This is a genomic window from Moraxella caprae DSM 19149 (assembly GCF_000426885.1).
In the GTDB taxonomy this organism is placed as follows: domain Bacteria; phylum Pseudomonadota; class Gammaproteobacteria; order Pseudomonadales; family Moraxellaceae; genus Moraxella; species Moraxella caprae.
In genome coordinates this window covers 1-57,671 of sequence record NZ_AUGF01000009.1, presented here as the reverse complement: position 1 = coordinate 57,671, position 57,671 = coordinate 1, and the positions used below count along the sequence as shown (strand labels likewise).

At 44.8% G+C, this 57,671-nt stretch carries 47 protein-coding genes, 1 other RNA gene and 1 pseudogene (1 of these 49 running past the window's edge); 24 read left to right on the top strand and 25 right to left on the bottom strand.

Going from position 1 to position 57,671, the window contains the following annotated elements; translation table 11 throughout:
* Nucleotides 1–992, bottom strand: partial view of a TPM domain-containing protein gene (locus K941_RS0103810; RefSeq protein ID WP_029102563.1) — the 5' portion only. It extends 91 nt beyond the left edge of the window; only the first 992 of its 1,083 coding nucleotides appear in the window; it begins with the start codon at nt 990–992; the stop codon falls past the left edge of the window.
* A gap of 86 nt (nt 993–1,078) precedes the next feature.
* On the bottom strand, nt 1,079–1,729 hold the full coding sequence (locus K941_RS0103805) for a LemA family protein (RefSeq protein WP_036387414.1): 651 nt from the start codon (nt 1,727–1,729) through the stop codon (nt 1,079–1,081).
* A gap of 571 nt (nt 1,730–2,300) precedes the next feature.
* On the opposite strand from K941_RS0103805, the gene K941_RS0103795 reads away from it, so the two are divergent.
* From K941_RS0103795 to K941_RS0103770, 5 genes are all read left to right on the top strand, one after another.
* Complete coding sequence (locus K941_RS0103795; protein WP_029102561.1) at nt 2,301–3,821, top strand: alanine/glycine:cation symporter family protein; 1,521 nt, start codon at nt 2,301–2,303, stop codon at nt 3,819–3,821.
* A gap of 405 nt (nt 3,822–4,226) precedes the next feature.
* Nucleotides 4,227–5,627: an MATE family efflux transporter gene (locus K941_RS0103785; RefSeq protein ID WP_029102560.1), complete on the top strand. Its 1,401-nt coding sequence runs from the start codon at nt 4,227–4,229 to the stop codon at nt 5,625–5,627.
* A gap of 169 nt (nt 5,628–5,796) precedes the next feature.
* Complete coding sequence (gene metX / locus K941_RS14650) at nt 5,797–7,026, top strand: homoserine O-succinyltransferase MetX (protein ID WP_051225863.1); 1,230 nt, start codon at nt 5,797–5,799, stop codon at nt 7,024–7,026.
* Nucleotides 7,027–7,039: 13 nt separating this feature from the next.
* Complete coding sequence (gene metW, locus K941_RS0103775; RefSeq protein WP_036387412.1) at nt 7,040–7,657, top strand: methionine biosynthesis protein MetW; 618 nt, start codon at nt 7,040–7,042, stop codon at nt 7,655–7,657.
* A gap of 307 nt (nt 7,658–7,964) precedes the next feature.
* Nucleotides 7,965–8,543 (top strand): tetratricopeptide repeat protein, encoded by a 579-nt coding sequence (locus tag K941_RS0103770; RefSeq protein ID WP_029102558.1) that lies wholly within the window; start codon nt 7,965–7,967, stop codon nt 8,541–8,543.
* A gap of 138 nt (nt 8,544–8,681) precedes the next feature.
* Here the strand turns inward: K941_RS0103770 and K941_RS0103760 are convergent, their stop codons facing one another.
* Together K941_RS0103760 and K941_RS0103755 are read right to left on the bottom strand one after the other, a co-directional pair.
* A complete protein-coding gene (locus tag K941_RS0103760; RefSeq protein ID WP_029102556.1) occupies nt 8,682–9,332 on the bottom strand; it encodes a DOMON domain-containing protein in 651 nt (216 codons plus the stop codon).
* Between the two features lie 22 nt (nt 9,333–9,354).
* The gene (locus tag K941_RS0103755; protein ID WP_029102555.1) at nt 9,355–9,684 is read right to left on the bottom strand and encodes a YhbY family RNA-binding protein; all 330 of its coding nucleotides are present in this window, start codon (nt 9,682–9,684) and stop codon (nt 9,355–9,357) included.
* A gap of 116 nt (nt 9,685–9,800) precedes the next feature.
* Between K941_RS0103755 and K941_RS0103750 the strand changes: the two genes are divergently transcribed.
* From K941_RS0103750 to K941_RS0103735, 3 genes are all read left to right on the top strand, one after another.
* Entirely contained in the window at nt 9,801–10,433 is a 633-nt protein-coding gene (locus K941_RS0103750) for an RlmE family RNA methyltransferase (RefSeq protein WP_029102554.1), read from the top strand.
* Between the two features lie 157 nt (nt 10,434–10,590).
* Nucleotides 10,591–12,477: an ATP-dependent zinc metalloprotease FtsH gene (gene ftsH / locus K941_RS0103740; RefSeq protein ID WP_029102553.1), complete on the top strand. Its 1,887-nt coding sequence runs from the start codon at nt 10,591–10,593 to the stop codon at nt 12,475–12,477.
* 117 nt (nt 12,478–12,594) lie between these two features.
* Nucleotides 12,595–13,368 carry a lysophospholipid acyltransferase family protein gene (locus K941_RS0103735; protein ID WP_029102552.1) on the top strand — a complete coding sequence of 258 codons (774 nt, stop codon included), beginning with the start codon at nt 12,595–12,597 and terminating at the stop codon, nt 13,366–13,368.
* 1 nt (nt 13,369) lies between these two features.
* Here K941_RS0103735 and K941_RS0103730 read toward each other — a convergent pair whose 3' ends face one another.
* Entirely contained in the window at nt 13,370–14,383 is a 1,014-nt protein-coding gene (locus tag K941_RS0103730; RefSeq protein WP_029102551.1) for a WG repeat-containing protein, read from the bottom strand.
* 8 nt (nt 14,384–14,391) lie between these two features.
* Complete coding sequence (locus tag K941_RS0103725; protein ID WP_036387410.1) at nt 14,392–14,889, bottom strand: FKBP-type peptidyl-prolyl cis-trans isomerase; 498 nt, start codon at nt 14,887–14,889, stop codon at nt 14,392–14,394.
* Nucleotides 14,890–15,007: 118 nt separating this feature from the next.
* On the opposite strand from K941_RS0103725, the gene K941_RS0103720 reads away from it, so the two are divergent.
* Nucleotides 15,008–15,484: an energy transducer TonB gene (locus K941_RS0103720; protein ID WP_029102549.1), complete on the top strand. Its 477-nt coding sequence runs from the start codon at nt 15,008–15,010 to the stop codon at nt 15,482–15,484.
* Nucleotides 15,485–15,758: 274 nt separating this feature from the next.
* Here K941_RS0103720 and K941_RS0103715 read toward each other — a convergent pair whose 3' ends face one another.
* From K941_RS0103715 to K941_RS0103705, 3 genes are all read right to left on the bottom strand, one after another.
* Entirely contained in the window at nt 15,759–16,583 is an 825-nt protein-coding gene (locus K941_RS0103715; RefSeq protein ID WP_036387407.1) for an HpcH/HpaI aldolase/citrate lyase family protein, read from the bottom strand.
* A 342-nt stretch (nt 16,584–16,925) separates the two neighbouring features.
* Nucleotides 16,926–17,498, bottom strand: a complete 573-nt coding sequence (locus K941_RS0103710; RefSeq protein ID WP_029102547.1) for a c-type cytochrome — start codon at nt 17,496–17,498, stop codon at nt 16,926–16,928.
* Between the two features lie 135 nt (nt 17,499–17,633).
* Nucleotides 17,634–17,837 carry a hypothetical protein gene (locus K941_RS0103705; protein ID WP_115341137.1) on the bottom strand — a complete coding sequence of 68 codons (204 nt, stop codon included), beginning with the start codon at nt 17,835–17,837 and terminating at the stop codon, nt 17,634–17,636.
* Nucleotides 17,838–17,975: 138 nt separating this feature from the next.
* Between K941_RS0103705 and ileS the strand changes: the two genes are divergently transcribed.
* The 6 genes from ileS (at nt 17,976) to K941_RS0103670 (ending at nt 27,908) form a co-directional block, all read left to right on the top strand.
* Entirely contained in the window at nt 17,976–20,798 is a 2,823-nt protein-coding gene (ileS, locus tag K941_RS0103700; protein ID WP_036387405.1) for an isoleucine--tRNA ligase, read from the top strand.
* A 76-nt stretch (nt 20,799–20,874) separates the two neighbouring features.
* Entirely contained in the window at nt 20,875–21,237 is a 363-nt protein-coding gene (locus K941_RS0103695) for a hypothetical protein (RefSeq protein ID WP_029102544.1), read from the top strand.
* Between the two features lie 752 nt (nt 21,238–21,989).
* The gene (locus K941_RS0103685) at nt 21,990–22,229 is read left to right on the top strand and encodes a hypothetical protein (protein WP_029102543.1); all 240 of its coding nucleotides are present in this window, start codon (nt 21,990–21,992) and stop codon (nt 22,227–22,229) included.
* Nucleotides 22,219–22,518 carry a PIN domain-containing protein gene (locus K941_RS0103680; RefSeq protein WP_029102542.1) on the top strand — a complete coding sequence of 100 codons (300 nt, stop codon included), beginning with the start codon at nt 22,219–22,221 and terminating at the stop codon, nt 22,516–22,518. Before K941_RS0103685 ends, K941_RS0103680 begins: the two co-directional genes overlap by 11 nt.
* A gap of 221 nt (nt 22,519–22,739) precedes the next feature.
* The gene (gene lspA / locus K941_RS0103675; RefSeq protein WP_029102541.1) at nt 22,740–23,270 is read left to right on the top strand and encodes a signal peptidase II; all 531 of its coding nucleotides are present in this window, start codon (nt 22,740–22,742) and stop codon (nt 23,268–23,270) included.
* A gap of 270 nt (nt 23,271–23,540) precedes the next feature.
* Nucleotides 23,541–27,908, top strand: coding sequence for a S8 family serine peptidase (locus tag K941_RS0103670; RefSeq protein WP_029102540.1), 4,368 nt, complete (start codon nt 23,541–23,543; stop codon nt 27,906–27,908).
* Nucleotides 27,909–27,966: 58 nt separating this feature from the next.
* On the opposite strand, the gene K941_RS0103665 is transcribed toward K941_RS0103670, so the two are convergent.
* From K941_RS0103665 to K941_RS14640, 8 genes are all read right to left on the bottom strand, one after another.
* Complete coding sequence (locus K941_RS0103665) at nt 27,967–28,731, bottom strand: sulfite exporter TauE/SafE family protein (RefSeq protein WP_036387403.1); 765 nt, start codon at nt 28,729–28,731, stop codon at nt 27,967–27,969.
* Nucleotides 28,732–28,874: 143 nt separating this feature from the next.
* Nucleotides 28,875–29,123, bottom strand: a complete 249-nt coding sequence (locus K941_RS0103660) for a DUF2789 family protein (protein ID WP_029102538.1) — start codon at nt 29,121–29,123, stop codon at nt 28,875–28,877.
* 122 nt (nt 29,124–29,245) lie between these two features.
* Entirely contained in the window at nt 29,246–29,743 is a 498-nt protein-coding gene (locus tag K941_RS0103655) for a YggT family protein (RefSeq protein ID WP_228130357.1), read from the bottom strand.
* 218 nt (nt 29,744–29,961) lie between these two features.
* Entirely contained in the window at nt 29,962–30,804 is an 843-nt protein-coding gene (gene proC / locus K941_RS0103650) for a pyrroline-5-carboxylate reductase (RefSeq protein WP_029102536.1), read from the bottom strand.
* Between the two features lie 75 nt (nt 30,805–30,879).
* The gene (gene tilS / locus K941_RS14645; protein WP_051225854.1) at nt 30,880–32,334 is read right to left on the bottom strand and encodes a tRNA lysidine(34) synthetase TilS; all 1,455 of its coding nucleotides are present in this window, start codon (nt 32,332–32,334) and stop codon (nt 30,880–30,882) included.
* Nucleotide 32,335: 1 nt separating this feature from the next.
* Nucleotides 32,336–34,228, bottom strand: coding sequence for a DNA topoisomerase IV subunit B (gene parE / locus K941_RS0103640; RefSeq protein WP_029102535.1), 1,893 nt, complete (start codon nt 34,226–34,228; stop codon nt 32,336–32,338).
* Nucleotides 34,229–34,376: 148 nt separating this feature from the next.
* Complete coding sequence (locus K941_RS17325) at nt 34,377–34,592, bottom strand: helix-turn-helix domain-containing protein (RefSeq protein ID WP_228130358.1); 216 nt, start codon at nt 34,590–34,592, stop codon at nt 34,377–34,379.
* 150 nt (nt 34,593–34,742) lie between these two features.
* The gene (locus K941_RS14640; protein WP_051225852.1) at nt 34,743–35,888 is read right to left on the bottom strand and encodes a hypothetical protein; all 1,146 of its coding nucleotides are present in this window, start codon (nt 35,886–35,888) and stop codon (nt 34,743–34,745) included.
* A gap of 158 nt (nt 35,889–36,046) precedes the next feature.
* Between K941_RS14640 and K941_RS0103620 the strand changes: the two genes are divergently transcribed.
* The 6 genes and pseudogenes from K941_RS0103620 (at nt 36,047) to K941_RS18025 (ending at nt 41,150) form a co-directional block, all read left to right on the top strand.
* Entirely contained in the window at nt 36,047–36,547 is a 501-nt protein-coding gene (locus K941_RS0103620; RefSeq protein WP_029102533.1) for an isochorismatase family protein, read from the top strand.
* Nucleotides 36,548–36,653: 106 nt separating this feature from the next.
* Complete coding sequence (locus tag K941_RS0103615; RefSeq protein WP_029102532.1) at nt 36,654–36,971, top strand: ArsR/SmtB family transcription factor; 318 nt, start codon at nt 36,654–36,656, stop codon at nt 36,969–36,971.
* A gap of 126 nt (nt 36,972–37,097) precedes the next feature.
* A complete protein-coding gene (locus K941_RS17485) occupies nt 37,098–37,322 on the top strand; it encodes an STAS domain-containing protein (RefSeq protein ID WP_029102531.1) in 225 nt (74 codons plus the stop codon).
* A gap of 431 nt (nt 37,323–37,753) precedes the next feature.
* Nucleotides 37,754–38,338 (top strand): reactive chlorine resistance membrane protein RclC, encoded by a 585-nt coding sequence (gene rclC / locus K941_RS0103595; RefSeq protein ID WP_029102530.1) that lies wholly within the window; start codon nt 37,754–37,756, stop codon nt 38,336–38,338.
* Between the two features lie 541 nt (nt 38,339–38,879).
* The gene (locus K941_RS0103590; protein ID WP_029102529.1) at nt 38,880–39,980 is read left to right on the top strand and encodes an SMP-30/gluconolactonase/LRE family protein; all 1,101 of its coding nucleotides are present in this window, start codon (nt 38,880–38,882) and stop codon (nt 39,978–39,980) included.
* Nucleotides 39,981–40,295: 315 nt separating this feature from the next.
* Nucleotides 40,296–41,150, top strand: a pseudogene (locus K941_RS18025) (alpha/beta hydrolase fold domain-containing protein).
* A 102-nt stretch (nt 41,151–41,252) separates the two neighbouring features.
* Here K941_RS18025 and K941_RS0103575 read toward each other — a convergent pair.
* Both K941_RS0103575 and K941_RS0103565 read right to left on the bottom strand, forming a co-directional pair.
* Complete coding sequence (locus K941_RS0103575; protein WP_029102526.1) at nt 41,253–43,244, bottom strand: BCCT family transporter; 1,992 nt, start codon at nt 43,242–43,244, stop codon at nt 41,253–41,255.
* Nucleotides 43,245–43,618: 374 nt separating this feature from the next.
* Complete coding sequence (locus tag K941_RS0103565; RefSeq protein ID WP_029102525.1) at nt 43,619–44,221, bottom strand: YqiA/YcfP family alpha/beta fold hydrolase; 603 nt, start codon at nt 44,219–44,221, stop codon at nt 43,619–43,621.
* A gap of 186 nt (nt 44,222–44,407) precedes the next feature.
* Between K941_RS0103565 and K941_RS0103555 the strand changes: the two genes are divergently transcribed.
* On the top strand, nt 44,408–44,659 hold the full coding sequence (locus tag K941_RS0103555) for a DUF1289 domain-containing protein (RefSeq protein WP_208854354.1): 252 nt from the start codon (nt 44,408–44,410) through the stop codon (nt 44,657–44,659).
* Between the two features lie 235 nt (nt 44,660–44,894).
* Here the strand turns inward: K941_RS0103555 and K941_RS0103550 are convergent, their stop codons facing one another.
* Complete coding sequence (locus K941_RS0103550) at nt 44,895–46,061, bottom strand: DUF1615 family protein (protein WP_036387428.1); 1,167 nt, start codon at nt 46,059–46,061, stop codon at nt 44,895–44,897.
* Nucleotides 46,062–46,164: 103 nt separating this feature from the next.
* A complete protein-coding gene (locus K941_RS0103545; protein ID WP_036387426.1) occupies nt 46,165–47,100 on the bottom strand; it encodes an acyl-CoA thioesterase in 936 nt (311 codons plus the stop codon).
* A gap of 168 nt (nt 47,101–47,268) precedes the next feature.
* Between K941_RS0103545 and plsB the strand changes: the two genes are divergently transcribed.
* Complete coding sequence (plsB, locus tag K941_RS0103540; RefSeq protein ID WP_029102521.1) at nt 47,269–49,899, top strand: glycerol-3-phosphate 1-O-acyltransferase PlsB; 2,631 nt, start codon at nt 47,269–47,271, stop codon at nt 49,897–49,899.
* Nucleotides 49,900–50,384: 485 nt separating this feature from the next.
* Here plsB and rnpB read toward each other — a convergent pair.
* Together rnpB and K941_RS14635 are read right to left on the bottom strand one after the other, a co-directional pair.
* Nucleotides 50,385–50,735, bottom strand: an RNA gene (gene rnpB / locus K941_RS16340) — RNase P RNA component class A.
* 244 nt (nt 50,736–50,979) lie between these two features.
* Nucleotides 50,980–52,158, bottom strand: a complete 1,179-nt coding sequence (locus tag K941_RS14635) for an RNA-guided endonuclease InsQ/TnpB family protein (RefSeq protein WP_051225850.1) — start codon at nt 52,156–52,158, stop codon at nt 50,980–50,982.
* 48 nt (nt 52,159–52,206) lie between these two features.
* On the opposite strand from K941_RS14635, the gene tnpA reads away from it, so the two are divergent.
* Nucleotides 52,207–52,617, top strand: a complete 411-nt coding sequence (tnpA, locus tag K941_RS0103530; RefSeq protein ID WP_029102520.1) for an IS200/IS605 family transposase — start codon at nt 52,207–52,209, stop codon at nt 52,615–52,617.
* Nucleotides 52,618–52,723: 106 nt separating this feature from the next.
* On the opposite strand, the gene K941_RS0103525 is transcribed toward tnpA, so the two are convergent.
* Together K941_RS0103525 and K941_RS17320 are read right to left on the bottom strand one after the other, a co-directional pair.
* On the bottom strand, nt 52,724–53,728 hold the full coding sequence (locus K941_RS0103525) for a DUF7689 domain-containing protein (protein ID WP_051225849.1): 1,005 nt from the start codon (nt 53,726–53,728) through the stop codon (nt 52,724–52,726).
* A gap of 453 nt (nt 53,729–54,181) precedes the next feature.
* The coding region (locus K941_RS17320; protein WP_036387398.1) for an Ig-like domain-containing protein at nt 54,182–57,671 on the bottom strand (3,490 nt) is incomplete at its 5' end.

The window sequence follows — 57,671 nt, the reverse complement described above, 5'->3', positions numbered from 1 at the left end:
CCAGAGCCACCAAATCCGCCACCGCCAACATAAGTACCACCGCCACGCCGTCCGCCATTTGAAAACACGCCAAGAATAAGCAATATCCAAAGCAAAATGCCTGCTCCAATGGCGGTCAGTAGCCCCACGCCAAACAAAGTCGCCAGTAGCACAAAACCGCCTGTGGACACGCTCGCTCCCAAAAACCGCCCCAAAGCACCGCTTAACACCGTACCAAAAAACATGGCAAAAATAAAAAACGGCACCACGCTAATCTCTTCATCGGCACTTACCTGCCGTGCGTCCGCTCGGGCAAGGGTCTCGGGGTCGGCTCGTAGCCGCTCGTCAATGCGTGCAATCCCTGCTGATATACCTTGGGCGTATGCCCCTGTTTTAAAACTGGGCGTGATGTCTTCACGGATAATGCGGTTCAAACTGGCATCGGGCAACACCCCTTCCACGCCATAGCCTGTAACGATGTGCAACTTGCGGTCGTTAATCGCCACCGCCATTAAAATGCCTTCATCGGTGTCTTTTTGCCCAAGTTGCCAACGGTTCGCCACATTAATGGCATAATCAAAAATATCCATGCCGTCCGTGGTTGGCACAATCACCACCGCCATTTGAGCCAGACCGTCATCATAAATCCGTCTTAGCTGAGTCTCCAAATGAGCCTTTTCGCTGGCAGTCAAGATGTGGGCTTCATCAACAACGGGGTTATTTAAAATCAGCTTATCATGAGAGGCGGCAGGGGCGGTGGATTGGCGTGGTTCGGATTGGGTCTGGTTCTGTTGATTTTGGGCTTGATTTTTGGCCTTATTTAATTCATTTAAAACAATCAAATTTTCCACCGCTTGCCCTTCGCTTTGGGCGGTAGCGGTTGCTATGGCGGTATTTTCAGAATTGGGAGCGGTTGCCGTGTTGTTGGCAAAAGCAGGTACGCCGACCCCGAGCACCACACTCATGCCAAGCGTGGCAAATAATGAACGATAACGGGTTATGATTGGGGTCATGGGTTGCCTTTTTATGATAATTTTAATGAATTTTTAACAATAGGGAATAAGGGCGAATATCACTTGCCCCTGCAAAACACGCAAGGTTATTGAGCCGTGGCGGTTGCCGAGCCCGAACTGGCGTTGCCTGTATTGGCATTATTGCTATTATTACCAAAATTCACGGTCGGTGCGGTGCTAATGGCTTGCTCATTTTCTACGCTAAAATTGGCTTTGGTCTGCATACCAAACACTTTAGCGGTTAGGTTGGTTGGGAACTGGCGAACCGTTGTGTTATAGCCTTGCACGCTTTGGATATAGTTATTACGAGCGACCGTAATGCGGTTTTCGGTGCCTTCTAGCTGGGCTTGCAAGTCTTGGAACATACCGTCTGCTTTAAGCTGTGGGTAGTTTTCGGTTACCATCATAAGCCTAGATAGGGCGGACGTCATGCCTGCCTGAGCGTCCGTATAGGCTTTCATGGCGTTAGGGTCGTTTAGGGTCTCAGGGGTCAGCTGAATGCTACCAACACGAGAGCGGGCTTGGGCGACTTCGGTCAAGACTTCTTTTTCGTGTTCGGCATAACGCTCCACCACCGCCACAAGGTTTGGTACAAGGTCGGCACGGCGTTGGTATTGGTTCACCACTTCCGACCATTTGGCGTTGGTGTCTTCGTCTAGGGCTTGTAAGTTGTTATAGCCACAACCTGATAAGGTCAAAATGCTGGCAAGCAAGGCTGATGTGATGAGTCTTTTCATAAATTGCCTTTTGAATATAAAATAAAAGTCATGCTTATAATAAAGATTTGTCCGTCAAATGCAAGTAAAAAAATGTAGCTTGTCTTTGAATAATTGGCATTTACAAGATAAATAATTGGAATTGACAAGGTTTTTGCCATTGTCTTATATTAAATTTATCTTAAAAATATAAATAAAAAAACTTAATAAAACCAAAAAATTGTAAAAAACATTAAAAAATTGTAGATTTTTTTAAAAAAGTATGGCAAATTGTGAAAACTTAAATTTTTATTTGGCTCTGGTTCAAAAAGTATGCTACAAAGAAAACCGTTCGTGGCGAGCTTGGGAAGCCTAACGGTTTTCCGACCCGCAGGCAGGCTTAGGGCGAACGGAAAACCTAGTTTGGCATACTTTTTGGACTACTGCCTTTTATTTAACGTATCTTAGCTTAAAATACTCATTGATTGATGGCTTTAGATTTTTAGATATGGACAAATTGCTTGCGGTTTGTTTTGCCAAATCAATCGGCTAAGCTGAGCGTTAATTTTACTTTTTATTTGTCATGATTGCAAACGCATAGGGAGCGATGACTATGAATGAGATTGTTAATTGGCTAAACGGGATTATTTGGAGTCCTGCCTTGATTTATATGTGTCTTGGGGCAGGGCTATTTTATTCCATCATGACCCGTTTTGTGCAGTTACGTCTGTTTGGTGAGATGGTACGCCTTGTATTTAGTAAAACCAAAAGCGATGACGGGATTTCGTCCTTTCAGGCATTTGTGGTGGCACTTGCCAACCGTGTGGGCGTGGGTAACATTGCAGGGGTGGCGGCTGCCATCGGCTTTGGCGGCCCTTCGGCGGTGTTTTGGATGTGGGTGGTGGCATTTTTGGGAGCGTCCACCGCTTACGCTGAGAGTACATTATCGCAAATCTACAAGGAGCGAGACCCTATCACAGGTCAATACCGTGGTGGCCCTGCCTATTATTTTGAAAAAGGCTTGGGACAAAAATGGTACGCTATTCTCTTTGCGGTGGCGATGATTATCTCGTGTGGCGTATTCCTACCAGGGGTGCAGGCTAACGGCGTTGCCAGTGCGGTAACTCGCATCACAGGCGAAGGCAACTTGGTCAATTTCTTGGGGCTAGAAGTCGGCACGCTACGCATCGCTGTCATGGCGGTTGTTGTGGTTGCGGTGGGCGTGATTATCCTAGGCGGTATCAAGCGTATTGCAAGCTTTGCTGAGATTGTTGTGCCATTTATGGCGGTCAGCTACATCGTGCTTGCTCTACTTATCATGGTCATGAATCTTGACAAAATCCCTGCGATCTTTGGGCTTATCATGGGCGACATCTTCAACCCAATGGCAGGCTTTGGAGCGGCGATTGGCTGGGGTGTTAAGCGTGGCGTGTACTCAAACGAAGCAGGTCAAGGTACAGGTCCACACCACTCGGGGGCTGCCGAAGTTGACCACCCATCTCAGCAAGGTCTTGTGCAGGCGTTTTCTGTTTATGTGGACACACTTGTGGTATGTACGGCAACTGCCTTTATGATTTTGACAATGGGCACCTACAACGTTCAAAATGAAAAAACCAAAGAATTTATCTTGCTAAATGTGGACAAATCGGTAGAAATCGGCACGCCTGCCTTTACTCAAATGGCACTCGAGACGACTTTTGGGGCGTTTGGTAATTACTTTATTGCTGTTGCCATCTTTTTCTTTGCCTTTACCACGATTTTGGCGTACTATCACATTGCTGAGATTAACGTGGTGTATCTGTCAAGATTTTTGGGCAAACAAGCCCAAAAAACAGGGCTAATGATTGCCAAAATCATCATTCTTATCATGGTAGGTTATGGGGCGTTGAACAGTGCTGGGGCTATCTGGGCGTGGGGCGATGTGGGCGTGGGTATGACCGCATGGCTCAACATCATCGGTATCTTGATTATGTTCTTTATGGGATCTCGGGTTACCATGCGAATGCTTGCCGACTATGAAGCACAGCGTAAGGCGGGTAGCAAGATTGTCTTTGACCCTACCAAATTTGGCATCAAAAACGCCACATTTTGGGAAGAGCGTCTGCGTCAAAATGACAAGCAAAACGGTCAATAATCACACAACAACACAAAAAAAGGGGCGAGATAATGCCCTTTTTTATTGCCATTATGTAGGGCGTGCCTGCCTTTTGTATTTGCAATAAAAAATACCTGTTTAAAAAAGTAGGAAGTCGCACGTTTTTCAAGGAAAACATTATATTCCCCATAAACACTCTAAATTTTAAGTTGTATTATAAAAGGCAGGCACGCCCTAATCATAATTGCGGTTAAAACACATTAAAATCACTGCATATAACGATTTTACAGAATTTTTCAATTTTAAAATCTTGGAAAATATCAGGGCGTGTAAGTATACATTTTTTATTTCTCAGTACGTCTATTTAATGCCAACACATCACCATTAAAAGGCAAAACCACAACGCAACGTTTTATGGTAAAATACGCTTTTTGAAAAATTACCATGCTCCTCAACCTAAACCGCCACAGCTTTGCTGATTATAAAAAAGAGTTCATCGCTCTCGCCACACTCGCCCTGCCCATGTTCTTATCCCAAATCGCCCAAGTTGGGACGGGTTTTGTGGATACGGTCATGGCAGGCAGTGTCAGCAAAGAAGACTTGTCTGCGGTCGGACTGGGAAACAGTTTGTTTATTACCATTTACATCACCTTACTTGGGGTGATGACCGCCCTAAATCCCTTGATTGCCCAGCAGTATGGTGCGGTCAATAAAGGCGATGCTAAGGCAGGCGACATTGGCGAGCTGGGACGGCAAGGGCTGTGGTATGGACTACTCATGGGCGTGATTGGCATGGTGCTGATTTGGACGGCGATACTGCCCTTTGAACATTATTTTGGTCATCTAAGCACCAACACTCTTGCCGTTACCAAAGAGTATCTGTGGTTCATCGGGCTTGCCATGCCTGCCGCCATGATACATCGCACCTTGCACGCTTATGCGTCCAGTCTTAACAAACCCAAAGTTATCATGATTGTCAGTTGGCTGTGCTTTTTTGCCAACATTCCCCTAAACTACGTCTTTGTCTATGGCAAATTTGGCATGCCTGCCCTAGGCGGTGCAGGTTGCGGACTGGCAACCGCCATCGTCTTTTGGCTCAACGCCATCGTGCTTGGCATATACATCGCCAAAGACAGATATTTTCATGAATTTGGCTTAATGGACAAATTTAGCCTGCCTGACATCAAGCTCTTTGGCGACATCACCAAACTTGGCATACCCATCGGACTGTCATTTTTTATTGAAGTGAGCCTATTTAGCTGTATCATGTTTTTGGTCGCAAGGCTGGACGGCAACACCGAAAACTACGTTGCCGCCCAACAAATCGCCATCAACATCACCTCACTCATCTTTATGATACCCCAAAGCCTAGGGGTTGCCAGCACCATACGGGTCGGCATGGCGATGGGTCGGCGTGAACCTGAGTCTGCCCGTTATAGCAGTGGCGTGGCGTTATCAGGTGCGGTCGCCATCTCATTTTTGACCGCTGCCTTTTTGGTCATCGGGCGAGAACAGCTGGCAACACTCTACACCAAGGACACGGCAGTCATTACCATCGCCTCCGCCATCATTTTCTATGCCGCCGCCTTTCAGCTGGTCGATGCGGTGCAATGCGTGGCAAGCTATGCCTTGCGTGGCTATAAAGTAACCACCGTGCCGATGATAATCCACATCATTGCATTTTGGGGTTGTGGGCTACTGCCTGGTATTGTGTTAGCGTTTTATATGGGCATGGGCATTTATGGTTTTTGGACGGCACTGGTCATCTCACTGGCAGTGGCGGCGGTGTTTTTGGGTTGGTATTTGGAGCGGTATAGCAAACGCATGGTGAGCATGATACATTGACAAATTTTTAAAAATCAGGCGTAAGGCATGCTCAGTATTGGTATTTGCAATTCAAGAATGGTTGATTAAAAAAAGCAGGCACGCCCTAAGTAAATGACTTACTTTTATGCCTTGCCAATCCTAGCATTTGCCCTTAAAATATAGCTTTAAAAACAACAAGAGCGACAACGTGGACAACCCCCCCTACTTTGCCCCCCATTTAGACCCGACATCTGTTGGTATCGTAACACCCCAAACCTTGCATTTTGATGAGCCATTGACCTTAGAATGCGAGCGGGTGTTACCGTCATTTGACTTAGTCATCGAGACTTATGGCGAGCTAAATGCCGACAAAACCAACGCCATTTTAATCTGCCACGCCCTATCAGGCTCACACCACGCCGCAGGCTATCACAGTGAGGGCGACACCAAGGCTGGCTGGTGGGATAATCTGATTGGCAACGGCAAGGCGATAGACACGAGCCGATTTTTTGTGGTGTGCCTAAACAACATCGGCTCATGCCACGGTTCCACAGGTCCCACCACCATCAATCCTGCCACAGGCGAGATTTGGGGGGCGGATTTTCCACTCATCACGATAAAAGACTGGGTAAAAACCCAAGTCATGCTATCAGACCGCCTAGGCATTGCCAAATGGCACGCCATTGTCGGTGGGAGTATGGGCGGTATGCAGGCGTTGCAATGGTCGGTGGACTACCCCGACCGCTTAGAACGTGCCGTCATCATCGCAAGCACGCCCAAGCTCTCCGCCCAAAACATCGCCTTTAACGAAGTCGCTCGCCAGTCTATCCTATCCGACCCCGATTTTCATGACGGCTGGTATCTCAAACACGGCACTTATCCCAGACGTGGGCTGATTTTAGCTCGCATGGTGGGGCATATCACCTACATCACCGAAGAGGCGATGAAAGCCAAGTTCGGACGGGACTTAAAATCAGGCAAATTCATGTACGGCTATGATGTGGAATTTCAAGTAGAAAGCTATTTGCGTTATCAAGGTGAGCGATTTAGCAAAAATTTTGATGCCAATACCTACCTACTCATGACCAAAGCACTGGATTATTTTGACCCGACACGGGATTATACGAAAGATGAGCTGGGCGAAAAAGAAGCTCTCAAACAAACGCTTGCCCGCACCAAGTGCCAATTTCTCATCGTCTCGTTTACCACCGATTGGCGGTTCACGCCTGAGCGGTCGGTTGAGATTGTGGACGCTTTAATGGCGAACGACAAGCGAGTGAGCTTTGTTAATGTGGGCGCACCGCACGGGCATGATTCGTTTTTGTTTGACATTCCCCGTTATACGACTGCCGTTCGGGGCTTTTTGAACGCCCCTGTCATCAAACGACAAACAGGCGACATCACGCCCCAAGAGATTTCACAATTGGCAAGACAATAAAATAAGGAAACTCATGAACAACATCGACCACCGACTTGCCGAAAAATGGATAAAACCCAACTCAAAAGTCCTAGATTTGGGCTGTGGGGACGGCACGCTACTGGCTCACCTGCAAGAACGTCTGGGCGTGTTTGGCTATGGCATTGAGATTGACCCCGACAAAATCAACGAAGGCATTACCAAAGGGCTAAACATCGTAGAGCAAGACCTAAATGACGGCTTGGCTCGCTTTGCCGACAACAGTTTTGATACCGTGGTGATGGCTCGTGCCTTACAAGCGGTCAAAAACCCTGAAACCTTGCTAAACGATATGCTCCGTGTTGCCAAGTTTGGCATTGTAACTTTTCCAAACTTCGCCTATTGGCAAAACCGCATTTATCTTGGTATTAAGGGCATCATGCCGATGAGTGAAACCCTGCCCCACCAATGGTACAACACACCCAACATTCATCTTTGCACCTTTAAGGATTTTGAACGGCTGTGCCACGACAACAACATTCGCATTTTGGATACGGTCGCCCTATGGGACAATCCCAATCCCAAAATCCCTGCCTTTGTCCGTGATAAAGCCGTCAAAAAAGCCCCCAACCTGTTGGCGGATGTGGCGGTGTTTCGGATTGCCAAAGGTTAATTAGGGCATGCCTACCATGGATAACATTTTTATAAAATAAGATGAAAATTTGACAATCTTAATCAATTTTTGCATGAAAAATGGCTAAATCTTGTTTTTCATTGCAAGTACCAAAGGCAGGCACGCCCTACATTTTAAACCAGCAAACACCAGCAAACACCATCAAATAAATGATAAATGATGTTACAAAATTTGACATGTTTCACCAATGAAAAAATTGAGTTTATCACTCATTAATGGTATGATAAAGAATTAATTTGACGTTTGTCATACATCTTAAATATAATCTCAACCACAGGTCGTCATCATGAAACGTTTAAAACTTAGCATTCTATCCACCCTACTTTTGGCAGGTGTTGCCAACGCTGAACTTATCTCAAATGTACCGCTCGATGTCTCTCGTTTTGAGATTATGGACATCTCAGCACTTGCCAGTCAAGCAAGCAGTGGCAACCATCATGCCCAATTTTTCCTAGCCAAACGCCTACAAAAAGGCGAAGGCGTTGCCAAAGACCCTGCCAAAGCCGTGCATTGGTACACCCAAGCTGCCGAAAAAGACATTGCCCCTGCTCAGCTAAACCTAGGACTCATGTATCTGCGTGGCGAAGGTGTCAAAGCCAGCATGAGTGAAGGTCGCAAATGGCTAGAACGCGCCGCTCATCTGGGCGACAACCGTGCCAGCTATGCACTTGCAATGATTGATGAAAAACAGCAACGCTATGTGGATGCCTACAAATGGTATGACCTATCTAGCCGTGACGGCATGCTTGATAACGGCATTCGTGATAAAGCCCAAGCCAAAATTGGTCAGCTTGCCCTAAACCTATCATCAAGCGACATCGAAAAAGCCAAAACCAGTGCCAATGATTGGTTTACCATCAAATAATCATTTACCCACTCACCAAAAAGCCCATGACATCATGCATGGGCTTTTTAAATGCGATTTTGATTTAAACAAAAATCCAGTTGGGTTTTGGGCTATCGCCCTAAGTTTTAATCAAAAGACACTCACCATTTTATACATTTACCATTTTTGCCAAAACGCCTTATCATGAAAATTAGGCACAGGGGCAGAACTGACAGCAAAGTAATGCAAATGACCTTTGATGTTTAGTATCGCACATGGGTTGATGAGTGTCTGCTCGGGCAACAAATCCGCCACGGCTGACACATCAAGACTGACATGACGCTCGTACACCAGCACGTTATCATTATCATCGGCACGCCATGACAGAGTTACTTTATCGGTCTGTATGGGCGTGGCGGGCGTACGATAATCGCTAAAATGATACAGGGCATAACGTCCATCAGGGGCGATGTTCATCTCAATATAACCGCCATCTGCCAGACCGATAAAGCATTCTAGGCAGGTCTCCTGCCACAGCCCATCGGCACGCTTGATGTTATCACCATGATAATTGGCAAAATGCAGTCCGTCCACCCTTTCAACCATAAAACTCATGTTAATCACATGCTTACCCCCGTGCGTGTCTTCACTGATATAGGCATGAACTTTGGGGGCAGGCTTGTTTTTTTGGGCATTTTGCAGGTCTTGCAATACAAACAACCGCTCTCTTTGCATGACCGAATTATCATCATAATAAAACTCGGTAAAGTGAGACAGCGACAGCAAGCTAAACAGTTTATCAATGGGATTTGCGGTAAAAAAATTCATGACATTCCCTTTTGTTGAATTCCTAAAACCCAAACCTTGCCAAATTAGACAGTTTGTCGTTAGGTTCATCATTTTTACGAAATAACAAAACCATACGCCCGATATGGTGTACCACTTGACTGTCTGTGGCATCCGCTAGGGCGGATGCACATTCTTTGCGTTCATCTGCACTGCCTGCTGGGATTTTTACTTTGATGAGTTCGTGGTCACTTAGGGCACGGGCGGTCTCTTCGATGAGCGTGGGCGTCAAGCCATTACCACCCACCATGATGATGGGATTTAGGCGATGACCGATGCCCCGTAGTTCTTTTAGGGTGTCGTTAGATAAGTTTTTAAAATTGGGTTTTGCCATAAAATGTCTCAAAACAGGTTTTTAAATAAATTAATGTTCATTATAACAAAAATATACCAAATTTTCTCATAAAAATGTTAAACTAAGCAGTTATTTTAATTCATCAACACCGACCAATGGCAACTCGCATTACCAACAAAAAATTCTCCAAATCATCCAAAGCGTGGATGAAAGAGCATATTGACGACTATTACGTTCAACAAGCCCAAAAAGACGGCTATCGTGCCAGAGCAGCTTATAAGTTATTGGAGATTAACGAAAAAACTTCTCTTATCAAAAAAGGCATGACCGTAGTGGACTTAGGTTCTGCCCCTGGTAGTTGGTCGCAGGTGGCAGGACAGCTTGTGGGCGATGACGGGATTTTGATCGCATCTGATATTTTGCCCATGGATACTTTGGAGAATGTTACCTTTATTCAAGGCGATTTTAGAGAAGAAGAAGTCTTTAATAAAATCATGGATGAAGTGGGCGGACGACGTGTGGACGTGGTGTTATCCGATATGGCTCCCAACACGTCTGGCATGTCAGCAGTGGACATGCCACGCATGATGTATCTGTGTGAGTTGGCGGTGGATTTTGCCCTAAAAGTGTTGCCCGAAGGCGGTGCGTTAATCATGAAAGTATTCCAAGGCGAAGGTTCGCCCGAGCTTCGTGCTGACATGCAAAAAAAGTTTAGTAAAATCAAAAGTATAAAACCCAAGGCAAGCCGTCCCCGCTCCAAAGAGATGTTTTGGATGGCGATAAAATAATCATCCAAATTTAGGGCTTGATTTATTGATAATAAGCCTTATTAAAAGCAATGTCTCTTTGTGTGAATAATTGCACGATTTGTCCCATTTTTCAATTTTTAAATTTTCAATCAAAGTTGTATCAAACGCCAAAAACAGGAAACCCTTTGTGAACGACATGGCAAAAAACATTCTATTATGGCTCGTGATTATCACCGTGGTAGTCATGGTATTTAGTAATCTCGACCGTGGTTCAGGCAAGGCTGATGACATGAAGTACTCAGCCTTTGTCACGGCAGTCGCCGAAGGTCAAATCCAAAAAGTTGAGATTGATGGCGAAGAGATTACGGGCACAAAGGTTAATGGCTCAGAGTTTGAGACCATCCGCCCTGCCCTAGACGATACCGAGTTAATGCCATTACTTCGCAAGCATAACGTAGAAGTAGAAGGGGCAGCACCACAGCGTCAAGGCGTGGGTACTCAGCTACTCATTGCAGCCTTTCCGATTTTGCTCATCATCGGTCTGTTTTGGTTGTTCATGCGTGGCATGAGTGGCGGTGCTGGCGGGGGCGGCATGGGTGGTCGTAACCCCATGAGCTTTGGCAAATCAAAAGCCAAAATGCTCTCCGAAGATGACATCAAAGTTACCTTTGCCGATGTGGCAGGGTGCGAAGAGTCCAAGCAAGAAGTGGTTGAGATTGTCGACTTTTTAAGAGATCCAGAGAAGTTTACCAAACTTGGGGCGACCATTCCTCGTGGCGTGCTTATGGTGGGTCCTCCTGGGACAGGCAAAACACTGCTTGCCAAAGCCATTGCAGGCGAAGCCAAAGTGCCGTTTTTTAGCATCTCGGGTTCGGATTTTGTAGAGATGTTTGTTGGGGTGGGTGCAAGCCGTGTCCGTGATATGTTTGACCAAGCCAAAAAGAACGCCCCGTGTATCATCTTTATTGATGAGATTGATGCGGTGGGTCGTCATCGTGGCTCGGGCATGGGGGGTGGTCATGATGAGCGTGAACAAACGCTAAACCAACTTTTGGTAGAAATGGACGGCTTTGAAGGCAATGACGGCGTGATTGTCATTGCAGCGACCAACCGTGTGGATGTACTGGATAAAGCCCTACTTCGTCCTGGTCGTTTTGACCGTCAAGTGTCGGTTGGCTTGCCAGACATCAAAGGTCGTGAACAAATCCTAAATGTACACCTGAAAAAACTGCCCCAAACCATTGGTGTGGACGTCAATGCCCTAGCTCGTGGTACCCCAGGGTTTAGTGGAGCACAGCTTGCCAACCTTGTCAATGAAGCCGCCCTATTTGCCGCCCGTCGCAACAAGATGAGCGTGGACATGAACGACTTTGAAGATGCCAAAGACAAACTCTACATGGGACCTGAGCGTAAATCCATGGTGCTGCGTGAAGAAGAACGCCGTGCTACTGCCTATCACGAAGCAGGTCATGCCCTAGTCGCCCAACTACTTCCCTTTACCGACCCTGTACACAAAGTAACCATCATGCCCCGTGGCTGGGCACTCGGGGTAACGTGGCAGTTGCCCGAGCAAGATGCGGTGAGCAGTTATAGTGATAAGATGCTAAATGACATCTCTATCTTGTTTGGTGGGCGGATTGCTGAGGAGATTTTTATCAATCGCAAATCCACAGGAGCGTCCAACGACTTTGAACGTGCCACCAAACTTGCCCGTGCCATGGTTACCAAATATGGCATGAGCGACAAACTTGGCGTGATGGTCTATGAGGACGAAGAGCAAGGCGGATATTTTGGTGGGGCGAGCCGTACTATCAGTGAAGCCACCCAACAAAAAGTGGACGAAGAAGTCCGCCGTATCCTAGAAGAGCAGTACGATGTGGCATATAAGCTCATTGATGACAATCACGACAAGATGCACGCCATGGTGGACGCACTCATGAAGTGGGAAACCATTGACCGTGAGCAGTTCTTGCAAATCATGAATGGCGAGACGCCACGAGAGCCAAAAGAATATCAGCATGAAGTGCCAACGGTCAATATCGTTAAAAATGACGAATTGCCACCGCCTTTGCCGAGTGCTTGATTTACAGACCGTCTTAAACACTAAGGCGGTTTTTTGTGCATTAATGTGTACCAAAAACACTTGCAATTTTACTCAAACTCTTATACGATACGTCTTTTAATTGACAATGATAATCTTATGGCAAATTTTTTAAATAAACAACTAAAACGCACCAAAATTATCGCAGGCATGAGTAATACCTTGGTGGGGGGCTTTACTACCGCCAGACGTATTGGGGCATTTAAAACACCACCCAGAGATGTTTTGCCAAAATACATCCAAACCTTTTGCCGTAAAATGGTCAATTCCTTTGGTGTGGAAGTCGTGCAAGTTGAGCCTGTGCCACAGACACACGGACTATGGGTGTCCAATCACATCTCTTGGCTGGATATTCCTGTGGTGGGGTCGGTCGCTCCTGTGTTCTTTTTATCAAAGGCGGAGATTAGCGAGTGGTTTATTTTTGGCAGGCTTGCCAAAGCAGGCGGAACACTCTTTATCAAGCGTGGTTCAGGGGATGCTGACGGTGTGGCACGTCAAATTGCTGACTTTTTGCGTGGCGGTTCATCGGTGGTATTTTTTCCCGAAGCGACCACCACAGACGGCAAACAAATCAAAAAAATCCATGGCAAATTACTACAAGCAAGCATGGATACAGGCTTGCCCATTTGTCCTATGGTAATTGCTTATGTCAATGCAGACGGTACATTGTCGGACGACTGTGCGTATTATGACAAACGCACGATGGCAGAGAGCCTAAGACGAGTGGCGGACAGCGATGGGGTTAAGGCGTATGTGTTGCCCCTTACACCGATTTTGCCCGAAGATAAGACCCGTGCTGAGCTGACCGAACTATTACAAAAAGCGATGGAAGACGGCTTAGCAGAGCTACATAGACGGGTATTGAAGGTTTGATTTAGCGAATCAAACCAGTAGCCCACGCCCAAATCCTATCCCATAACCCACGCTTTGCTGTGGGTTCTTGACTGGGTGTTTGGTTGGGTGTGGCAAGTAGCCGACAGGATTTATCAGGAAACTCTGGGTTGTTAATCGCTTGCCCTGCAAGGTCTTGCAAAAATAGCGTACACTGCCCACCGTCCGTGCGTAGTTGCCATTCATGCCCATAGACATCGTTCCACATGGGGTAGCGATGTGATGAGAGTTTGACAATGAGCATCCCATTTCTATCTACAAAGCCCACTTTATACCCGCCACTGTCCAAATTTTGATAAACCCGTGATATGCCTTGCTCATCAAAAGGCTCCATGTTGTCATAGTCTTGTGTAAATACGTTTTTGTGGCGGTCTATCATCATTGCTTGGTTATCCACGCTCACCAAAAACCGCTCATCGCCTGCTTTATCGTCCAGTAGCCTTACCCAATCATAACGCCCTGCCAAGATGATATTGCCTTGCGTGTCCATAAAGCCACTTTGCCCGTCTGTATCGCTTTCAAAGCGTATCAAAACATCATTTTCAAAACGTAACCGACCACGCTGATAACCCAAAATAATCCCACCATCTACCCCATACATCGCCGAATATATACCATCATCACGCTCATCGGTGATAATGACTTTATCCACGCCATTAAAATCCCTAATGGGTGTATCAAAGATAAATGGCATGAGTATACGGTGCGTGCTGTCCACCACGCCCCATTTACCCTGTTTTAAAAAGGTGGCATGACCATCGTCCAAGCATGCCCCGTCATCATATTCAAGCGGTAACAGTACTTTGCCTGTGCTGTCCGCCATGCCGTATTTACCCTGTTTTTTGACAACGCCGAATATGTCGCTGTTTTCTGCGGATGTTGAGCAAATCACGTTTTCATCATAGCGAAAATCGCCCCAATCGGCAGGCTCTATGGATAACGCCCACGCTTGCGGTAGTGTGAGCATGGCAAATAAGGCGATGAGTGGTTTTTTCATGGGTTGTCCTAGACAAATTTTAGCCCACTTTCTCCCTTTGGTGTAACCTTAAAAATCTGCACCTTAAACAGCACATCTTGCCCTGCCAAAGGGTGATTAAAGTCCACTTTGACTTCATTATCATCAACATGGCAAATTACCCCCGCCAAGGTATTTTGACCTTTATCGGCAAATTCCATCATCATGCCGACCACAGGATTTGGCTCGGATAAGCTAAATTTGGTGCGGGGAAAGGTCTGCACATTTTCGCCATTCCATTCGCCAAAGGCTTGTTCTGGCGGTAGATGAGCGGTGCGGGTATCGCCTGCTTTTAGGTTGATGAGTACCTGTTCAAAGCCTGCCAGTAGGCTCTCATCGCCTACCGTCAAGGTTACAGGCTCATCTCGCCCAAAGGTGCTATCGATGACCGTGCCGTTTGGTAAGCTCACTTCAAAATGTAGCGAAACGGTACTGCCACTTGTGATACGGACTTCCTCGCTAGGTAGAATATTCATAAGGTTACTCATCAAAAAATAAACGCTAGTTTACCACAGCCGCACTTTATAGTAAAATGGACCGTCTTCTTACGAGGGGGCATGGGTGTCAAAGTGGCATTATCAAAGTAAATAAAACTTGGAGCAAATCATGAAATACACGGGTTTATTATTGGTGGGTTTGTTGATGGCAAATGCATCATGGGCAAGTCCTACTTGGGTTCAAAAACCAAATTTTGGAGAGCTTTCTGTCGATACATTGTATGAAAATAAACACTGTTATGACATTGACATGGCGTATTTTAATGATTGTGAGGCAGGCGTGACATTAACCCCACAATTATTCATTGACAAACAGGGCAACATTACGGCGGTGCATAATGTCAATACAGGCGATAGAGGTCTTGACAGGCAAATCATCACCGCACTTAAAAAAGGCAGATTAGCCCCCTTTGTGGTAGGCGGTGTGCCAGTATCGGGACGGGCGACTTTGGGTTTGGCGTTTGAGGGCATGACAAAAAAGCCAATGAATGCACAAAATGCCGAAATGATGAGGCAGATTTGTGCCAATGATGATGATTGTGATGATGAGCAATTAAAAGAGGCATTAAAGACAAAGGGGTTTTGAGGTTAAAAGTGTTTTAGTGAAATTTATATTTTAGAATATGGGGGGGTAAATCAGTTGCCCTAAGTTTTTTATAGTCAAAGAACTTTAAAATTGGTACAAAATTGGTTTTGTAAGTAGGTGCGTAACACGCACCTATGGCTTGTTGTAGTGTTTAGGTTTATTGGTTATACAACATGTTCCCACAAAGCCATATCAAATTTATAGTTCGGTTGGTATGGCTTAAAAACCGTTTATGATGTGATGACATTATGAGTGGTTTTTTTATGTCTAATATTTATTTGCCCAAAATCTCCCTTGCCCAAGTTATCACAGGCAAATCCACCATTTGTCCATCGATGGCAAATACTGCCTCTCCCGTGCTGTCGTGATGAGAGAGGACTTTTTTGGCAAAGCAAAGGTCGCCCTCTCGCTCGTTTAATGAGCTGATGATGGCAAGTTGTTTGGGGTGAATGGCAAGCACGCCCCCAAAGCCAAAATTTTGGGCGTGAGTGAGCCACGCTTTAAAGCCCCCATCGTCTTGAAAGTTGGGATAAATCGTCTCAATCGGAGCGGACAGCTCATTTGCTTGTGAATGTAGCACGAGTTCGGTGCGAATTTTATCAAACATCAGTGCTGAGGCTTTGGTGTTCATGGTCATGCCAAGCGATGTCAATAAATCCAAACAGCCATAGCTCAACGCCACAAGCCCCACCGCCCCTGCCATAGAAGCAACATTTAGCACGCCTTGCCCGCTCTCAATCATGGCAACCACAGGGCGAGCAGTCAGTTCATGAGCCAGACTGACCTGCTCGGCATTTTCGGCTTTGGGGAGTACCACCGTGCTGATGATGTCGTGCGACCGCACCCATTCACAGTCCAAACGAAACTCGCCATGAGACGCCCCATGTATCCGCACCCACAGCTCTGGCATGGTCTGTGTTTGCTCCATGGTGCCTAACAAATCATCAAGTTTGGCACGCACATCATTAGGCGAACGGTCGGCGGCGGCGTCTTCTAAGTCGATGATGATGGCATGGACGTGGGCAGTTATGGCAGGGTCGGTTAGGGCTTTGATGATACGCTTGGGGTGCGTGGCAGGTACAAATAGATAGGCAAGCATGGTAAATTCCTTTTGCAAATTAAATGTATTGTCATTTATTATAGTGGGGATGATTTATTTTTGCAAATCAACAAAAAACAATACACATCATCACTTGACAAAAAGTATGGCAAACATGGAATTTGCCTCATGCCATATTAATAGGGAATAATAAAGAATGCGTAACCGAAAAAATTATAAAAGAAAACGACACGGGTGGATTAGAAACTCAATAAATTAATGGCAGATAAAAAACCCAATAACAAAATTGGGTTTTATTTCAACATGATTTATTGATATTACAATCAGCGATATTTTATTAAATTTATCGGATAAATGATATTCTATCCGATAAACATCAATTTACTGAACTTGACTCACCATATAATCCACCGCCGCATATACCTCAGCTTCGGTAACATCCCCTGCCACCTGTGCTGGCATTTTACCAAAGCCTTTGGCGGAGTGTTTGTGCAGGGTGTCTATGCCCTTATCCAAGCGTTTTGCCCAGTCGGCTTTGGCGGTGAGTTTGGGGGCATCCAACAGCCCTTGCTCATGGCAGATTTTGCAAGTTTTCTCATAGCGCACCTTACCTTCGGCGATAGATAAAGCCTGTACTGGGGCGGGGGCGGTGTTTGCTTGCTCGGCATTGTCCACTTGGGCGGTCTCAACTGTACCCTTGTCGGTCTTATCAGATGTGGCAGAGTCGGTGGTTGCCACTTCATCAGCTTTGGAGTCGTCTGTCCCGACAGGCTCGGCGGTCTCTGGTGCGACTTCATCGGCTTTGGGGGTAGTGTCAGTCGGCTGGGCAGGGGCGGTTTTTTGGGTGCTAGGCTCGGCTTTTGGGGCGGGTTCGCTAGGCTTATCGCCACCACAAGCGGTCAAAAATAAGGCACTTGCCAATAATAATGATAGGGTTTTGCTGGGATTTTTCATAAGATAACCTTGCAAGTTGGCTGATAATTATCCTACTAATATACCGAATTTTTGTAAGGAATTAAAGCGGAAAATTGTAAAGATGAATTTTTGATGAATTTTATAAATGGGAATGAGAATTATAATAGAAAATTATTAAAACTTATCATTAAATTTAATCGTATCATTCTTTTTATAAAATTGCCAAAAATAATACAAACTTTCCAATACCATATAAATGGCAATAAAAGCAACAGCAGGATTATCATAATCCTTTTTAATAAAAACAAAATAACTCAAAATGACCGTACAAAATAGCATTGTTAATTTTGAAGTGGTTTTTCTGCTTAACTTTTTCATCATTATCCAGTTGCCAAAAATAGTATCTTAATCTACCAAATCCCCCCCAAAAAAGTCAAATTTCACGCATTACAACCTTTCTAAATTCAAGCATTTAAGGTATAATTACCCATTTTCTTTTATTTTTACGAGCCAATTATGACAGAACAAGCCCAAACCGACTACAAAAACACCCTAAACCTTGCCGATACCGCCTTTCCAATGCGAGGCGATTTGGCAAAACGAGAACCTGCTTGGCTTGCCAAATGGCACGCAGACGATGTTTATGGGCAAATCCGCAAAGCCCGCGGGGGGCGTGAAAAATATGTGCTACACGATGGCCCGCCCTATGCCAACGGTCAAATTCACTTAGGACACGTTGTCAATAAAGTCCTAAAAGACATCATCGTCAAATACAAAACCTTGGACGGCTATGACGCACCGTACATTCCGGGCTGGGATTGCCACGGTTTGCCGATTGAACAAAAAGTAGAAAATGAGTTTGGTAAAGTCGGACAACCACCCAAAGCGAACAAAAATGGCGAACCGATTACCGCCACCCAGTTTCGCAAAGCGTGCCGAGATTATGCCCTAAGCCAAATTGAGCTACAAAAGGCGGATTTTAAACGCCTTGGCGTGCTGGGCGATTGGGACAATCCGTATTTGACGATGAATTTTAAAACCGAAGCCGACATCGTGCGGACGCTTGGCAAAATCTACGACAACGGACATATTGTGCGGGGTATGAAGCCTGTAAACTGGTGCTTGGATTGTGGTTCTGCCCTTGCCGAAGCGGAAGTGGAATACGAAAATAGAACTTCCGATGCGATTTATGTCGGGTTTGATATTGTCAATCGTGGCGATTTGGGGGCGACCGCCAATTTGACAGGCAATTTACAAGCCGTCATTTGGACAACGACCCCTTGGACACTCCCTGCCAACCAAGCCGTTAGTGCCAATGCCGAATTTGATTATGCGATTGTCAAAACTGAAAAAGGGCATTTTATCATTGCCGAAAGTCTAAAAGACGACTTTACCAAAAATGTTAATTTAGAAAGCGTGGAAGTTATCGCAACGGTTAAAGGCTCAGAATTAACCACCCTAAACGCCCAGCACCCACTCATCAGCAACCGCCAAGTGCCGATTATCACAGGCGAACACGTAACGGCTGATAGCGGTACAGGGCTTGTCCATACCGCCCCTGCTCACGGTGTGGACGACTACAATGTCGGCAAGCTCTACAACCTACCGACCGAAAACCCTGTGGGCGGAAATGGCATGTATTTGGAAACCGCCCGTGTCTTTGTTGGCGAGCATATTTATAAGGCACAGCCAAAAATCATTGAAACTTTGCTTAACAGTGGGCATTTATTAGACCATAAAAAAATCAGCCACAGCTATCCGCATTGCTGGCGACACAAGACACCGATTATTTTTCGTGCCACGCCCCAATGGTTTATTTCTATGGAAGAGCAGGGCTTGCGTGAACAGGCGTTGCGTGATATTCCAAAGGTAACTTGGACACCAGCGTGGGGTCAAAACCGCATTGAATCAATGATGAACGGTCGCCCTGATTGGTGTATTTCACGCCAACGCACTTGGGGAGTGCCGATTGCCTTTTTTATGCACAAAGACAGTGGCGAGTTGCACCCCAATACTTCTGCCCTGATTGAAAAAGTCGCTGGGGTCATTGAACAAGGCGGAATTGAAGCGTGGTTTGACGCACCGATTTCAGATTTTCTTGATGAAAGTGATTGCCAAAATTATGTCAAATCCACCGACACGCTGGATGTGTGGTTTGACTCTGGCTCTACCAATTTTGCCGTTTTGGGTAGTCGTTCTGAACTAACCAATCCTGCCGATTTGTACCTTGAAGGCTCTGACCAACATCGTGGCTGGTTTCAATCATCGCTCCTTGTAGCCGAAAGCGTGTACGGTCGTCCGCCTTATAAACAAGTGCTAACGCACGGCTTTACCGTCGATGCAAAGGGTTATAAATTATCAAAATCCAAAGGCAATACCAAAGGCTTTGAACCTGCCGAACTTGCCCAAAAATACGGCATTGACATTGTCCGTCTGTGGGTTGGGTCGTCCGATTACCGCTACGAAATGGCGGTGAGTAAAGAAGGCTTTGACCGTGTCAGCGATATGTACCGCCGTATCCGTAACACCATTCGCTTTTTGCTTGCCAATACCGATGACTTTGACCCAAGCAAAGACTTGGTGCCAGCAGGCGAGCTTGTCAGCCTTGATAAATACATTTTGCACAAAGCCACGCAAGTCCAAAACGACATTCGCACCGCTTATACGGCAATGGATTTTCATCAGGTATGCCAGTTGGTAACAGGCTTTTGTGGGGCGGATTTGGGCGGATTTTACCTTGACATCATCAAAGACCGCCAATACACCAGCAAGGCGGACGGACACGCTCGCCGTTCGGCACAGACCGCCATTTATCACATCGCTCACGCCCTTTTGCGTTGGATTGCCCCAATTTTATCCTTTACCGCCCAAGAAGCGTGGGAAGTATTAAAACCCCTTAACAAAGAGCAAGGGGACGGCTATATTTTTACCCAAGAGTGGTACGACTTGCCAAAAGTCGCCCTAACCGACATCACGGACACAGATTGGCAAGCGATTTTGGCGGTCAAAGAAGTGGCAAATAAGGCAATGGACGATGCTCGCACCGATAAAGTCATCAACAGCAGTTTGTCGGCACAGCTTGACATTGTGGCGGACAGCACCACCTACCCAGCCCTTGCCAAATTGGGCGATGAACTAAAATTTGTGTTTATCACCAGTAGCGTCAGCCTAAATCAGGGCGATACACTTTCGGTCAAAGTCGCCCCTGCGACTGGCGAAAAATGCGTACGCTGTTGGCATATTTTGCCAAGTGTCGGAAGTGTTGCCGAACACCAAGACATTTGCCCAAGATGTATGGAAAATGCCTTTGGGGCGGGGGAAGTGCGGAAATTTGCTTAATCATAAAAACGGTGTATAAAGTTGTTTATGCACCGTTTTAGAATAACGCCAACTGTAAGGATTGTATTGGATAAATATGAAAAAATTTGCATTGGTATTATTAATGATTACCGCATTTATACTTGCAGGATTGGCTTTATCTGATGTTATTAATCGTTATCAGTTAATCGTTGCTCTGGCAATCATCAAAATCATTATTATTGTTATTGGTGTATCAACTGGTGCATTTAATAAAGAACCTGCTCAAATTAGTGATATTACAGTAGATACCCATAAGGATACTTATATTTATTGTGGGATTGGCGTTATTATTAGTTTGATGTTATCCTTTATTTATTTTTTAACGCAAAATCAGGTGTTTTTGGGATTATCTATTGCGGTATTTGTTGGTATTTTGGCAAAAATTTGGATGGCTTTACATTGGCAAGATAATCCGTAAGGTGCGTATTACGCACCCTTAAAAATCACAATTTAAATAAAATTGCAGTGATAATTACCGAGCCATAATTTAATGCGGTTTTGTAGGGGCGAATTGCAATTCGCCCCTACGGAGCAATGGTAAATTATTACAAATAAACCTAAAAACGGTGCATATTACACACCATTATTGTCAATCAATTAGAGTTACTGGGGTAAATAAAAATGCTAACCAAAATTGAATATCCTTGCCCAAATTGTTAAAATTTATTTGCACCCAAAATCTTAATCAAAAAACCATTTGAAGGAAAATTAAAGTCTTATCAATTTAAGCCAGCACCTAGTATTCATTGTCCGCATTGCGAGCAAAAATTAAACAAAATTTTTCCTGTACAATATGCTTGGGGCTTGGTTGGTTTGGTGCTTTTATTAGACTTCCTGCAAAACTAGGCTTTCCGTTCGCCCCGAGCTTGTTGAGGGGTGGCGGAAAACCGTTATGGTTCGACAAGCTCACCACGAACGGTTTTCCTTATTTTGGGTTTTGCAGGAAGTCTATTGTGTTCAATGATGATTGTGCAATTCATTTTTGATTTTCAAGTCAATAAAATAATTGAAAATATTATTATATTTTGTTGTTTCTTGATTGCCTATTGGTTATCCACACAAATTGAAAAACAAACCTATTATCAAATTAGTGATGAGTGATATTTTATTTTAAACGGTGCGTAATATGCACCTTATACTTAACTAACCATTTATTAAATAGGAAAAATTATGATTGAAATTGCTGTTCACGAAATCGCCAATTATGATATGGTGCAGATTCTACAAAAAGCTAAGCAGGGCGAAAAAGTAGCCTTAATTTATAATGGCACAACTTTTGATATAACGCCAAGCAAACCTTTGTCAGAAGAAGAGAAAAAATTTGCTATCTTAGACAATATTTTTGCCACCGTACAAGCAAAATTGCCACCAGATTTTAAATTTAACCGAGAAGAATTGTATGAGCGTTAATTCAAGTTATTTTATAGACAGTAACATTTTATTGTATTCTATTGGCGATGACCCATACAAAAAACAAATTTCCCAATCCCTGTTAAAAAATATTAATGTTGTTATCAGTACGCAAGTTTTAAATGAATTTTTCAATGTGGTTTTTAAAAAGAAATTGATTACGCCTGACGAGTTATTCTTATCCGCTCAAGGTTTTTCAGAAGTATTTAAGGTAATGGATATTAGTAGCGACCTTGTTATCAACGCCCTAAATATAAAAAAATCGCTATCAGCATTCTTATTGGGATAGTTTGATTGTTGCTACCGCCTTAAAATCAGGTGTTACAATTTTATACTCTGAAGATATGGCAAACGGTCAAATAATTGATAATCAATTAACCATTGTTAATCCTTTTAATCTATAAAATACCATTATTTAATACGGCTTTTTAGAGAAAATGGCAATTTATCTCTAAATAGCAATAAATTATTATAAAGAAACCCAACAATTAACCTTTTAAGAAATAAATTATGACCCAAAACACCCCCAATTTAGAATTAAATGGCAAATCCGCCTTTGGTTATTATATCATTGGCTTGATTGTTTTAATTTTTGACCAAATGACCAAAATCGGTTTTCAAAAATGGCTTGTTACCGAATTTAGTTCTGTGCCTGTGATAGAACCGTTTTTTAATTGGACTTTGGCGTATAATCGTGGGGCAGCGTTTAGTTTTCTTGCCAATCAAGGCGGCTGGCAAAAGTGGTTTTTTGCCATCTTGGGGACGGTGGTGGCGGTATTTATCATTCGCTATTTACGCCAAATTCCCAAAAGTGCCAAGGTATTATCGCTTGGTCTGGCTCTTGTATTAGGCGGGGCGGTGGGTAATGTCATTGACCGTTTTTTATATGGTTATGTGATTGATTTTATTCATATTCATTGGGGAGATGTTTGGCATTATCCTGTGTTTAATGTGGCGGACATGGCGATTATGGGTGGCATGGCACTTGTGGTGTGGGATATGTTGTTTTTTGAAAGTAAACGCAAAAATGGCGTATCGTGACAAATCAAACAAACAGCTTATTTACCTTCTTTATTTTAAAAATGCCTTTATTTGACAAGCGTTTGACGAATGAATTTATCAGTACCATTATTTTATCTTTACTTGTTTTTGCTTATTTTTCAATCAGATGGACAATGTTTATCTCACTGGTATAACAAAAACCACCGCTTGTCTAATTTTTTATAAAAAACGCACATTTTTTTACAAAACTGATTCAAAAATGTTACAATTTACCTATGAACATCCAATTTTATATTCATAGGTAATCGCATGAAACCCAACCATTCTTTTATCCTAAAACCCCTTGCTGTCTCTTGTTTTGTCGCAATGACCGCAACTGGTTGTGCCATCGATGACGAAATTAACGCCACTCAGCACTCCAACCTCATCATTAATAATGCCGACCCGTTCGCCATCAGCACCGAAGAAGCTCGCAAGCGTGCCGAGCTTGCAAAAATCGCCTATGACGAAGCCGTCAAGCGTGCCGAAGAAGCAGTAAAGACCGCCCACATTGCCAATGCCAATCTTGCAAGTCAAGCCAACAGCCTACAGAACACCATCAATGAAAAATACCAAGCTTGGCTAAAAGCCGAAAAAGAAGCCCTAGCACTTGCCAAACAAAAGCACCAAGCAGGGCTTGATAATGATGACACCAAAAAAGCGGAACTTGCCAAACTTGAAGCCCAATCCGAGCAGTTATTTGCTGAACTTGAAGCTGCTAGAGCCGAAGCAAATCAACTATTAGAACAGGCACGTATTGCCGAGACAAATCGCCTAAAAGCAGAACAAGAAAAGGCGGAAGCCGAAGCTAAGAAAAAAGCCGAAGAAGAAGCCGCCAGACGTGCCGAAGCAGCAGCGAAACAGTTGGCACAGACAAACGCCCAAATTGACAATGCCATCGCCACCAATAAGACAGCGACCGACACACTGGGCAATGCAAATACTCAAACCAAACAAGCCCAAGCCCAAGCAGGCAGTCCTGATACCGCTCAAAATGCCATCAATCAAGCTCAAAGTGCCTTAGACACTGCCCAGAACGCCATCAATCAAGCTCAAAGTGCCATCGACCAAGCTCAAACTGCCTTGGATGCCGCCAAAGCCACGGGCAATCAAGATGCCATCAGCCGTGCTCAGAACGCTCTAAACACCGCTAATGCTACCCTAGCACAGGCTCAACAAGCCGAACAGCAGGCAGGGAGCATCATCGTGCAGGCTCAAAGCGCCATTGACAATCACCACGCCCAGCAAAACAACCAAAATAACGAAAAAATCAACAACATCATCGCCACCGCCAATGCCATCCATCAGCGGGCAAATGATGTCATGGATGGACTGAGCACCACCCAACAAACTGCCGATGCCGCCACCACGCAGGCAAACGCCTTGGTTACCACCCAAACCGCCCAAAACACCGCTAATACCGCCCAGACTCAAGCAAAACAAGCCCAAGCCCAAGCCGAGCAAGCCTTAACGGATGCCCAAAAAGCACTGGCAGATGCCCAGGCCATCAGCTCTGACAATAATGCCATCAATGTTGCCAAAACCGCTGTGGCGACCGCCGAAAAAGCACTTAACCGTGCCAAAGCAATAAAAGCACAGGCAGAAGCCGTTGCCGAGCAAATCATCGTTACCGAAGCTCGTGCCTATATCACCCCGACTACCGATGATGTCATCAAAAAGCAAAAGCCCACCTACGAGCGTCAAGCCAACATCGCTCAGCCTATCGCCCAAGCAGAGACCATTACTGGCTACTCTGACCTGGATTCATGGGTAAAGGATGAAAACAAAACTGTTGGCAATAAAACAGAAATTTTTTATGGACTCAACCAACAGCAATATGCCAACAAACTGCATGAGCTAAAAACCACCATCAACACCACATCGCTTAGCGTGGGCGTGATAGACTCAGGGGTCAATCCTGATAACCCCGACCTTATCGGAGCCAATCTTAGTGGCACCAATCTTGTGGCTTGCTTTGCCAACAATAACTGTGCCGATTACCAAACTTATGAGCAGTACAAGCCTGCCGACGAGCATGGTTCCAATATGGCAGCCATCATTGCAGGCAATAACGGCATGACCAATGCGACCATTCATGCCTATACCGATGATGACAAAAGCAACGAAGGCGATGAATTTACCGCCATGCTAAAACTTAACGAAACCCAAGGCGTTCAGATTTTTAATAACTCATGGGGCTATGTACCAGATGCCAATCAAAGCAACAACCAATGGCTAAATACCGCCAAGGCACACACCCCAAATGGCGACACCAAAAACAGTGAACACCCGCAGGTTCTTGCCATTCATGAGCTCATTATGAACAAAGACGCCCTGCTCATCCATGCCACAGGCAATGAAGGCAAAGACACAACTTATGGAGAAAGACTCGCCCCTGAGCTCAACCCCGACTTTAAAAAAGGCTTTTTGGCGGTGTCATCACCCCGCGAAGACTTCCACCAAGCCAACCACTGTGGCGATGCCGCCCATTGGTGTCTGTCAGCACCATCCACCAGTGTCAGTCATGACAGCACAGGCAAGCTCATCAGCTATCAAGGCACATCGCCTGCCACCGCTCGTGTCACAGGTACCGCCCTACTAGTCAAGGGTGCTTATCCTTGGATGAAAAATGAAAATCTGGTGCAGACCCTGCTTAGCACCGCCCAAGATTTTGATGACATAAAAAAACGCAGTCCAACATACAAAGGGCTAAAACAAGTTGACACCAAGCCAAATGACAGGGACTATTATGTCTATGACAACAAGTATTACATAAAAGCAGACCTTTCATGGCATGAACGTCGCACCATTACAAACATCGGTGGCAAAAACATCACTCATGAAAGCGGTTGGGGTCTACTAGACACCATCGCTGCAACCCAAGGTTATGGTGGTTTTTACTGGGACAATGTCATGTTAGATGTCACAGGCAAAGACACCGTATCTGTCTTCTCCAATAACATCAAAGGCAACCATGGCTTTACCAAAGCAGGTGATGGTAAACTCATCCTAACAGGTAATAACACTTACAAAGGCGACACCGTCGTTACTGATGGCACCCTTGAAATTAATGGCGATAACGGCAACTCAGTCATCAATATCACAGGTGGCGAACTGACAGGCTATGGCACAACAGGCAATGTCAGACAAACTGGTGGGGCGGTCAATAACGAAGGCAACTTAACCATTCGTGGCACCTATACCATGAATAATGACAGCACCTTTAAGGCCAAATTTGGCAATCTTTTGACCGTCACCGAAAAAGCCACTCTGGACGGCACGCTTGACCTATATGATGAAGTTAAGCAAAGCGAACCACTAATCAAAGAGACAGGGTCAAAAACCACTGTACTACGAGCAGGTGAGCTAAGCGGTACTTTTGATACCGTCAAATCCAGCAATGCTCTATTTAGCATCATTAAGACCGAATATAGTGGCAAGGTTGGTACCGACGGCAAGACCACGCCTGACGCCACCACCAAAACTGATGTGGTGGTGAGTGCCAAACGTAACAAACTAAGCAATATGGGCAGCACCACCACTGCCAGTATCGGACGCACCAAAGTTGAGCAAAATTTAGATAAAGTGCTAAACGAGATAGATGCCAAAGACAGTGCAGGCACACTGGCTGGTAGCGAGAAAGGCTTTGCCATGGGCTTTGCCAACAAAATGTCAATGGCAACCAACAAATCCTTGCTTAGCACATCTGGCACGCCTGCCATCATTGGCAATAAGTACAATGAAGCTCTGTTTGGACTTGACCCTGCGTTTTATGCCAATAACGCCGTTCATGCCATCGAACAAAGTGGCACCCAAGCGACCAATTTTGCCAAAAACATGGCAAACACCGCCAACGGTGTATGGCTAGAGAGCACTTACCAAGAATATGAGCTAGACCTGCCAAGCAGTCAAAGCGAGCGTGAAGTCCGCAACCAAAGCATTGGCGTGGCAAAAACAGGTGAGCGTTTTGGCTTAGGCTTACAGCTTGACCTAGGTCGCCTTGAGTTGGACGAGCAAAACGGCAGTACCAACCACAACATCGAGACAGATGTCGCCACTCTAACCGTGGGTATGAATGGCGATGTGGGCAATAACGCCAAAGGTACGCTATGGGCAAAAGCAGGTGTACTAAACAGTAACGCCAAAAACAACACTCATAACAAACAAAAGTATGATGGTCAGCTCTATGCTGGCGGTGTCCATCTTGGCACTTCATACGCCCTAAGTCCCAATGCCAGCATCAAGCCTTATATCGGGGTTAGCTACCATCAATATCAGCATGACAATGCCCACTTTGATGACGGTGTTGTGATGGTCAAAGACATTGACGCCACTCGTTGGCAAGGCACCATTGGCGTGGATACCGAGTACCAAATCAACCCCCAATGGCAAGTCCAAGCAGGTCTGCAATACGACAACGCTTTTGAACAAGACGCAACGATTACCAGTGCTTACTCAGGCACCAATACTGACGTCACCTTTGATGCATGGGAGACTGGTAAAGATAAAATCCAAGCCAGAGTTGGTACCAGCTATCAGATTGACCCAAGAAACCGTGTCAGCCTAGATTATGACTATTTCAAGAGTGAAAAATCTGACGGCGACCGTGTACAGCTTACCCTAAGCAGTCGTTTCTAAGCCATTACAGCAAAACAAAAACGGTTCAAATTGAACCGTTTTTGTTTTAAAGATTTTATCACAAAATCCGAATCCCCTGCCACAGAGTATACACCCCAAGCACAAACAGCACGACCGAGATGACATGACCAAAGACTTCTTGAGAGAGTCTGTTACGCACCTTTGAACCCAAATAGACAAACAGCATAGAAATCACAATCACGATTCCAAGCATGGCCATCTGCTTTTGGCTAAATGCCATGATGAGCGGAGTCAAGGTAAATAGCTGAATGACTTTGGTAATCAAAATACTCATGTTATTGACAATCACCATCTCATGCTTGGTGCGGTCTGTGCCGATAAGATAAATCATCAAAAACGCCACAATGGCATTGGTAACACCGCCGATGACCCCAACCAAAAACCCCGCCACCGCCATTGTTTTTTTATCTCTTTTAAAGGTAATTCTAAACCTGCTGTATTGGGTAATAATATAGACAATGAGCGTCAGACCCAAAAAGATTTTTAGATAACTATCAGGAAACAGTAGAAGCAGTCGCACCCCAACCAAGCCACCCAAAAAACTCATCACAAACAGCCAAAAGTACTCTTTACTGTATTTGATAATGTTGGCAATAATACCCCCACCCGTGCGAAGCATGATGAGATTTAGGATGATACACGGCACAATAACCATCGCCACCGCAATTTTAAGCGGATAAAAACTGGCAATAATCGCGGTGCCAACAATAGGATAGCCAAATCCTGCCACACCATGCAACAACGCCCCAAGTACAAAAAAAACAATGATAATCCAATCATTATTATCAAATTGTGATAGCATGAACTGCCCTTATTCCAAATCATAAAAACGTGGGCAATTATCGCAAACTTTATCCAAAAAGTAATATGCACGATAAGTCATTGCTTATTCTAAAAACGAAAAACACCGCATAAAGCGGTGCTTTCAAGCCTTTTTGTATGAGTTTAGGCAGGTTTATTTTCTTCATGCAGTCTTGCATTTAGCTCATCAATAACAAGCGACCAAACTGCATCTAGCTTCCATTCTTCACGAATAAACATACTTTGTTGCTCATCTAAAAATGGGGCATCTGCCAATGTCACATTCTCAGGCAGTTGATTGTTTTTGATAAAAGCATCAATCTCGCTATCCGAGTTTGGCAAACCAAGCTGGGTAAATAGGTCATTCATGGTGTGTTCAGCATTGTCTAACATGGTATTCTCCAAAGTAAATAAATGAATGGTAAGTCCTTAAACTTGTTTTTAATTCTAACAAAATTTGGGCTTGATATTGTGTGTTTTATGTGCTGATTTTTATATAAATGTAAAAGGCAGAACTACACCAACGCCGACAAGATATTACCGCCCACAATGCGAATGCCCATCTCCAAGAGTGCCAACACCAAAATGGCAACCAATGTCGAAAAGTCAAGCATGCCCAGATTGGGCGTGATTTTGCGAAATGGGGCGACAATCGGCTCTGCCATCTGCATGATAAGCTCCATGAGTGGGTGCATGACCTGAAACAGCATGATGACCCAGCTTAGAATGACCGACGCAAACACGATATACTGAAACATATCAATGAGCGAGAGTATCGCCGTCAAACTGCCACTAAAAAACAGTACAAACGGGGTCATGGGCTTACCCAAAATACTCGCCATGCCTGCAATCTTGATAAAGGTCAAAAGTAGCATCAGCACCACCGCCGATGTACTAAATCGCCCCTTACCCAAATCAGGAAAAATCCGCCCAAACAGCGTAACCACTGCCGAGAGCATGTAGGTAACTTTGGCATAAGGGTGCTTAGGGTCAATCTCAGCGAACTGAAACATAAACCTTAAAAAACAAATGATTAAGGCAAAATTGACAACGACATTAAAAATAATGGTAATCGGTTCATTCATAAGTGGCAGTTTCTATCATTGGTCATTATTAAAATAATGTGGGTAAATCATTATGGAGTTAAGTTTTAGAGTAACTATTTTTAAAATTAATATAAATTGTAAGGTGTGATACGCACTGTTTTGGTTAATTTATCAATAAATTTTAATCATTTATCATCAAATAACGCACCCAGCTCTACACTTCTGTCATAACACGCCACCATCGCTCGCCCAAACGCACCGCCCACGTCATCACGCTCCAACGAAGCCAATGCCTGTGCGGTCGTTCCGCCTTTTGATGTTACGCTCATACGCAGTGCCTGTGGGTCGCCATCTTTGGCAAGTAGTCCTGCCCCTATCATGCTCTGCACCGCCAAACGATGAGCGTCATCGGCAACGAGTCCCATCTCTACCGCTTGGGCGGTCATGTGTTCTAGCACATAAAAAAAGTACGCAGGGGCAGAGCCTGCCACCGCCGTTACAGCGTGCAGTTTGGTCTCATCGTCCACCCATACCGCCAAGCCACAGCTTGTCATGACCGCTTCGCACACATCCTTATCGGACGGGTTTGCCGTCTTGTCGGCATACAGCCCTGTCGCCCCTGCTCCCACCGCAGACGGCAGGTTTGGCATGGCACGCACCACACGCCCACAGCCTAAGACTCGTTGGAGTGTCGCACATGGCACGCCTGCCAGCACCGACAAGACGAGCTTGTCCGCCAAATATGGGGCAAGGCTTGGGGCAACGTCCATCAGCGCTTGGGGCTTGATAGCAAGCACTACCACGTCCGCCTTTATTATCAACTCATGGACGGTGTCAGGCGTGGTGGTTAATACGCCTTGATTGGCGAAATGCTCTCGCTTGTCGACATTTTTGTCTGATACACCAACGGTTAAGGTCAAATCATGGCAATCTTTGGCGGTCAATAACCCTCCAATCATCGCTCCTGCCATGTTACCGCCACCGATGAATACCACTGTTTTGTCTTGTAATGCGTGAAAGTCCGTCATGTTGCCCTGCCACTGCCCTTTAAAATTCTAACCAATCCGCCATTTTACATGAAATGCCCTAATTGTGCAAAAATTTCATGTCCTATCCACCACAAGCAACGTCCGCCCCCACCGCCCATCATCAAACACCCCACGCAAGGCGTAAAACATAGCACTGTCAGTCAGCCACCACTTATCCATGCTCATCACAAGTACCATCTCATCATGAACATACAGCCCCCACAGATTGGTACGGTGCCATGTGGGAATGCTTAGGCGCTGGTAGAGTTTTTTACCGCCAAGTTTGGTAAAGCCGATTTGGGTTTTGCCGTCCTTATCCACATACGGCTCATAAATCCGCAGCCGCTCATCACGGCTCACAGACTGAATATAAGCCGATTTATCCGCAAATAATTCACGCAAACCATCATGAAAATCCATAAAAATGACAAACGTGGTGTTTTGTTTTAGGATAATTTTAGATGAATTTGGGGCGATTTTGTCATCGCTCATCTCATCTTGTAATAACATAAACAGCTCATGATGATAGCGGTACAGGGTGTTTTTATAACGGCACAGCACCACCGCCCTGCCATTACCACCCACGTCATCGCCATCACCACCTTGCCAAAAAATCTGTGTACTATGGTCGCCATCAGTACGAGCGGTCAATGCTAGGGTGTCGCTGACGGTCTGATAATTGGGCGGTAAGGGATTATCCGCTTGCACAAAAAACCGCACCACCGCCGACTGCTCATGTGCCGACAGCAGGCGTAATGCGTGAATGTCCAAACAGCCCACAAAAGGCGTGTGGGGCGTGGCAAGAGTACATTTTTTAACCAATTCAAACACCGTGTCACTGATGAGTGCGTGAGCGTCATTCATGAGATGTGCGGTGCGAGCGATGTTTTGGCGAACCTTTGGGTTTAGGGCGGACAGGCGTGGCAGGATGTCGTTACGGATAAGACTGCGAGCGTTGTCGGTCGTCTCATTGGTCGGGTCGTCCACATAGGGCAAGGCGTGGGCGTGGGCAAATGCGGTAATCTCATGGCGAGATACGCCAAGCAAGGGGCGATGTAGGTTCATGGTCCGCCCTTGTACAGTTTTGGTACTCCACGCTCTCATGCCTGATAAGCCCTGCACGCCTGCCCCGTTGATGAGTCGCATAAGTACCGTCTCGGCTTGGTCATCGGCATGATGCGCCACCAATAGCACGCCATCGTCCACCATCGCCCCCATGAGTGCCTGATAACGGGCGGTGCGTGCCGATGTTTCGGTTTTTTTGGCAAGCGTTAAAGGCAAAATTTGCCAGTCAAATCCATGCTCGTCTGCCCACGCTCCCACCAGTCTCGCCCAGTCGTCATTTGCCTGTTGCATGCCGTGATGAACGTGCAGGAGCGTGGGTAGCCTGTCCAATCTGCCCTGCTGATACAACAGATAACAGCCATACGCCAGAGCGAGCGAGTCTCGCCCACCACTACACGCCACATATAAAGGATAAGGCACGTCATTTAGGGCGGACAAGGCGGACAAAATAGGGCAAGCGGTCATCTTATACCGCCAAATCCGCCAAATCGCCCTTACTTTCTAGCCACGCCTTACGGTCGGACGCTCGTTTTTTGGCAAGTAGCATATCCATCACGCCACTGGTTGCGGTAATATCATCAATGTCAAGCTGTACCAAACGGCGAGTATCAGGGTTCATGGTCGTCTCACGCAAATGGTCAGGGTTCATCTCGCCCAAGCCCTTAAAGCGGGTGATTTGCGGTTTGCCTTTGGATTTGGTCTTTTTCAAAATGGCGTTCAATTCATCATCGTCCAAGGCATAATGCACGTCCTTGCCAATGTCAATGCGATACAGTGGGGGCATGGCGACAAACAAATGCCCTGCTTCCACAAGCGAACGAAAATGCTTGACAAACAACGCACAAATTAGCGTGGCAATGTGTAAGCCGTCCGAGTCAGCGTCCGCTAGGATGCAGATTTTGTCATATCGTAATTCGGATAAGTCATCAGACGCTGGGTCTACGCCTATGGCAATGGCAATGTCGTGTATCTCTTGGCTGGATAATACGGTGTCGTGCGAGACTTCCCATGTGTTTAGGATTTTGCCACGCAGGGGCAGTATCGCCTGAAAATGACGGTCTCGGGCTTGTTTGGCAGACCCGCCTGCACTGTCGCCTTCCACCAAAAACAGCTCCGCTCCGTCTTTAAATTCGCCCTTACAATCGGCTAGTTTCCCCGGTAAAGCAGGGCCTTGGGTGATTTTTTTGCGGGCGACTTTTTGGGCGGATTTGAGCCGTTTGCCAGCTTTACTGATGGCAAGCTCGGCAATGGCTTTGGCGGTGTCGGGGTGGGCATTTAGCCATAGACTAAATGCGTCTTTGGCAAGGGTTTGCACCAGCGGAGACGCTTCACGGCTTGATAGACGTTCTTTGGTTTGACCGCTAAACTGTGGCTCGGCAAATTTTAAGGACAAAATATAATTGACCCCGTCCCACACATCATCGGCGGTTAGGCGGACGTTTCTGGGCAGTAGGCTATGAATTTCACAAAACTCACGCAGTGCGTCCGTAATGCCCGTGCGTAGTCCATTGACGTGCGTACCACCTTGTGCGGTGGGGATAAGGTTTACATAGCTTTCGCAAATGGGCGTGCCTGATTCGGGTAGCCACGCTATGGCAAAAGTCGCCCCACCACGTTCGCCCCCTATTGGTTCTTGGCTAAAATAAAATGGCACCTCAGGGATAATGGCAAGCTCGCCAAGCTGTTCAGTCAGATACTGCACCACGCCGTCTGTGTATTGCCAGCTTTCGCTATCGGACGGTTCGGGCTCACTCACAAAGTCAATTTTTAGCCCTGCTGATAGCACGGCTTTGGCTTTTAGGTTGTGTTTTAAAGATTTGATTGAGAATTTGGGATTGTCAAAATACTGCTCATCTACCCAAAATCGCACCTGTGTGCCACGTTTTTTCTTATTGGGGGACGGCTCATGGGTTAGGGGCGTTGTCGGTACGCCATGTTCAAAACTCATCTGATACTGCGTGCCGTCTCGCCACACCACCACGTCCACACGCTTAGATAAAGCATTAACCACGCTGATACCCACGCCATGCAGACCGCCACTAATGGCATAATTGTCCGTGCTAAATTTGCCTCCTGCGTGCAGGCGTGTCAAGATGAGCTCCACGCCCGACTGCTTAAATTCAGGGTGAATGTCGGTGGGCATGCCCCGTCCGTCATCAAGCACCGACAGCGAGCCGTCAGCGTGCAAGGTTACGGTAATGTGCTTAGCGTGTCCTGCCAACGCCTCGTCCACCGAGTTGTCAATGACTTCTGCCGCAAGGTGGTTGGGGCGTGTGGTGTCGGTGTACATCCCCGGGCGACGGCGGACGGGTTCTAGCCCTTCTAGGACTTCTAGGTTTTGGGTGGTGTAGTTGGTCATTGTGCTTTTATGAATGTTAAAAAGGGGTATTGTAACCGATTTTGGCAGATATTTAAATTTGATGATTAAAATTCTTACCAGTCAGCTGGCCCCCAAAACTCTTCCTAAAACTTTGCGGACTGACACCAAAACGAGCCTTAAACTGCATTCACAAATTGCTTGCCGTGCCAAAACCTGTCTTATCTGCAATGATTTCAATCGGCAAATCCGTGCTTTCCAAATAGTCTTGCACTTTTGCCAAACGCTTGGCGGTCAGCCACTGGCTCAAAGTCATTTGCGTGGCGGTTTTAAAATAGCGGTTAAAACTTCTTTTGGACAAATGCACTCTGTTTGCCAAATCGTCCAATTTATGATTATCCGCCAGATTGTCGCTTAAAATCGCCTTGCCATTGTCGCTACATACGGCAAAATCAAACAGCTTTTGCCCTTGATAAGTGGCTTGAAACAGCGAAAAGGGAATGTTAAAAACAAAATCGTTACAGCCGTTTTGGGCGTAAAGAACTAGGGTTGGGGATTAGTCATCTACTTTTGCCCCCTCCCAAACCTTTGAGTAGCCCAATTTTTCTAAACCCAATTTAATTCTTTGAGAATTTTTAATACTGTATTGATAATTAGATTCTACTTCATAATCAAGCTCATCAATTTTCATTTCATTTAAATATTTTTTATACAAAATATTATAATCCTCAGAATAATACTTCCCGTCAATTATGGATGTACCCAATTCAATCAATGTTCTTAGACTGGCAACTTCTTCTAGGTTAAATATTTCCATATCTTGAAATGATATATCTTTTTTGATAATTGAAATCAACTTTTCTTTATCTATTTCCAATTCATAAATGTTTGGATAAATATAGGTTTTAAATTCTATATGATTGTCAATAATTTTAATTACATCAGAAAGTTCCTTAGAGCCAATTTTGTATTCATTTTTTATACTATTTTTAATACAATCAAATGATAAGTCATTCCATTGTGAACGAACTGGTAATTTTTTAGCTATAATTTCAATATCTTTTCTGCTTAAATGTTTTGTATATGTTCTTACTCTGTATTCGTCAATTAAAATATCCATAACATTAGTAAAATTTAAAAATACTTCTGATAATTCATTAAACTTCTCATAAAAGTTATACAAACCTATCACCGAATAATTAGTTAAATGTTTTTGTGAATAATCTTCATTATAAGGATAGCGGAATGTTTCGCCAGTCAAATCAATTTTGGAAAAATCATTTACATATGGCTCAATAAATGGAATGAAATAATCAATTCTATCATCAAATGTATCATTAACAATTTTTTTGAATAATTCCCATAGTTTTTTAATATCGTGCGTCTTTGTTATTTTATTTTCTATATTATCTTTAATTTTTAAATAGTTAATCGCGTGAATTTTTTGCTTTAAATACAATTCAACAAAGTGTCTTGCTGAAAATAAGATTGGATAAATTGCAGTATCAACATTCCAAAAACTAACATTCTCAGGAATATGCTCATTAGTTTCAAATGTAGCCAACACCGATTCAAGCATTACCAAAACAGCTGATTGATACCCTTCAATATAGGTATTTATAGATACAAAACCATTATCGCCTACACATGCATTGTAGTTGATATTAAAATCTTCTGGCTTGAATAAATTTGCCGTTTTCATTAAACAAATCCTTAGATTGAAATCTTGTCAATTATACCACCTTTCACACCAAAATAAAAATGGCAAAATCCTTGCGTTGATTGGCAATATTGCCTATTTTGACATAAGAAAAAAATCATTAAAATACGCCCGTTATTTAGCCAAACTAGGAAAATCCTATGAAAACCGCCCTACTTATCATTGATGTGCAAAACGAATATTTTGCGTCTGCCAATGGCAAATTTGACCAATTTAATGTGGACACCATCGTCCAAAACATCGCAGGTTACGCCAAAACTGCCGAGCAAAACGGAGAGCTTGTCATTGGCGTTCAGCATTTAATGGCAAAAGATTATCCACTGTTTGCCGAAGGCTCGCACGGTGCAAAACTGCATTCATCGGTTGCGGGCATTTTGGCGGATAAGCCGTTGGTACAAAAGAGACACGCTGACAATTTTTTAAACACCAATCTCATTGAAATTTTAAAAGAAAATGGCACCCAGCAAGTGGACATTTGTGGCATTATGACCCAAAACTGCGTCACCCATACCGCACTTTCGCCCCTTGCCAAAGCGTATAAAATCCGTGTATTATCAAGCCTTTGCACCGCACCGACCGAGCTGATTCATCAAATCGCACTTGGGGCGTTGGCGGACAGAGCGTGGATTGAAGTGATTTGAATGGATAACAGCACCGTTTGCATATTGTAGGCGGTGTTTTTTCTTGACTTTCCCCCAAAACCGCCTATAATAAGTCTAAATTTTTAAACCTTTAAGCCCAATAATTATGAACGAACAAGCCCACGCAATGCAGTTAATGAAAGACTGCATTCCCATTTTTACCGTACTTTCGGACGAAAACCGCCATTTGATTTTGAAATTATTGCTGGAAAATGGGGCGATGAGAGTCAATGACATTACTGAAAATCTGCACCTGTCTCGCCCTGCGGTGTCGCACCATTTAAAAATTATGCTTTCTGCCAATGCCGTGAGCGTAGAACAAATCGGCAAAGAACGCTTTTACAGTTTGGCGATGAAAGATGAAATTGAAAAAATGGGTGAACTTGTTGAATTGATGAAAAAATATTGTCCGAGTAATGCGTAAGGTGCGTAATACGCACCATTTTAGGCGTGAATTTTTAAGGGTGCGTGGTACGCACCTTACAGATTAGGGGTATTTACAGGTGTACTGATTTCAGTTCTGTTTTTTGCCCATAAAATCGCACGATTTATGAATGTCCAAAAACTACCCACCGAATCGACTGATGATTTGGCATATGAGGTTACAGGGCAAGTATTTTTTGCCTCTGCCGATAATTTTATCGCTCAATTTGACTTTAGTACACAACCAAAAACTGTGAGCATTGATTTAACACACGCCCATTTTGGGGATATAACCGCCATCTCATCGCTTGATAAAGTGGTGTTAAAATACCTAAAATGGGGGCAGATGTGAGTATTTTTGGGCTTAATGAAGCAAGTCAAACACTTGTGGATAAATTTGGCGTGCACGACAAAACAGACGGCGATGTTATTTTTGGGCATTAATTGTAATAAGACCCAAGCTATGCCTTTACACAAGATTTCTGTCTTTTGTCTGCTTGATTGGCGTGCTGTGCAAGTGCCTGCCATGTTGTCTTTGGTGTGGTTTATTAATTGATAATCTTCAAAGTGATTGCTTTTGATGATGATTATCAAAATAATATGTATTAAACTATCTATTTCTTATAAAAAATTATAATAAGTTAATGTTTGTATTGAATGCAGCATTAAAAAGATATACAATGAAACCAAGCCAAGTATGGCATGCCATAATTCTTAGCGGTGGTTATACATCTGGTATAGACATAAAGGGATTGTATGTGGACGCTAAGTATGGAGAATGTTATGAGTTTATACGATGCCTATCAAAGTTTTGTTGAAAAAGTAGCCCGCTCTGAAAACATCGGTGTGCATCTGTGCCGTATTTCTATTGCCATTGTGTTTTTATGGATTGGATGGCTAAAATTTATTCCCTATGAAGCTGACAGTATTGTACCATTTGTTGCTAATAGCCCCTTTATGAGTTGGCTTTATAATGACCCTGCTAATTATTTGCAGCACATGAATGGTGAGGGTGTGCTAAATGAGGCTAACCGTGCTTGGCACGAAATGAACAACACCTATGGCTATTCTAATGGGCTTGGTGTGGTGGAGATTACTTTTGCACTTCTTTTATTATCGCATTATATCTCGCCTAAGGCTGGCTTAATTGGTGCAACACTGTGCTTCTTAACGCCATTTGTAACTTATACTTTTTTAATTTTTACGCCAGAAACTTGGGTACACGGAGCAGATGCCCATACAGGCTTTCCTTATTTATCAGGGGCTGGGCGATTGGTTTTAAAAGATGCCATGATGACAGCAGCAGGTTTTGTGGCGATGGTTGATTCTGCCAAAGCAATTTTACGCAACCAAAACAACTCTGTTTAAAAAGCCTATCAAACAAAAACCCCAATTTTGTTAATTGGGGTTTTTGTTATAACTGTTTAAGAACCTAGGGTATATCAAAATTTGGTATTTGTGATTAAAAACTAGAAAAATCGCAGTTTTTTAAGAAAAAACGCAGGTTGTGAGTTTTCTACCAAGCAAGTTTTTGACGAGTAAAGCAAGATTTAGCCATTTTTGGCAAAAAAGCTATCACTTTAATTAAATAATCGGCATTGTTAAACAACAATACCAAAAAACGAATTATGATTCCAAATGTTACTTATGACCATAATGTTGGAACAATAACGGTATTTGAATTTATGGAACAATATGCAGGACACAATTTTTCAGTAAAATAATAAATCTTTAAAAAATAATACCGTTTAAATTTGATTAAAAAAATCAGTTAAACGGTAATTTTTTATTTTCGACCAACCAAAAGATAGGTTTCCAAAAACGAAAACTATCTTTCCAAAAACCGCCATTCCCTTACCAATTTTTAAATTTTATAATACGCTTATTCCATTTAACAAAAGAGAAAATTATGAAAAAATTCGCCAGCACCGCCCTTGCCCTAACCCTTGCCACTTTGGGCGTGGCGTGTACGCCAATCAACCACGCCATTAACGCTACGCCAAGCACCCAAACGGCAAACATCAGCACCGCCCAACAAGTCAATCAATTAAGCTATATTGAAAACCTAAAAAGCCCCGAAGATTTGGTGCAAATCCCCAATTCCAAATGGATTATCGCCAGTGGAATGACCCACCATAGCGGTTTGTATTTGATTGACAGCCAAAGCAAAGCGACCGCTCGCCTGATTGCCCCCAAAGCGACCGCCCCGTCTGCGGAGTTTCCACACAGCCAGCCACAACCGCACGCCGATGAAATGCAAATTCACGGTATCAGCATTCGTGCGATTGGCTCTGGCAAGTCACTTTTGTATGCGGTCAATCATAACGGTTTTGACAAAAACATCACCCGTGAAACCATTGAAATTTTTGAAGTAAATACAAGCACCGCCACGCCAACCATCACTTGGCTTGGCAATGTGCCAATGCCCAAAGACGACAAGGACAGATATTTGGCAGGTAACAGCGTGGTGTCAGGGGTGGATGGGGCGATTTATACCACTGTGATGATGCACCCAGAGCATAATTTAACAGAAATGATTGCAGGCAAAATCACAGGGGCGGTGTATCGCTGGACACCGACCACACAAAAATTTGAAAAATTGCAAGGCACGGAATTTAACGGCAATAACGGCATTGAACTCTCCCCTGACGGCAAATTTATCTATGTCGCCCATATGAAAAAGTTAAGCAAATTAACCAACACCAACCCTGCCAAAGAAGTCGCCACCAGCGAGCTGAATGATGGCGTATTTGACAATTTGCATTGGGCGGGCGATAAGCTGATTACCGCAGGATCTCGCACCCAAAATTGTGGCGAGACAATGACTTATGAGTGTTTAAAAGATTTTCACATTACCACCATTAACCCTGATAATTTGGCAATCACGCCCTTGTATCAAGGCAAATACACGCAGGATTTTAGTGGCGTTTCTACCGTGTTGCCTGTGGGTAAGACTTATTATTTGGGGTCGTTTTATCGCGATAAAATGGCGTATTTTAAAGGGAAGTGATTTTTTAAGAAAGCACCGTTTGAGAAATTCAAGCGGTGTTTTTCTTTAAAAAATTGTCCAATTATCTTTCCATTTTTAAAAATCAACTTTCCAAAAATCACCATTCCATTACCAATTTTTAAATTTTATAATACCCCTATTCCAACCAAACAAGAGAAGTTTATAAAAAACTTCAAAACCACCGCCATTGCCCTGACCTTTTCCGCTTTGGCATTGGCACTTTCTGCCTGCCAAACCACCACCCAAAGTGCCAACACCGCCATAGACCAAGCCATCAGAGCCAACAGCAAGGCAAGCACCCACCACACCAAGCAAATGGCAACTGCCAATAAACTCGATCACATCAGCCATGCCAATGTCGCTTATGACAACATCAACGAACGCCAAAAAATGGACATTTATTTGCCCAAAAATCATCGGGGTAATGCCCCTGTCGTGTTCTACCTTCACGGTGTCGGATTTATCACAGGCGACAAAATGGAAGTCATGGGCGGTTCGCACAAAAATGTGGAAGAAATGATAAAACGCCTGCTTGACAATGGTTATGCAGTGGTGTCGGTGGGCTATCGCTTTTTGCCCAATGCCCTGCTTAACGAAATCAGCAATGATGTAACAAAAGCCTTTGAATTTGTGCGTAAAAATGGCAAACAATACGGCTTGGACGGCAATCGCATTGCGGTAATGGGCGAAAGTGCGGGCGGACATTTGGTACAATGACTTGCCGTAACGCAGGGCAAACACATTAAGGCGAGCTTGCCCTATTATGGTTCTGCCGATTTTGTCAATATGACCGCCACCACCAATGCCCAGCCCCAATGCGAAGCGACGAATTGGGCAAATGTGACACAAGCCGACATTCCCCAAGATTTTGATTTGAGTGCCTATGCCGTTGGCGAAAAATACGGCTCGCCTGCCTTTATCAAAAAAACCACCGCATTAAGCCCCATTTATCGGGTTTCCAAAGACACGCCACCGACTTTGATGTTTTACGGCAACAATGATTGTGTGGTGGCTCACGAACAATCGGTTCGCTATTTGAAAAAATTGCAAGCATATCAAATTCCTAGCGAACTGGTTATCCTAGAAGGCGAAGGACACGCCACGCCCAAATTTTGGACAACACCCGCCTATCAAGACAAAGTGTTGGCGTTTTTAAAAACCTATTTGTGATGAATTGAAAGAGAAAGCACCCCAAAGCTTAGAGTGGCGAGCTTTGGGGTGGGGTTCAATTCTCACTTGGACGGCATTTTAAAAAGACTTTTAAATACCACCTTAACGCAAACTATGCAAAAAGTGCATATGGCGATGATATTGGCTTACAATGTCATTGATGACCCCTTCACTGCTCCACCCCATGATGTCATAGTCTTGTCCACCTTCGCCCAAATGCACTTCGGCACGGTAGTAGGTTTGGGTGTCGTCATCTGTGGCGTTGGTTGTGTCGTCATCGCTGTGGATAAAGTCAGGCTGGGCATGGCTTGACAGGCGTACCTTGTAGACAAAGTCAATCTCACTGCCGTGATTGGTTAGCAGTACCACACTGCCTGATTTTTCATTTAGCACTTTGGCGTCCACGCCCAAGCCCCGTAGCTCTTCTGCCACATCTTCGCACGCCTCTTTGACGGTGGTGTCAATAAAACGGCTCACCGCAGAGCGACTTGGGAAGTTCATGATGACGTACAGTCTTTCACGCCATACGCCACCGCCTTGGGCAGGTAGGGGTACGCTTAGGTTTTGTTGTAGGATTTCTTGCTTTTGGGCGTCCACGTTCAGAGCCTTTAATAGCCCATACATCGCAATCATCAGCACTGTTACAAAGGGTAAGGCACTGGCGATTGCCATGGTTTGCAACGCCCCAAGACCGCCTGCCAGTAGCAAAGCAATGGCAACCACGCCTGCCCCGATTGACCAAAACAGACGATAACGCACCCCACGACTGCCCTTACCATGCGAGCAAAGCATATCCATGACGAGTGCCCCAGAGTCGGCAGACGTGATAAAAAACACGATAATCATGGCAAGGGCAACATAGCTAAACAGCCCCGACATGGGTAACTGCTCCAAAAAGGCAAATAGCGACAGCGATACGTCTTTGTTGATAATCTCGCCGAGCATGGTGTTGCCTTGATTTAAAATCATGTCAATGGCGGAGTTGCCAAACACCGTCATCCACAAAAACGTAAAGCCCGCAGGGACAAACAGCACCCCAAACACAAACTCACGAATGGTACGCCCACGAGACACCCGAGCGATAAACAGACCGACAAACGGAGCCCAGCTAAGCCACCAACCCCAATACAAAATCGTCCAACCGCCAAACCAATCGGTCTTGTCATAGGCATATAAATTAAAGGTCAAGCCGACAATGTTTGAGATGTACGAGCCAACATTTTGCACATAGGCTTGAAGCAAAAACACCGTTGAACCGCCCAATAGTACAAACAGTAGCAAAACCACCGCTAAGCCTAGATTAAGCTCGGAGAGCATTTTTACGCCCTTATCTAGCCCCGACATTACCGAGACAGTCGCCAACGCACAGATGATGGCAATCAGCACCACTTGACTTGCCGTCCCCACAGGGATGAACGAGAACATATGATTCAGCCCTGTATTGACCTGCAACGCCCCATAACCTAGGGAAGTCGCCAAACCAAACAGCGTCCCCACCACCGCAAACACGTCCACCGCATGACCGATAGGACCATAAATCTTGTCGCCGATAAGCGGATATAATGCCGAACGCAGGGTCAGTGGCAGGTTATGCCGATACGCAAAAAATGCCAAAATCAGAGCCACCACCGCATACACTGCCCAAGCATGCAAGCCCCAATGAAAAAAGGTGAGTCGCATGGCTTGACGAGCAGCGTCCACCGTGCTACCGTCCCCATGTGGCGGATTTAAAAAGTGCATGACAGGTTCTGCCACGCCAAAGAACATCAGCCCAATGCCCATACCTGCCGAAAACAACATGGCAAACCACGAAAAATTACTATAATCAGGGCGAGAATGGTCAGGACCAAGCTTGATGTTACCGAGTTTGGATAAGCCCAAATACACGCTAAACAGCAAAATAATCGCCACCGTCAGCACATAGTACCAACTGGCATTATCCACAATCGCTGATTGCACCGCCTTAAAAGTCTTGTCGGCAAGCTCAGGCAATAAAATGGCAAACAAACTGATAAAGGCAATCAGCCCTGCCGATGTCAAGAACACAGGCGGATTTAGCCCATGCTTGTGTTTTTTGGGTACAGGCGTACTCATATCACACTCCTTATTGTCAATGGTAGTGCAATAAAATATGGATAAACGCCTAAATGACTTAATTAAAAACGATTGATAAACACACCAATCCTATTCATATTTGATTGCACCAATAGGGTTAATTTTGAGCAACATTTGCACAAATTTGTTAATATTCAAAGGATTGTAACACAGTTTGGTCAAAAAATAAAATTTGGTTGGGGTTTTGTAGGCTTTTTATGGTGTCAATAAACATCTTTAAAAAGTGTGTTGGTATAGTTAGGTATTGTCAAGGGAAGGATGGCAAATGTGCATCAAAAACATACATGACAAGCCTGCCAAGCAGTTTGTAATTTAGGCAGGCTGCAAATACAAGAACTCCTGTTGCGAGCGGTTTATTTAGATTGGTGTGCTTGTACCCACCCCACAACACGCCCCACCTGCTCTTTATAATCACTTATTTTATGATCGCCCCCGTCTTGGGCGACAACGTCCGCCCCACAACTTTCAAAAAATGCTTGGGTGGCATAAGCATCCAGTAGTTCATCACCCATTTTTAATAACACTTTGATTTTTTGGGGATTTTTGGCGGTCAAACGGTGCTTTTCAAACCACGCCAAATCGCCATAGCGAATCTGCCAGCCCCCTGTCGTGGTGTAGATGATGGTATCGTCCGTGAGCGTTTGCCCGTCAAAATTATCCGTTAAAAATCGGGTAAAGCTGACATCAGGGCGTATGCTTGGATTTAGCAGTACCGCAGGCGTGCCTGTCATGTCGGACAACAATGTAGCAAAATACCCACCCAAAGACGAACCGACAAGCACGGCATTGGGGTTTTCTTTGATTAAATTCAATAGCTTAGCCACTACGTCATCAGGCGGACAGTTCAAATCAGGGCGTAGGGTGTCTATACCAAGCTCTTTGGCGTGGTTGGCGGTGATGACGGCTTTGGTGGCGTTGGGGTCGGAGTCTAGTCCGTGTAGGTAGATGATGGTCATGGTTGCTGTGGGTTGTCAAATGGGTGTTATAAGAGTATCGCAAAATGGTGCGATGGGCGATTATCTGATAAATAAATCAAACGCCATTGTATCAATTTTTATCAATTTTCGCTATAATTAACGCCCCCTGCCTGACATTTGCCCTTTTTATTAACCACACCGCCTGCCATGCAAAACGAACTTTTTATGATAGACAACCCCTGCATTGGCGTGTGTGCCATGAACAAAAAAGGCTACTGCGTGGGCTGTTTTAGAAATCGCACCGAACGCCAAACATGGCACATCATCAGCGATGGCGAGCGAGCAAAAATTTTAAAAAACCTTAGCAGACGACGTCGCAACATCAACACCCTGCTCCGCCACAAACACCGCCAAACGCCGATGAATTATGAGTTTGATTTTTATGGGCAGTTTGAGCAGTTAAGTTTTGATTTTTAAATCAGTGATTTTTAAATCAGTATCGCCCCTGTGGTTTTTATTTACACTCTACAAAATGAAAAAGTGCCACGGTTTTTCGTTCGTGGTGAGCTAAGTCGAACCATGACGGAAAATAGCTCAGGGCGAGCAGTTTCCGTGGTAAATTCAATTTTGTTAGCTGCACCTTTCTTATTTGTCTTTTTGCCTTTCTCATTTATCATGACAAATAAAGAGTAGGCACGCCCTATTTATCCATTTATTTGCCCAGCTTATTTGCCAACGTCATACACGTCTCATAGCGTCTATTGACATTGGTGGCGTACCAGTTGGTGTTCTTGTCCTGTTTCATCTTTGTACTGCTAATCACGACCTGTGGCATGATGGCATAGGTGGGGTCTTTTTTATATTTGGCTTTAAACAACTCGCTAACCCCTTGATACGTGGCGGTTTGCTCAAAACTTGCTTTTTTCTCTTTTTTCAAATCACTTCTGATTTGGGCGGGGGTGAGCGGTGTTTTAGCGGTGGCGAGCAGGTTGATGAGTGCCGTCTCGGTTTGTGATTTGGCACTACTCACCGTGCCATTGGCATATAACAGCAAATCGCCATCAATGTCAAGGCTGATTCCTGTTAGGCTTGCCACACGTTTTTGAAAAGCGGAATTTCGACTTGAATACACGCCCGAATTATAATCAGCAAAGCGATACAACGGCTTATCATAGTCCGCCTGATACATCATTAAGCGATGAATGCCGTAGTACAGACCGCCATACTGCCCATACATGTCAGCACGCAGGGTGCGGTCGTTCATGTTGGCTCGGCGGTGGCGTTTGGCGTAGTTGACATGCACCTGCATGGAGCCTAAGGTGGTGATGGGGTTTAGGCGTTCATCAAGGCTCTCGCCTGTGAGCTTGGTGAGATTGTTCACGCCACTGACTTTATAGGTGCTGGCAAAGTAGTCAAACATCTGTTGGTACAGCTCGTCCAGCTCTTTTTCGGTTTTTACCTTTTTGATTTGGCTCTCAAAGCTGTCATCCTTGGTTGGGCGAGTGGCGAGCATGGTGCGAAACACGCCAGCGAGCTGTTTCCCCAGTTTGTCTTCTAGCTTATCATCGATGGCACGCAAGGACGCTTGCCCAAGATTGGCAACGGCAGGATTGGCGTGAAAGTTGGACTCTTGGTCGATGACCGCAACCACGGTGCAGATGTTCTCTTTGTCCTTATGCAGTTTTAGCTCGTCAAATATCGCCCCAATGTCGCCTGCCCAACTTGCCTTGTCCTGTGAGCGGTTGGGTAGCACTTTGGCAATCTCATCATTTGACAAGATGGGCGTGTCGGGCGTCTCTTGGGTGCAGGCAGTCAGCAGGATGGCACCGCCAAACAGAGCGATATATAAGCACAGATTTTTTAACAGTGGATTTTTCATAAAGTGATAAAAAAACAATGACAAGCCAAAAAAACGGCTTATTGTAGCAAAATAATGCCCCAATAAGCCTTGCCCGACATTAATGCCATGTGTGATTTTTGTATCACGAACTGCCGGTCACATGCTCACCGCCAACCAGTCGCATAAGCCCTTCTTGTTGGGTGGTGGCGACAAGCCTGCCATCTTGCCAAAACTGCCCGTGGTTTAGCCCCTTGGCGTGACTGGTCGTGTCGCTCCACATGTCATACAGCAACCAGTCGCTGACATCAAAGGGGCGATGAAAATGCATGCTGTGGTCAATGCTCGCCACCTGTAAACCCTTGGTCATAAAGCTAAGTCCGTGCGACATCAGCCCCGTACCCACCAAATAAAAGTCGGACGCAAAGGCAAGCAGAGCCTGATGAATAGCGACAGGCTGGTCTTGTAGTCCATTGATACGAAGCCAGTTGGCTTGGCGGGGTCGCATGGGCTGTGGATGAATGGGGTCTCGGGGCGTGACAGGGCGTATCTCGACATGGCGTTTACGCAGGTAGCGGGCTTTTAGGGCGTCGGGGATTTTGCCGACATGAGCATCTTTTAGCTCCTGCTCACTTTGTAAGGTGTCAGGGTGCGGATATCTGGGCATGCTCTCTTGGTAGTCCAGTCCGCCTTCCATGGGTGAGAATGACGCGATCATGCTAAAAATGACCTGCTCGGTCGTGCCAAGCGTGGGGTCATCAGGGTTGTTTGGCACGTTTTGCACCGCCACGACTTGCCGAGCTGATAGGCTTCTGCCATCACGCAGACGGCGAACTTGGTAGATGACTGGCAGGCGGATGTCGCCCCCACGCAAAAAATAGCCGTGAAAACTGTGACAAGGCTTGTCTATCTGGAGCGTCTTTGCCCCCGCCATCATCGCTTGGGCAAGCACCTGCCCACCGAACACCCTTGCCCCCACATAGTCAAAACTCGGTGCTGAGAACACATCGGGGGTTATCTCGGTTAAGGTCAAAGTCGTCATCAAGTCACGAATCAAACTATCATCAGGCGTATTTGGCATAATCATTCCACACATCTAAATGGCTAAGGGCAAACAGTGCTATCTGTATTGACAAATGTCATCAAACCACACCGTTTCTGGTAGGCGTACAAGTATAACAAAATTTTTGTCCATTTCTAGTTAAAAATGTTAAAATACTAAGATTATTGTCAAATCATGGCACGCATTATGTTAAAACTTCCGAATATCTCTCAGATTTTTTCTAAAAAACCAAATAACACCCCAAAACCCACCCACCAAAACCAACAAGAAGCCCCCAAAAGAGCAGAAAACAAACCATCGGTCTATCGTAACTTATCAGGCAAAGGCTTATCTTTGGCGGTTAAGGCACAAATCTTGGGCGAAGTGCCAGAGCTTGATGATGATATTCCCACCTTTTATGTGCTACGAGAATATTCACGTTCCAACAGTCTGCTCGTGAACGTCAAAACCCAAGAGCTAAATTTACCATCTGCCCTTGCCAGTACCAGCGTTGGCAGTCTTAATGAGAGTGCCTCGGTCATCTTTTTAAAGCACCGTCACGGCTCAGAGAACATTCCATCGCCACGCTTAGAGCGACTCATCAAAGCATGTATCGATGACCCCACATTGCGTGTGCGACTCATCCCCGTGACCATCCTATGGGGACGAGCCCCAAGCAAAGAAGACAGCCTGTTTCGCCTGCTCATGGCGGACGAATGGAATAGTCCCAGCATTCCCAAACAGCTCTTTAATATCGGGGTCATGGGACGTGATACGGCAGTGCAGTTTGCTCAGCCCAAGGATTTACAAAAGCTTATCCAAGACAGCAAGGACGACCATGCTGACAATGTAGACCTTAGTACATCGCACTTGGCAAACCATATCAGCCAACGCCTAAAAGGCTATTTGGACAAACAACGCACCAGCATCATCGGGCCTGACCTATCTGACAAACGCAACGTGACAGGGCAAATCTTATCATCGCCCATCGTCCAAGAAGCCATAGAAAAAGAAGCCATCCGCACAGGCAAAACCATCGCCCAAATCAAAAAAGAAGCCAGCGGTTATGTGGGTGAGATAACAAGCGATTATTCACACTCTGTCGTGCGTTTTTTTGACCACTTTTTGACATGGCTGTGGGAGCGACTCTATGATGGCGTGGAAGTGCGTCATTTTGAGCGGGTGCGTAAGCTTGCCCCCGACCACCAAATCATCTATGTACCATGCCATCGCAGTCATATGGACTACCTGCTCTTATCTTATGTCATCTACAAACGGGGCTTACGCATCCCTTACATCGCCGCAGGAGATAACCTAAACATCCCTGTACTGGGCGAGATATTGCGTAGTGGCGGAGCGTTCTTTATGAGACGTAGCTTTAAGGGCAACGCCTTGTACAGCACGGTATTTAAAGAATACTTACACACACTCATGCAACGGGCTGTCCCCATTGAATACTTCATCGAAGGCGGTCGCTCTCGCTCGGGGCGTCTGCTGCCGCCCAAGCTCGGCATGCTTGCCATGACCGTGGGCAGTTATCTGCGTGACCCTGCCAAACCCGTGGTCTTTATCCCGACTTATATCAGTTATGAGCGGATTATGGAAGGGGCGACTTATGTGGGTGAACTCAAAGGCAAACCCAAAGAAAGCGAAAACCTGCTTAGTCTCATCAAGACCGCCCAAAAGATTGAACGGGTATTTGGCACGGTGCATCTGTCCTTTGGCGAACCGCTACACCTGACCCAATTTTTGGATAAATTTAACATCAAAACTGGCAAAGACACCCTAGCGTTAAGCCCTGATGAACAAGCGGACAACGACAAGCAAACCCACGCCATGATTACCAACATCGGCGTCAAAATCATGCAAAACATCAACAAATCAGCAGTCGTCAATCCTGTCTCCCTGCTGGCACTCGTACTACTGTCTACCCCCAAATCTGCCCTTGATGAAGCCCAAGCGATAGAACAAATCGCCCTATATCAGCGTATCGCCCAAGCCCTGCCCTATGACAGCGACACCTTTGTCACTGACATGAATCCCAAAGACATCTTGGCGTATGGCTTGCAGTTAGAACTCATCGAACGCACGCCCCACGTGCTAGGCGACATGATAAAAGTGGCGGACAAACAAGCTCCCTTGCTTAGCTACTTTAAAAACAACATCCTGCACGTCTTTATCCTAGCCAGTTTTATCGCTTCACTGGTGCAACGCAATGGACGCATGTACCGTGATAAGCTAGAAAACATCAGCGAGCTTTTGTATCCCTTTTTACAAACCGAGCTGTTTTTAAAACACCCGCAACGTAGCATCAAAGACACCATTGGCGAGATTTTGGACGTACTTATCAAAGAAAATCTGGTTGTCGAATGGGACGGCGTACTCATCAGTGCCCCCGAGACCAACTCGCCTGCCTACCAACAGCTCATCGTGCTTGCCGACCCTGCCCAGCAGAGTTTGGAACGCTACTTTATGGCTTTGACCTTATTGTCCGAACAAGGTACACACCGCCTAAATACCGAACAAGTCGTCAATCTGTGCTACTTCCTAGGGCAAAGGGTGTCCGTGCTGTATGCCGATGATTTGCCTGACATGTTTGATAAGGCGTTATTTACAAGCTTCTTAGATACACTCGTACGCATGGGTTATGTGCAGATTGAGCCTGAGACGGACATGATTGATTTTGATGAACGCATTGACAAAATCGCCGAACACGCCAAATACGTCCTAAATCCCGACATGATTGAGCTACTGCGTCACACCGCTCGCCTAAATGACGATGAGATTGACAGCGTCATGAATGAGATGAATAAAAAGCGTAAATTTGGACGTAAATAGCTGATTTATTAGTTTAAAACACAGATAAAGAACTTTAAAATTACCACAAATTTATAATATGTGGGCGTAGAGACGTGCTCAGCACGTCCGATAAAATCATTACATCATCAAGGGCGTGGAAAGCACGCTCCTACAAAGCCTGTGGCAAATATCAAATTCGTTAGATATACGTTAAAATGCGTTGAATATTTTTTGGATAAATACATGGGGCAAATGGTAATTTGTCCCGTAAAAGACACACCCATTTAAAACGTGTCTCCCAGACACGCCCAAACCCATTTTAAGGAAAATCCCCATGGACATGAACGCCCTACCCACCATCGACCCATAGTATTATATTTTAAACATAAACTTGGAATATTATAGCTTAAAAGTAGATAAATAGTTAAAAATTATAAAGGTGTTTTTTTGATAAACATCAAAGACAAAAAAGCCCACCGATACAGCAAGTGAGCTTTTTGTTAAGACCAAGTCAAGATTAAAAAATAGAAGGCAAACCGATAAGCCGAATTCTGTCGTGAACGGTCATTCATCTAGGCGTATCATCGCTAATACGCTCAAGCAACCTACCCGTGTTCTAGGCGGGCAACCCATTGAACACCTATTTGGTCTTGCTACGAGTGGAGTTTACCTTGCCACGCACTGTTACCAGCCGTGCGGTGGGCTCTTACCCCACCGTTTCACCCTTACCGACATCACAAAATGATATTGGCGGTCTATTCTCTGTTGCACTTGTCGTAGGCTTTCGCCTCCCAGCTGTTAGCTGGCACTCTGCCCTGTGTAGTTCGGACTTTCCTCTCGTGGCATTTGCCACCAGCGACCGTTTGGTTTGCCAGTGTGTATTGTAACACATATTTTGATAAACACAAAAACAAAAGCGTTAAGATTATCAAGGTGGCGGCGATAATCTTAACGCTTGCTATTTGACCTTTGGGGTCAGTTTCCTACGATTTATTCCATTAACACAGCGTACTATCCATATCGTTGTCCATAACGCTATCCGTCTGCTGTGGATGTATTATGCACGATTGTAATTGACAAGACAACTGGCTAAAATCGTCAATGCGTGTAAGTATATGCTTACAATTTTTTAAAAGTCTGTATTTTAAAAAACCGCACCTTTAAAAATATAAGCCATTGACTTCCTCCCCTCCCTAGTGGGGGGATTCCTACTGCTAGACGGTCAAGCCCGACCGCAAGAATGTTCTTACTGGCGTTGATATCTCTATCATGCCATGTGCCACACTTCGCACAAGTCCATTCTCTTATTCGCAAACCTGCTCTACCTTTCGGACTGTTGCTGTCGATTTGACCGCAACACGAACAAGTTTGGGTAGTGTATCGTTCATTCACGATTTCAAAACGACAACCTGCGTTCTTACATTTGTAGGTCAGTTGTCGTTTGAGTTCAAACCAGCTAGCATCGTAAACCGATTTGGCTAGTTTGCCTTTTTTGCTGTTAAATTGGGTGGTTTTAACGTCACCAACCACAATTAGGACGTTGTCTTTGACTAATTGGGTGGTGAATTTATGAATTAGGTCTTGGCGTGTGTTTTTAATTTTGGCATGGATTGCCTTGACACGCTGTTTGTTTTTGGCACGTTGGGCTGTGGCTAACGCTTTGGCATATTTAAGCGTTTGCTTGATTTGTAGCTTGTCACCGTTTGAGGTAGTGGCATTGTCTTTTAAGCCTAAATCAATACCGACGCTACCAGTTCCGCAAGCAGTCTTAGGGTATTCTTTGACGGTAATACACGCATACCAACGGTTACGGCTGTCTTGCACAATCTCAAGGGTGTTAATTTGGTATAGCGACAGGTTGTAGCTGTCCCATAGGTCAATGATTAGCTTTTGCCCTTTAGCTAAACTAAGCTGTAAGGTTGATTTTAATCCTTTTTTGCCTGTTTGGTGGGTAGCGATGTGTTTAATGGCAGATTGTTTAAAAGGTAGCCAACCTAACGATTTTCGTTTAGACTTTGGGTTATTTGTACGCCAGTTAAGTTTTGCTTTTTTAAATTGCTTTCGGCTTTTGGCGTGGGTTTCATTAATCGCTTGAATAGTTTGACTATGCAAGCCTAACAGCTCACCGCTACCTTTGGTGTATTCGTTTAGGTCGTAAGCACTAAAGAATTTGCCAGTCTTTTGCAGATGCTTGTAACTCAAGTCATTGACGTAATTCCACACGAAATTGACCGAACCGCTTAGGTGGTTTAGTTGGTCTGTGTGTTTATCTCGTATGCGTAGCTTGAGTGTTTTCATAGGTTTAAGTATAATTGGATTTTTATATTTTACAGTTGGTCTAATTATATGTCAAATGATTTAAGACGTGGTAGGCATGTTGTTTACAATCTTCATGTGCATTTGGTCTTTGTGGCTAAATACCGCAGAAAAGTATTCACTAAAGAGATTTTAGACGATATGCAGGTTATCTTTGAGGAAGTCTGTACGAAGTTTGAGGCACAATTAGTTGAGTTTGACGGTGAATGCGACCATGTGCATTTATTAGTGGTTTATCCGCCTAAAGTGGCTATTTCTAGTTTGGTAAATAGCTTGAAAGGCGTGTCTAGTCGGTTATTGCGTAAAAAAGAATATCCGTCCATCAAAGGGCAGTTATGGGGTGGTGCGTTGTGGTCGCCTAGCTATTTTGCAGGTAGTTGTGGTGGTGCTCCAATTGAGATTATCCGCCAGTACATTGAACAGCAGAATACACCACATTAAACAACTTTCTGTGCGTAAGCATGGTTACGGAGTTGCCTTATATCCACCGCCTGAAGTCGGTGGATATAAGGCCAACGGAGGATAAAAAACTTATTATTATCGACACCTATAAAAAAGTGGTGATATATTTTTTTGCACTTAAAAGTGCACGCGAAACCTCACCTTCTATGACATTAAAATCATCGCCATAGCCTGCTTTTAGGCGCGGATTTTTTTGCAACTCATCATATAATACGATGCCAAAAATATTTTCTGGCGATACCATGCGCGACACCACCAAAGGCAATATCGCCTCGCCCATCTCAGCACCCAAATCAATGAGCATCTGGTATTCGCCGATACGGCGGCGCGTGTAGGGATTAGAATCGATGGCGTAGGCACCATCAAACCATTTTTGTTGCCAGCGTGTATACAAATGATCAAATGTTTGCTGCATACGCAACGGCAATTTTTTCACCGCTTGATTGATTTTTTGATATTCATTAAGCGATAATGGTTGCCTAGAGGATAATAGCTTTTGGCGCGTGGCAAGAAGTTTTTGCGTAGCGGTGGCATCTTTTTTATAATAGGCGATAATCTTGCCATATTGCTCGCCTACCAAATCATCTTTGCCATGTCGCATACGGATATATAGACCCAATTTTGATTCCCACAAAGGCGCGTGCGACACAATAGAACCATGCGTGGCGGATACATGACCACTTGGCGTCGTCTGCCCCCACAGTGCAATATCGGCAGTGGCGTCAGTGGCACGCGTGATGCCGTGTTTTTGGTAAAACGCATCAAAATCCGCCACCGATGTATCACCACCCACCTGCCCCAGTGGCCACACCCAATCATCGGTGATGCCCAAAGTCCACGAGATGCAATTGTAACACTGCGTGGAAAAACTGGTCTCGCGTGCGGTATCTACATTTAGATTGGGAAAAAAGGATTTATACACAATCCTGGCACCCTTATCTAAAGGCTTATCATAGCTTGGAATTTGATTGCATTTAGGATAAGGGTCGCCAGGAATGGGGCTTAATGAAAAACGAAAACCACCAAAACCAGCACCCCATGCGCTGGCACTAGCCACCCCTACTAATGTTAAAAAATTGCGTCTTTTCATCAAAACACCTTTGTTGTTGCACTGCTTGACATACCCACCGCCAAACCTAGCGATTATGGATGGAAAAATCTTTGCAACCCATACATAGGTTGCTACCTTTTACTAATACGCTTATGCTGATAAATAGTATACCAAAGCCTTTTGCACAGTAGCAAGCCCTGCTATATCAGCTCACACCTTTTTGCATATCATTGCTTGCAATTGTATCACAATCATGCTCTGTATGAAAGCTAGAATATGTCTAAATTCTCACAGACAATAGCAAATTATCTCATGTGTGATGATGATGTGAGCAAGTTTTACCACCAGCAAGCAAGCGATTTATTTTTTAAACATGATTAGCATAGCAATTGTTTTTATAGGTAAGTAGGGCAACAAATTACCCAACCTAATCGTTCAATATTAAAAAATACGCCAATCGCTTGGCGCATTTTTTTTGGTTAATCACAACAACTACAACACCGTGATATCGCGGTCAATGTAGATTTTGGTTGCACTACCATCATAAGTCCATAAATCATAAATCTGACCATCACCCTTATGACCTACCTCTGCATTGGTAGTTTTGACCCATGATTTGCCATTATCAGTCTGAACATCGCCAGTTTCTAGCAGACTACCCAAGGTAACCTGATCACCAATGTCGCCACGAATGTACAATGTATCTTTACCACTATAAGCGTCAAAATTCGCCTTGGTAACATTCTGCAAGGTATTAGCGGTGCTGTTGGTTAGGTCAATGATGTCCGAGCCTGACTTAGCAACCAGTTTGGCAAGGTGCGTAAAGTCTACATCTTTGGCAGTGGTGGTATAGACAGAATCCAAATCTTGCTTGGCCTCAGTGGTATAAATACCATTCAATTCAATTTGAATTTTAGAATCACCCTGCTTAAAGCCGACTTTAAGTACCTCATCTTTACTGATGGCATTAAATCCTTCTTTGTCATAGGTAAAGGTATAGCTACCATTGGTCTCACCTTTAAACACACCGATGACAGAGTCGCCTTTTAGCACCTGAAATTCATTTTGCTTGTTAGGCACAGGATTGGTCGTCAATCCATTATTTAACGTAAGATCGGGAGTCCAATTACCAGTCGCATTATCCACCTTGCCTGTGATAGGCGCTGGTGTGGTCGCATCGCCTGCAATTATGCTTGTATTATCGACCTTGGTGATTTGGAAGCTCACGCTTAACTCATTTGTCAAGTTTTCGCCTGCACCTACCAAGTGCAAGTCATTGATGTCTTGCGTTGGACTAGCTTCAAGCTCTTTGACGACTGCATCATATCGCTTTTTGGCTGCTTTGTTATTTGCATCAGCTGGGTGCTTTTTAATCTCTGCCAAGAACAGATCGCGTTGAGTTTTTTGGTTGGCAGCAATCGTTTCACTGCCTTTTGCTAAACCAATATCCTTTAACTCAATCTTATAAGTCTCGCCATCAATTGTGAATGTACCGGGAGTTGGCGACTCCTGAAAGGCAATATAGTCCATGTCAGTACGCTCTGCTCCCCCCAAGTCCCACACATAGATTTTGCCAAAATCCACCTTGACAGGCCCAGTCGCTTCTCTGCCATTGATGGTTACTTTGGCATTAAATTCTGCCTGCGCTTCCACCAAACCACTACCGCTACCATTGACATAGGTAAAGCGTGCCACCTGAATCGGCACCTCCAGACCATTACCAACAACCTCAGCCGCTTGTTTTTCTAGCTTAATGCTAAGTGTTTCTCTTTTGCCAGATTTGATGCCCCAGTTAATCTCATTTTCGGTATATTTATAGCTAGGACCGCCTTTTCTACCTCCATACTCAATTAATTTGCCTTGATTTGGTTTTGACGGATCAAGAAACTTCACAGAGATATCACTAAATTTGACATCGTTAATTTTGACCTGATCTTTGACCACTGTGGTGGATGCAGCCGCCTTTAAAGCATCTTCACTGACCGCAGGTTGCACCTGTCTGGTTGAGAAGCTATACATATTATCAAACCCACGATTGGCACGATCGGCAAATCTCGAGGTGTTGCCTGCATCATCTGTCAACAGATTGCCTGCAAAACCAAATTGATAATCTGCATTGTTTTCCCAGTTGTCTTTGGGAGTGATGACGATGACCTTGCCTTTGCCATCGGCAGTCGCATTCTCGACTGTGCTACCCACCTTGATATCAAATCTATCTGCACCCAAGATTTCATCTGGTTTTTTCGTATTTTGCAGACGGAAATCTTGCAAATCAGCAACAAAGACATCTTCACTTGCGGTCATCACGATAGGTTTTTTGTTGGCGTTCGCCACATTGATGACCTCATTATCCTTGATGCCTTTTGCCTCACCTGTGCCATTATTGACACCATCCACACCATTGATAGCAAGTTTGGGCGCAATTGTATCCACCGTAACATTGATAGTTCTGGTGGTCGTGTTGCCCGCCTTATCGGTTACTTCAAGGGTGAGATTATTGACCTGATTGGCATCAAGATTTTGACCTGCGGTAATGCTGTTGGTCGTGCCATTGCTTACCACCTCGGCAAGTTTTTGCGTACCTTTTTTCAATACAATGGTGGCGCCTTCTTCAATTGTGCCAATATCAAAAGTCGGCTTTTGCTGCGATGTGGTGGTCGCTGCCTGCTTGGCCTGACCTGTACCTGTGTTACTATCATTACTGAGTGCAAGCGTAGCAGTTGGCGCTCGGGTATCCACTGTCACCGTCAATGTTTCGCTTGGCTCACTTGTCAAGCCGTCTTTGGTTACCTTGGTGTAGATGTCAAATTGTTTTTCTACATTTCGCTGTGTGGTCAAGGGTTTTGTGATTGTGATTTCATTAGCACTTACATCACTTGTGTTACCAAGCTCTATCTCTTGACCATTTACTTTGGTATACAAAGTAACTGTCTCACCGTCTTGTGGTGGCGTAATCTCGAAAGCTAGGTTTGTGCCTTCTTGTGTGATGTTATCACCTCTAGTGCCTGTATCAGACGCCTCGTCTAAGGATGGGCGATTTGGTTTGGCAGGTGCAACAGGATCCCCACCTACAGCAGCAGTTGCACTCGTAACACCATTAGTCTCACTGGGGTTACCCGCTTTATCAGAAGCACTAACCGTTACTTGTGTACCGTCCTTGACTTCGCTGTTGGCTAGTGTCAAGGTTTTTACATCCTCCAGTGTAAAACCTTGGGTATTGTCTGGTAGGCTCCAATTTTTACCATCACTGGTTACGGTAACAGTCTTGGTGGTATCTGTACCTACAGGGGTGTACTCAATGGTTGCTGTAGCAGCATTGTCTGGCGATGGTAAGGCGATATTCATATTACCTGTATCAGCAGCTGATACAGAGATGATCGGTGCTGTGGTGTCAATGATTACTGTGTCTTGTGCGTTATTTGCCTGCTCATTGATACCCCCTGCCGCATTTTTGGCAATGGTTGCCACAGCAGTGAGCGTTTTGCCATTGGCTGGCAAAGCTACATCAAGAGTGTGCGTACCTTTTTGTGCCTCATCGGCGGTCAAGGTGTGACTAGCAAGTTCGACTTGGGTGTCAGCACTTTTGAGCGTGATGATATCACCCTGTTTGGCATTTTCAAAGCTTACAGTTACTTTGGCTTTACCATTCAAGCCTTGATTTTCAGCAATGTTGATATAGCCGTCGTTGTTTGTGTCAGAATCGATATTGACTTTGGTGACGTTGGCAGTTGGTTTGTCAGGTGCGGTGGTATCCACAGTAGATTTTTTCTCACCTTGTGCTGACTCATTACCTGCAGTGTCTACCACTTTAGCGGTTACTGTCACTTCACCATCTTTTACCGTTGGTACTTCTTTGGTGATGTAACCTTGGTCGATGTCACCTTGTTTTAACGTAACCTCTTCTTGCTTACCATTGATGGTTACAACAACCTTGTCACCAGCTTTGGTGTTTTCTGGGATGGTGATGGCTACACTGACTTTA

What these genes read in the sequence shown, in the direction of transcription:
- K941_RS0103755 (WP_029102555.1), bottom strand. Translation starts at nt 9,684, where the DNA reads ATGGCAAAACCCAATTTTAAAAACTTATCTAACGACACCCTAAAAGAA.
- K941_RS0103785 (WP_029102560.1), top strand. Translation starts at nt 4,227, where the DNA reads ATGCTCCTCAACCTAAACCGCCACAGCTTTGCTGATTATAAAAAAGAG.
- K941_RS0103565 (WP_029102525.1), bottom strand. Translation starts at nt 44,221, where the DNA reads ATGACCATCATCTACCTACACGGACTAGACTCCGACCCCAACGCCACC.
- K941_RS0103805 (WP_036387414.1), bottom strand. Translation starts at nt 1,729, where the DNA reads ATGAAAAGACTCATCACATCAGCCTTGCTTGCCAGCATTTTGACCTTA.
- K941_RS0103615 (WP_029102532.1), top strand. Translation starts at nt 36,654, where the DNA reads ATGAACGAACAAGCCCACGCAATGCAGTTAATGAAAGACTGCATTCCC.
- K941_RS0103735 (WP_029102552.1), top strand. Translation starts at nt 12,595, where the DNA reads ATGGCAAATTTTTTAAATAAACAACTAAAACGCACCAAAATTATCGCA.
- proC (WP_029102536.1), bottom strand. Translation starts at nt 30,804, where the DNA reads ATGACGGACTTTCACGCATTACAAGACAAAACAGTGGTATTCATCGGT.
- K941_RS0103660 (WP_029102538.1), bottom strand. Translation starts at nt 29,123, where the DNA reads ATGTTAGACAATGCTGAACACACCATGAATGACCTATTTACCCAGCTT.
- K941_RS0103670 (WP_029102540.1), top strand. Translation starts at nt 23,541, where the DNA reads ATGAAACCCAACCATTCTTTTATCCTAAAACCCCTTGCTGTCTCTTGT.
- K941_RS0103695 (WP_029102544.1), top strand. Translation starts at nt 20,875, where the DNA reads ATGAAAAAATTTGCATTGGTATTATTAATGATTACCGCATTTATACTT.
- metW (WP_036387412.1), top strand. Translation starts at nt 7,040, where the DNA reads ATGAACAACATCGACCACCGACTTGCCGAAAAATGGATAAAACCCAAC.
- K941_RS0103795 (WP_029102561.1), top strand. Translation starts at nt 2,301, where the DNA reads ATGAATGAGATTGTTAATTGGCTAAACGGGATTATTTGGAGTCCTGCC.
- tilS (WP_051225854.1), bottom strand. Translation starts at nt 32,334, where the DNA reads ATGACCGCTTGCCCTATTTTGTCCGCCTTGTCCGCCCTAAATGACGTG.
- parE (WP_029102535.1), bottom strand. Translation starts at nt 34,228, where the DNA reads ATGACCAACTACACCACCCAAAACCTAGAAGTCCTAGAAGGGCTAGAA.
- K941_RS0103770 (WP_029102558.1), top strand. Translation starts at nt 7,965, where the DNA reads ATGAAACGTTTAAAACTTAGCATTCTATCCACCCTACTTTTGGCAGGT.
- K941_RS14635 (WP_051225850.1), bottom strand. Translation starts at nt 52,158, where the DNA reads ATGAAAACACTCAAGCTACGCATACGAGATAAACACACAGACCAACTA.
- K941_RS0103555 (WP_208854354.1), top strand. Translation starts at nt 44,408, where the DNA reads ATGATAGACAACCCCTGCATTGGCGTGTGTGCCATGAACAAAAAAGGC.
- K941_RS14640 (WP_051225852.1), bottom strand. Translation starts at nt 35,888, where the DNA reads ATGAAAACGGCAAATTTATTCAAGCCAGAAGATTTTAATATCAACTAC.
- K941_RS0103590 (WP_029102529.1), top strand. Translation starts at nt 38,880, where the DNA reads ATGAAAAAATTCGCCAGCACCGCCCTTGCCCTAACCCTTGCCACTTTG.
- K941_RS0103545 (WP_036387426.1), bottom strand. Translation starts at nt 47,100, where the DNA reads ATGCCAAATACGCCTGATGATAGTTTGATTCGTGACTTGATGACGACT.
- K941_RS0103525 (WP_051225849.1), bottom strand. Translation starts at nt 53,728, where the DNA reads ATGAAAAGACGCAATTTTTTAACATTAGTAGGGGTGGCTAGTGCCAGC.
- K941_RS0103705 (WP_115341137.1), bottom strand. Translation starts at nt 17,837, where the DNA reads ATGAAAAAGTTAAGCAGAAAAACCACTTCAAAATTAACAATGCTATTT.
- K941_RS0103680 (WP_029102542.1), top strand. Translation starts at nt 22,219, where the DNA reads ATGAGCGTTAATTCAAGTTATTTTATAGACAGTAACATTTTATTGTAT.
- K941_RS0103730 (WP_029102551.1), bottom strand. Translation starts at nt 14,383, where the DNA reads ATGAAAAAACCACTCATCGCCTTATTTGCCATGCTCACACTACCGCAA.
- K941_RS0103685 (WP_029102543.1), top strand. Translation starts at nt 21,990, where the DNA reads ATGATTGAAATTGCTGTTCACGAAATCGCCAATTATGATATGGTGCAG.
- lspA (WP_029102541.1), top strand. Translation starts at nt 22,740, where the DNA reads ATGACCCAAAACACCCCCAATTTAGAATTAAATGGCAAATCCGCCTTT.
- K941_RS0103715 (WP_036387407.1), bottom strand. Translation starts at nt 16,583, where the DNA reads ATGCTTGCCTATCTATTTGTACCTGCCACGCACCCCAAGCGTATCATC.
- K941_RS0103725 (WP_036387410.1), bottom strand. Translation starts at nt 14,889, where the DNA reads ATGAGTAACCTTATGAATATTCTACCTAGCGAGGAAGTCCGTATCACA.
- plsB (WP_029102521.1), top strand. Translation starts at nt 47,269, where the DNA reads ATGTTAAAACTTCCGAATATCTCTCAGATTTTTTCTAAAAAACCAAAT.
- K941_RS0103750 (WP_029102554.1), top strand. Translation starts at nt 9,801, where the DNA reads ATGGCAACTCGCATTACCAACAAAAAATTCTCCAAATCATCCAAAGCG.
- K941_RS0103655 (WP_228130357.1), bottom strand. Translation starts at nt 29,743, where the DNA reads ATGTTTCAGTTCGCTGAGATTGACCCTAAGCACCCTTATGCCAAAGTT.
- K941_RS0103720 (WP_029102549.1), top strand. Translation starts at nt 15,008, where the DNA reads ATGAAATACACGGGTTTATTATTGGTGGGTTTGTTGATGGCAAATGCA.
- tnpA (WP_029102520.1), top strand. Translation starts at nt 52,207, where the DNA reads ATGTCAAATGATTTAAGACGTGGTAGGCATGTTGTTTACAATCTTCAT.
- K941_RS17485 (WP_029102531.1), top strand. Translation starts at nt 37,098, where the DNA reads ATGAATGTCCAAAAACTACCCACCGAATCGACTGATGATTTGGCATAT.
- ileS (WP_036387405.1), top strand. Translation starts at nt 17,976, where the DNA reads ATGACAGAACAAGCCCAAACCGACTACAAAAACACCCTAAACCTTGCC.
- K941_RS0103760 (WP_029102556.1), bottom strand. Translation starts at nt 9,332, where the DNA reads ATGAATTTTTTTACCGCAAATCCCATTGATAAACTGTTTAGCTTGCTG.
- K941_RS0103710 (WP_029102547.1), bottom strand. Translation starts at nt 17,498, where the DNA reads ATGAAAAATCCCAGCAAAACCCTATCATTATTATTGGCAAGTGCCTTA.
- K941_RS0103575 (WP_029102526.1), bottom strand. Translation starts at nt 43,244, where the DNA reads ATGAGTACGCCTGTACCCAAAAAACACAAGCATGGGCTAAATCCGCCT.
- K941_RS0103550 (WP_036387428.1), bottom strand. Translation starts at nt 46,061, where the DNA reads ATGAAAAATCCACTGTTAAAAAATCTGTGCTTATATATCGCTCTGTTT.
- ftsH (WP_029102553.1), top strand. Translation starts at nt 10,591, where the DNA reads ATGGCAAAAAACATTCTATTATGGCTCGTGATTATCACCGTGGTAGTC.
- rclC (WP_029102530.1), top strand. Translation starts at nt 37,754, where the DNA reads ATGAGTTTATACGATGCCTATCAAAGTTTTGTTGAAAAAGTAGCCCGC.
- K941_RS0103665 (WP_036387403.1), bottom strand. Translation starts at nt 28,731, where the DNA reads ATGCTATCACAATTTGATAATAATGATTGGATTATCATTGTTTTTTTT.
- K941_RS0103620 (WP_029102533.1), top strand. Translation starts at nt 36,047, where the DNA reads ATGAAAACCGCCCTACTTATCATTGATGTGCAAAACGAATATTTTGCG.